General features: G+C 64.8%; 50 protein-coding genes (2 of these 50 cut by a window edge). 36 read left to right on the top strand and 14 right to left on the bottom strand.

The window, feature by feature from the left end; genetic code table 11:
* Positions 1-2: a 2-nt sliver of a TPM domain-containing protein gene (locus ADIAG_RS12760; RefSeq protein WP_007271797.1), read on the bottom strand. The gene continues 2,062 nt to the left of window position 1, outside the view; only 2 of the gene's 2,064 nt are visible here; the start codon is cut by the window's left edge — 2 of its three bases fall inside, at positions 1-2; its stop codon lies off the left edge, out of view.
* A gap of 273 nt (positions 3-275) precedes the next feature.
* On the opposite strand from ADIAG_RS12760, the gene ADIAG_RS12755 reads away from it, so the two are divergent.
* The 4 genes from ADIAG_RS12755 (at position 276) to ADIAG_RS12740 (ending at position 4,876) form a co-directional block, all read left to right on the top strand.
* Positions 276-1,943 carry a S1C family serine protease gene (locus ADIAG_RS12755; protein ID WP_007271796.1) on the top strand — a complete coding sequence of 556 codons (1,668 nt, stop codon included), beginning with the start codon at positions 276-278 and terminating at the stop codon, positions 1,941-1,943.
* Positions 1,944-2,317: 374 nt separating this feature from the next.
* Positions 2,318-3,139 carry an electron transfer flavoprotein subunit beta/FixA family protein gene (locus ADIAG_RS12750; RefSeq protein WP_007271795.1) on the top strand — a complete coding sequence of 274 codons (822 nt, stop codon included), beginning with the start codon at positions 2,318-2,320 and terminating at the stop codon, positions 3,137-3,139.
* A 21-nt stretch (positions 3,140-3,160) separates the two neighbouring features.
* The gene (locus ADIAG_RS12745; protein WP_007271794.1) at positions 3,161-4,114 is read left to right on the top strand and encodes an electron transfer flavoprotein subunit alpha/FixB family protein; all 954 of its coding nucleotides are present in this window, start codon (positions 3,161-3,163) and stop codon (positions 4,112-4,114) included.
* A gap of 6 nt (positions 4,115-4,120) precedes the next feature.
* Complete coding sequence (locus ADIAG_RS12740; RefSeq protein ID WP_007271793.1) at positions 4,121-4,876, top strand: PIG-L deacetylase family protein; 756 nt, start codon at positions 4,121-4,123, stop codon at positions 4,874-4,876.
* Positions 4,877-5,013: 137 nt separating this feature from the next.
* Here the strand turns inward: ADIAG_RS12740 and ADIAG_RS12735 are convergent, their stop codons facing one another.
* The 5 genes from ADIAG_RS12735 to folP form a co-directional block, all read right to left on the bottom strand.
* Positions 5,014-5,562, bottom strand: coding sequence for an anti-sigma factor (locus tag ADIAG_RS12735; protein ID WP_007271792.1), 549 nt, complete (start codon positions 5,560-5,562; stop codon positions 5,014-5,016).
* Positions 5,563-5,689: 127 nt separating this feature from the next.
* The gene (locus tag ADIAG_RS12730) at positions 5,690-6,157 is read right to left on the bottom strand and encodes a tRNA (cytidine(34)-2'-O)-methyltransferase (protein WP_007271791.1); all 468 of its coding nucleotides are present in this window, start codon (positions 6,155-6,157) and stop codon (positions 5,690-5,692) included.
* Between the two features lie 95 nt (positions 6,158-6,252).
* Positions 6,253-7,191: a J domain-containing protein gene (locus ADIAG_RS12725; RefSeq protein ID WP_007271790.1), complete on the bottom strand. Its 939-nt coding sequence runs from the start codon at positions 7,189-7,191 to the stop codon at positions 6,253-6,255.
* A gap of 187 nt (positions 7,192-7,378) precedes the next feature.
* Positions 7,379-8,161, bottom strand: a complete 783-nt coding sequence (locus ADIAG_RS12720; RefSeq protein ID WP_007271789.1) for a dihydrofolate reductase family protein — start codon at positions 8,159-8,161, stop codon at positions 7,379-7,381.
* Positions 8,161-9,138: a dihydropteroate synthase gene (folP, locus tag ADIAG_RS12715; protein WP_007271788.1), complete on the bottom strand. Its 978-nt coding sequence runs from the start codon at positions 9,136-9,138 to the stop codon at positions 8,161-8,163. The genes ADIAG_RS12720 and folP overlap by 1 nt, the downstream gene beginning before the upstream one ends.
* A 122-nt stretch (positions 9,139-9,260) precedes the next feature.
* On the opposite strand from folP, the gene ADIAG_RS12710 reads away from it, so the two are divergent.
* From ADIAG_RS12710 to ADIAG_RS12695, 4 genes are all read left to right on the top strand, one after another.
* A complete protein-coding gene (locus ADIAG_RS12710; RefSeq protein WP_007271787.1) occupies positions 9,261-10,202 on the top strand; it encodes a hypothetical protein in 942 nt (313 codons plus the stop codon).
* A 52-nt stretch (positions 10,203-10,254) separates the two neighbouring features.
* A complete protein-coding gene (locus ADIAG_RS12705) occupies positions 10,255-11,484 on the top strand; it encodes a cysteine desulfurase family protein (protein ID WP_007271786.1) in 1,230 nt (409 codons plus the stop codon).
* Complete coding sequence (gene mnmA, locus ADIAG_RS12700; protein WP_007271785.1) at positions 11,481-12,617, top strand: tRNA 2-thiouridine(34) synthase MnmA; 1,137 nt, start codon at positions 11,481-11,483, stop codon at positions 12,615-12,617. The genes ADIAG_RS12705 and mnmA overlap by 4 nt, the downstream gene beginning before the upstream one ends.
* A 125-nt stretch (positions 12,618-12,742) precedes the next feature.
* Positions 12,743-13,123 (top strand): VOC family protein, encoded by a 381-nt coding sequence (locus tag ADIAG_RS12695; protein WP_043474951.1) that lies wholly within the window; start codon positions 12,743-12,745, stop codon positions 13,121-13,123.
* A 38-nt stretch (positions 13,124-13,161) separates the two neighbouring features.
* Here ADIAG_RS12695 and ADIAG_RS12690 read toward each other — a convergent pair whose 3' ends face one another.
* Positions 13,162-13,503 (bottom strand): hypothetical protein, encoded by a 342-nt coding sequence (locus tag ADIAG_RS12690; RefSeq protein WP_007271783.1) that lies wholly within the window; start codon positions 13,501-13,503, stop codon positions 13,162-13,164.
* Positions 13,504-13,675: 172 nt separating this feature from the next.
* Positions 13,676-14,218, bottom strand: a complete 543-nt coding sequence (locus ADIAG_RS12685) for a tetratricopeptide repeat protein (RefSeq protein ID WP_007271782.1) — start codon at positions 14,216-14,218, stop codon at positions 13,676-13,678.
* 91 nt (positions 14,219-14,309) lie between these two features.
* Here ADIAG_RS12685 and ADIAG_RS12680 point away from each other — a divergent pair, with 91 nt between their 5' ends.
* Positions 14,310-15,518: an MFS transporter gene (locus tag ADIAG_RS12680; RefSeq protein WP_007271781.1), complete on the top strand. Its 1,209-nt coding sequence runs from the start codon at positions 14,310-14,312 to the stop codon at positions 15,516-15,518.
* 197 nt (positions 15,519-15,715) lie between these two features.
* Here the strand turns inward: ADIAG_RS12680 and ADIAG_RS12675 are convergent, their stop codons facing one another.
* On the bottom strand, positions 15,716-16,081 hold the full coding sequence (locus ADIAG_RS12675; RefSeq protein WP_007271780.1) for a hypothetical protein: 366 nt from the start codon (positions 16,079-16,081) through the stop codon (positions 15,716-15,718).
* Positions 16,082-16,295: 214 nt separating this feature from the next.
* Here ADIAG_RS12675 and ADIAG_RS12670 point away from each other — a divergent pair, with 214 nt between their 5' ends.
* The 6 genes from ADIAG_RS12670 (at position 16,296) to ADIAG_RS12645 (ending at position 23,464) form a co-directional block, all read left to right on the top strand.
* A complete protein-coding gene (locus tag ADIAG_RS12670; RefSeq protein WP_007271779.1) occupies positions 16,296-17,933 on the top strand; it encodes an ABC transporter substrate-binding protein in 1,638 nt (545 codons plus the stop codon).
* A gap of 152 nt (positions 17,934-18,085) precedes the next feature.
* Complete coding sequence (locus tag ADIAG_RS12665) at positions 18,086-19,180, top strand: ABC transporter permease (protein ID WP_007271778.1); 1,095 nt, start codon at positions 18,086-18,088, stop codon at positions 19,178-19,180.
* A gap of 2 nt (positions 19,181-19,182) precedes the next feature.
* Positions 19,183-20,157, top strand: coding sequence for an ABC transporter permease (locus ADIAG_RS12660; protein WP_007271777.1), 975 nt, complete (start codon positions 19,183-19,185; stop codon positions 20,155-20,157).
* The gene (locus ADIAG_RS12655) at positions 20,154-21,839 is read left to right on the top strand and encodes a dipeptide ABC transporter ATP-binding protein (RefSeq protein WP_007271776.1); all 1,686 of its coding nucleotides are present in this window, start codon (positions 20,154-20,156) and stop codon (positions 21,837-21,839) included. Before ADIAG_RS12660 ends, ADIAG_RS12655 begins: the two co-directional genes overlap by 4 nt.
* A gap of 155 nt (positions 21,840-21,994) precedes the next feature.
* Entirely contained in the window at positions 21,995-22,387 is a 393-nt protein-coding gene (locus ADIAG_RS12650; RefSeq protein ID WP_043474846.1) for a chorismate mutase, read from the top strand.
* Positions 22,388-23,464: a uroporphyrinogen decarboxylase/cobalamine-independent methonine synthase family protein gene (locus ADIAG_RS12645; protein ID WP_007271774.1), complete on the top strand. Its 1,077-nt coding sequence runs from the start codon at positions 22,388-22,390 to the stop codon at positions 23,462-23,464.
* 14 nt (positions 23,465-23,478) lie between these two features.
* Here ADIAG_RS12645 and ADIAG_RS12640 read toward each other — a convergent pair whose 3' ends face one another.
* Entirely contained in the window at positions 23,479-24,489 is a 1,011-nt protein-coding gene (locus ADIAG_RS12640) for a hypothetical protein (protein ID WP_043474843.1), read from the bottom strand.
* Positions 24,490-24,829: 340 nt separating this feature from the next.
* Here ADIAG_RS12640 and mtrA point away from each other — a divergent pair, with 340 nt between their 5' ends.
* The 7 genes from mtrA to secA all read left to right on the top strand — a co-directional run bounded on the left by mtrA (position 24,830) and on the right by secA (position 34,950).
* Complete coding sequence (gene mtrA, locus ADIAG_RS12635) at positions 24,830-25,507, top strand: MtrAB system response regulator MtrA (protein ID WP_007271772.1); 678 nt, start codon at positions 24,830-24,832, stop codon at positions 25,505-25,507.
* A 20-nt stretch (positions 25,508-25,527) separates the two neighbouring features.
* Positions 25,528-27,342 carry an MtrAB system histidine kinase MtrB gene (gene mtrB, locus ADIAG_RS12630; protein ID WP_007271771.1) on the top strand — a complete coding sequence of 605 codons (1,815 nt, stop codon included), beginning with the start codon at positions 25,528-25,530 and terminating at the stop codon, positions 27,340-27,342.
* The gene (locus tag ADIAG_RS12625) at positions 27,335-29,047 is read left to right on the top strand and encodes an LpqB family beta-propeller domain-containing protein (protein ID WP_007271770.1); all 1,713 of its coding nucleotides are present in this window, start codon (positions 27,335-27,337) and stop codon (positions 29,045-29,047) included. The genes mtrB and ADIAG_RS12625 overlap by 8 nt, the downstream gene beginning before the upstream one ends.
* Positions 29,048-29,141: 94 nt before the next feature.
* Positions 29,142-30,014: a ComF family protein gene (locus ADIAG_RS12620; RefSeq protein ID WP_083874113.1), complete on the top strand. Its 873-nt coding sequence runs from the start codon at positions 29,142-29,144 to the stop codon at positions 30,012-30,014.
* Positions 30,015-30,174: 160 nt separating this feature from the next.
* Positions 30,175-30,891 (top strand): ribosome hibernation-promoting factor, HPF/YfiA family, encoded by a 717-nt coding sequence (hpf, locus tag ADIAG_RS12615; protein WP_007271768.1) that lies wholly within the window; start codon positions 30,175-30,177, stop codon positions 30,889-30,891.
* Between the two features lie 22 nt (positions 30,892-30,913).
* Positions 30,914-32,134, top strand: coding sequence for a winged helix-turn-helix domain-containing protein (locus tag ADIAG_RS12610; RefSeq protein ID WP_007271767.1), 1,221 nt, complete (start codon positions 30,914-30,916; stop codon positions 32,132-32,134).
* Positions 32,135-32,211: 77 nt separating this feature from the next.
* Positions 32,212-34,950, top strand: a complete 2,739-nt coding sequence (secA, locus tag ADIAG_RS12605; protein WP_007271766.1) for a preprotein translocase subunit SecA — start codon at positions 32,212-32,214, stop codon at positions 34,948-34,950.
* On the opposite strand, the gene ADIAG_RS20315 is transcribed toward secA, so the two are convergent.
* Together ADIAG_RS20315 and ADIAG_RS20935 are read right to left on the bottom strand one after the other, a co-directional pair.
* Positions 34,947-35,627 (bottom strand): Rv3235 family protein, encoded by a 681-nt coding sequence (locus ADIAG_RS20315; protein ID WP_007271765.1) that lies wholly within the window; start codon positions 35,625-35,627, stop codon positions 34,947-34,949. The two genes, secA and ADIAG_RS20315, sit on opposite strands and share 4 nt — an antisense overlap.
* 43 nt (positions 35,628-35,670) lie before the next feature.
* Positions 35,671-36,444 (bottom strand): LysM peptidoglycan-binding domain-containing protein, encoded by a 774-nt coding sequence (locus tag ADIAG_RS20935; RefSeq protein ID WP_200859396.1) that lies wholly within the window; start codon positions 36,442-36,444, stop codon positions 35,671-35,673.
* Between the two features lie 120 nt (positions 36,445-36,564).
* Between ADIAG_RS20935 and ADIAG_RS12590 the strand changes: the two genes are divergently transcribed.
* The 5 genes from ADIAG_RS12590 to ADIAG_RS12570 all read left to right on the top strand — a co-directional run bounded on the left by ADIAG_RS12590 (position 36,565) and on the right by ADIAG_RS12570 (position 45,566).
* Positions 36,565-37,110 (top strand): hypothetical protein, encoded by a 546-nt coding sequence (locus ADIAG_RS12590; RefSeq protein ID WP_007271763.1) that lies wholly within the window; start codon positions 36,565-36,567, stop codon positions 37,108-37,110.
* Between the two features lie 150 nt (positions 37,111-37,260).
* A complete protein-coding gene (locus tag ADIAG_RS12585) occupies positions 37,261-37,917 on the top strand; it encodes an SAF domain-containing protein (protein ID WP_043474841.1) in 657 nt (218 codons plus the stop codon).
* A complete protein-coding gene (locus tag ADIAG_RS12580) occupies positions 37,914-39,164 on the top strand; it encodes an AAA family ATPase (protein ID WP_007271761.1) in 1,251 nt (416 codons plus the stop codon). The genes ADIAG_RS12585 and ADIAG_RS12580 overlap by 4 nt, the downstream gene beginning before the upstream one ends.
* A gap of 106 nt (positions 39,165-39,270) precedes the next feature.
* The gene (locus tag ADIAG_RS12575; protein WP_043474839.1) at positions 39,271-44,085 is read left to right on the top strand and encodes an NAD-glutamate dehydrogenase; all 4,815 of its coding nucleotides are present in this window, start codon (positions 39,271-39,273) and stop codon (positions 44,083-44,085) included.
* Between the two features lie 5 nt (positions 44,086-44,090).
* On the top strand, positions 44,091-45,566 hold the full coding sequence (locus tag ADIAG_RS12570) for a sensor histidine kinase (RefSeq protein WP_007271759.1): 1,476 nt from the start codon (positions 44,091-44,093) through the stop codon (positions 45,564-45,566).
* Between the two features lie 125 nt (positions 45,567-45,691).
* Here the strand turns inward: ADIAG_RS12570 and ADIAG_RS12565 are convergent, their stop codons facing one another.
* Entirely contained in the window at positions 45,692-47,230 is a 1,539-nt protein-coding gene (locus ADIAG_RS12565; RefSeq protein WP_007271758.1) for a lytic transglycosylase domain-containing protein, read from the bottom strand.
* A gap of 202 nt (positions 47,231-47,432) precedes the next feature.
* Between ADIAG_RS12565 and ADIAG_RS12560 the strand changes: the two genes are divergently transcribed.
* Entirely contained in the window at positions 47,433-47,789 is a 357-nt protein-coding gene (locus ADIAG_RS12560) for an Rv2175c family DNA-binding protein (RefSeq protein WP_007271757.1), read from the top strand.
* Between the two features lie 114 nt (positions 47,790-47,903).
* Here ADIAG_RS12560 and ADIAG_RS12555 read toward each other — a convergent pair whose 3' ends face one another.
* Positions 47,904-49,037: a polyprenyl synthetase family protein gene (locus ADIAG_RS12555; protein WP_007271756.1), complete on the bottom strand. Its 1,134-nt coding sequence runs from the start codon at positions 49,035-49,037 to the stop codon at positions 47,904-47,906.
* A gap of 71 nt (positions 49,038-49,108) precedes the next feature.
* On the opposite strand from ADIAG_RS12555, the gene dinB reads away from it, so the two are divergent.
* The 8 genes from dinB to ADIAG_RS12515 form a co-directional block, all read left to right on the top strand.
* Positions 49,109-50,311, top strand: coding sequence for a DNA polymerase IV (dinB, locus tag ADIAG_RS12550; RefSeq protein WP_007271755.1), 1,203 nt, complete (start codon positions 49,109-49,111; stop codon positions 50,309-50,311).
* Between the two features lie 175 nt (positions 50,312-50,486).
* On the top strand, positions 50,487-50,864 hold the full coding sequence (locus ADIAG_RS12545; RefSeq protein WP_007271754.1) for a DUF3040 domain-containing protein: 378 nt from the start codon (positions 50,487-50,489) through the stop codon (positions 50,862-50,864).
* Between the two features lie 640 nt (positions 50,865-51,504).
* Positions 51,505-51,933, top strand: coding sequence for a division/cell wall cluster transcriptional repressor MraZ (mraZ, locus tag ADIAG_RS12540; RefSeq protein ID WP_043474921.1), 429 nt, complete (start codon positions 51,505-51,507; stop codon positions 51,931-51,933).
* A 146-nt stretch (positions 51,934-52,079) separates the two neighbouring features.
* On the top strand, positions 52,080-53,102 hold the full coding sequence (rsmH, locus tag ADIAG_RS12535) for a 16S rRNA (cytosine(1402)-N(4))-methyltransferase RsmH (RefSeq protein WP_007271752.1): 1,023 nt from the start codon (positions 52,080-52,082) through the stop codon (positions 53,100-53,102).
* Positions 53,103-53,104: 2 nt separating this feature from the next.
* Positions 53,105-53,866, top strand: coding sequence for a hypothetical protein (locus tag ADIAG_RS20310; RefSeq protein WP_007271751.1), 762 nt, complete (start codon positions 53,105-53,107; stop codon positions 53,864-53,866).
* Between the two features lie 77 nt (positions 53,867-53,943).
* On the top strand, positions 53,944-55,776 hold the full coding sequence (locus tag ADIAG_RS12525) for a peptidoglycan D,D-transpeptidase FtsI family protein (RefSeq protein ID WP_007271750.1): 1,833 nt from the start codon (positions 53,944-53,946) through the stop codon (positions 55,774-55,776).
* Complete coding sequence (locus ADIAG_RS12520) at positions 55,776-57,401, top strand: UDP-N-acetylmuramoyl-L-alanyl-D-glutamate--2,6-diaminopimelate ligase (protein WP_007271749.1); 1,626 nt, start codon at positions 55,776-55,778, stop codon at positions 57,399-57,401. The genes ADIAG_RS12525 and ADIAG_RS12520 overlap by 1 nt, the downstream gene beginning before the upstream one ends.
* A gap of 13 nt (positions 57,402-57,414) precedes the next feature.
* Positions 57,415-57,671, top strand: the 5' end (the start) of a protein-coding gene (locus ADIAG_RS12515) for a UDP-N-acetylmuramoyl-tripeptide--D-alanyl-D-alanine ligase (protein WP_043474835.1). Its footprint extends 1,219 nt past the window's final position; 257 of the gene's 1,476 nt are visible here — the first part of the coding sequence; its start codon is at positions 57,415-57,417; its stop codon lies beyond the right edge, outside the window.

Raw genomic sequence — 57,671 nt, 5'->3', positions numbered from 1 at the left:
ATAGTTTTCCTTCACCCTTGCGTGGTCGGCCGCAGAAGGAGCATCGGAAAGTGCATGTCGTCATGCGTAAACCGGTTTCTGCTGTCGATGTTGATTCTAGGTGGGTCAGCCGCGCGCGTCCACAGAATCGCCGGGACAACGGGTGTGCGGTTGCCGAATTGCGAGAACTCACAGCCGACACTCAGGTTCTCCTTTTCGTTGCCACAGCCCGCACGGGCATAGTTGTAACCAAGATACGCAGAGGAACCCCAACTTCAGGGATTGGAAGCACCACCATGAGCGAGAACCAGTTCGATCACCCGGGTACCCCGAAAGAGGGCGGGCCACAGCCGGAATCCGGTGCGGTCCCGCCGCGCCCGGTCACCCCGCCCGAATCGCCTTCCGTGACCCCGGCCGACGAACCGGGCCAGCGCCAGCCAACGACCGATTCATCGGCGCCGGTTTCCAAGATTGAGGGAGCGGCGGATCAGACTCAGGCCCTGCCGCGCCACTCCGGGACCCCCGACCAGGGGGCGGGCACGGCCGGCGCAGCAGCGCAGCAGCACAGTGCCCCCGCGCAGCCGTACGGGGCCCCTGCGCCCGGAACCCAGCTGCCCGCGGGCCAGCACGCCTGGAATGCGCAGCAGCACCAGCAGGGCGGTTCCCCCTATGGGATCCCGACGCCCGAGGAACACTCTTCGGCCTTCGGCGCACCGCTGCCCCCGGCACCGCGCAACACCCCGAAGAAGTTCACCTCCGGCGCCCTGATCGTGGGCATGGTTGCCGCGGCCGTCATCGGTGCCGGCGGTGCGGTCGGCGCAAACTATGTGATGAACTCGAACCAGTCGGTGGCCTCCTCGAGCAGCAGCACCCCGCAGGGAGACGTGGTCATCAACAACCCGGAGAACGTCACCGCCGTGACGGCGGCCGCGGCGAAGGCCAGCCCGAGCGTCGTGACCATCGACGTGGCGGGGTCCTCCGAGGCAGGTTCGGGCTCGGGCATCATCCTGGACACCGCCGGTCACATCCTGACCAACACCCACGTGGTGACCCTGGGCGGGGCCACCAGCGACGCGAAGATCGCTGTGCGCACCTCCGATGGGAAGGTCCACAACGCCACGGTGGTGGGCACCGACCCGCTCTCTGACCTGGCAGTGATCAAGATCGAGGCGCAGGACCTGGTGCCGGCCTCCCTGGGCGCCTCCGGGGAGCTGAACGTGGGTGACACCGCGATCGCCATCGGCGCCCCGCTGGGACTCAGCGGGACCGTCACCGACGGGATCATCTCCACGCTGAACCGCACCATCTCCGTGGCTTCCTCCGCGGTGCCGAAGGAATCGGCGGGCGACGATTCGAGCGAGGGCGGAGACGGCAACCAGTTCAACTTCCAGTTCCCCGGCGCTCCGGAGCAGCAGCAATCCGGTTCCGAGGGCTCGATCTTCATCAATGTGATCCAGACCGACGCGGCGATCAACCACGGCAACTCCGGTGGCGCGCTGGTGGATGTGAACGGGAAGATCATCGGGGTCAACGTGGCGATTGCTTCCTCCGGGTCCGGGGCCACCTCGTCGTCCGACAGCGGCTCCATCGGCGTGGGCTTCGCCATCCCGATCGACTACGCCAAGCGCGTGGCCAACGACATCATCGAGAACGGTTCGGCGACCCACGGGATGCTGGGGGTCACGGTGGCGGCCAAGCCGGCCAGCGCCAACGGCACAAACTCCTCATCCTTCAGCGTCGGCGCCGAGGTCAAGTCCGTGGTGCCCGACAGCCCGGCCGCCAAGGCCCAGTTGAAGGTGGGAGACGTGATCACCGGGGTGGATTCGCGCAACATTTCCGATAGCACCTCGCTGACCGCGGCGATCCGCGAAATCCCCGCCGGAGGCCAGACCGAGATCCACTACACCCGCGGCGGATCCGAGGGCTCGGCAACGGTGACGGTCGGGGAGTCCCCGGCCGGCTAACCGCCAGAGCACGGGTAGCAACCCGCGGCAAGAGTGCAGATGACGGGCGGGTCCGAAGAGCATGAGCTCCTCTTCGGACCCGCCCGTCGCGTACGTGCCGGGTGTTAGGTGCTTGTCCTAGGTGCCCGTCGCGCCGCTTGCCCCTGCGCCTTCGCACCCGGGAGCACGCCGCGATGCGGCGTGCTCCAAGCACCGCAGGATGCGCCACCGGTGAAAATCACTCTCCACGATGCGGTCCACCGATGCGTGCACCGATACCATTGAGCCGGGGGGGAGCGAACCCGGTCCCACGGCATCGTGCAGATGATGCCCCGCGCGCCCCGGGCCCCCGATGCGCCAGCGCAGCTTTGTCCACGTTTTGCAGAAAGGCAGCAATGAGCCAGAACAGCGGCACGCCCTTGAACATCCTCGTGTTGGTCAAACACGTCCCCGATGTCCAATTCGAGCGGCATCTATCGGCACCGGAAAACCGGTTGGACCGAGCGGATTCGGTCCTGTCCGAACTCGATGAGTACGCGATCGAGGCGGCCCTGGCGCTTGCCGAATCCCGCGGTGGGGACAAAGCCGGGAACACCGTCACGACCCTGACCATGGGTCCTTCGGCCGCGGTGAACGCCGTGAAGAAATCCCTGCAGATGGGTGCCACCTCCGGGGTGCATATCTGTGATCCAGCGCTGGCGGGCTCCGATGCCGTCACCACGTCGATGGTGCTGGCCGCGGCCGTGCAGAGCCTGGGCGGCTTCGACATCGTGCTGACCGGCATGGCCTCCACCGACGCCGAAACCTCGCTGGTTCCCGCCTCGCTGGCCGAGCGTCTGGGCCTGGCGATGCTGACCAACCTCTCGACGCTGGAGCTGGCCCCCGGGTCCACCACGATCACCGGGGTGCGTGAGGCAGAAGAAGGCGCCCAAAGCCTCGAAGCGCCGTTGCCGGTGCTCATCTCGGTCACCGACCAGGCCAACGAGCCGCGCTACCCGAACTTCCGCGGAATCCTGGGGGCGAAGAAGAAGAAAATCGTCACCTTGACGCTGGAGGAACTGGGCCTGGACGCCGCAGCGGTGGGTGCCGAAGGGTCGGCGACCCGGGTGGTTTCTGCCCAGGCCCGTCCGCCGCGCTCCGGCGGGGAAATCATCACCGATTCCGGATCGGCCGGCATCGCGCTGGTGGACTTCCTCACCGACGCCAAGCTGCTCTAGCACCACCTGAAGGGGAATTACATGTCAAACATCCTAGTATACATCCACGCCCCGGCACCGGTGCCGACCAAGTCCCAGCGCGAGTTGCTGGCCCTGGCCGCCTCCCTGGGCGAGGTTCACGCGGTGCTGGGCGGCCCCGCCGACCCCATCGCCCTTGAGGCCCTGACCTCCGCAGGAGCCAACGGGTTCTACACCGCGGCCGGGGGGATCGATCCGGCGGCGCTGCTGAGCCCCGCGGTCTGCCTGCTGACCGCCGCGGTGCGCGAGAGCGCTGCAACAGCGGTCCTGCTGCCCAATTCCATCGAGGGCCGCGAGATCGCCGCCCGCGCCGCGGTGCGCCTGGACTCCGGGGTCATCACTGACGCGATCGAGGTGGACGCCGAGTTGTTGGTGACCAAGTCGGTGCTGGCCGGAAGCTACACCGTCAAGGCACAGGTCACCCGCGGCCCGGCGCTGATCACCCTGAAGCCCAATAGTGTCCAGCTGCCCGCACACGAGACAGCGTCCGCCGCTGCCGCCCCGGTGCGCGAGCTCGAGCTCGGGGATAACGCCCCGGCAGCCCGGATCACCGGCACGCGCCCGCGCACCTCCAGCGGGCGCCCCGCACTGGCCGAGGCCCGCTTCGTGGTGGCAGGTGGCCGCGGCGTCGACGGAGACTTCTCCGCGGTGGAGGACCTGGCCGACGCCCTGGGTGCGGCGGTGGGTGCCTCACGCGCCGCCACCGACGCCGGGTGGATCGATCACTCCGCGCAGGTCGGGCAGACCGGTACCACGGTCTCCCCGCAGCTGTACATCTCCGCCGGGATCTCCGGGGCCATCCAGCAGAAGGCCGGGATGCAAAGCGCCAAGACCATCATCGCCATCAACAAGGACCCCGACGCACCGGTGTTTGAGATCGCAGATCTGGGCATCGTGGGAGATCTGACCCAGGTGTTGCCGCAGGCTGCAGCCGAGATTCGTCGGCGCAAGGCCTAGGCGGGCATGAGCATCTTCGACCCCGCGATCCATCGCGTGCAGCGCGTCTTGTGCTTCGGCGCGCACCCCGACGACCTGGACTTCGGCGCCTCGGGCACCGTGGCCACCTGGACCGCCGCGGGCGTGGAGGTTCAGTACTGCATCATGACCGACGGGGACGCCGGCGGCTTCGACGCGCGCAGCACCGAAGAAATCATCGCGATGCGGCACGCCGAGCAGCGTGCCGCAGCGGCCCTGGTGGGCGTGGACACCGTGCATTTCCTGGGGGAGGCCGACGGCTTCCTGGAGCCCAACCACCGGGTGATGAAGCAGGTGGTCGCGCTGATCCGCGGCCTGCGTCCCGACGTGGTGCTGGTCATGCACCCGGAGCGGAACTGGGAGCGGATCCAGCGTTCGCACCCCGACCACATGGCCTGCGGCGAGGCCGTCACCCGGGCCATCTACCCCGCGGTGGAGAACCCGTTTTCCTACCCGGAGCTGCTTGAAGAGGGCCTGGCGGCGTACAAGCTGCCCTGGCTCTGGCTCTACGGGGCGCCCTCTGAACGTGAGAACCACCGGGTGGACATCACGGAGGTGTTCGATCTAAAGCTCGCGGCACTGCGTCAGCACCTGAGCCAGCACCCCGATGTGCCGGCCATGGAAGCCTATGTGCGCGCCCAATCCGTGGAGCAGGGGACCAAGGCCGGGTTTGCACCCGGCGCGCTGGCCGAAGCCTTCCACGTGGTGGCCGTCAACGCCGCGGACACCATCGCCGGCTTCTGACCGGCGGGCACCGGCGGGCTCCGACAGGCCACGAGGTTTGTGGCTCAACGGCGGTGTGGCTTAAACGACTGTGGGCAGCTTCCTCGATGGATCTCGGGAAGCTGCCCACAGTTTGCTGTGCGCTAGGGCGCTCGGTGCTACTTCGCTTCGGGAAGTTCCAGTACGGCCAACGGCTCGTCGCTGGGGCCGGTGGAGCTGCCATCGCCGGGTTCCACCGAGACCATGACGAAGGCCAGTGACTTCACACCGCTGAATCCTTCAACGATGGGCTTCTCGTCGGGGGTGACGTTGGCCAGCAGGGTGGGCCGGTCGGTGGAGGCCTCGATCAGCCACACCGCGTAGGTTTCGGTGGGATCGATGGTCGGCAGGCTGGTCAGTTCGATCTTGCCGGCGTCGGCCTTCTCCGAGGTGGTCAGCACCGCATGTCCGCCGCCTTCCACCTTCGCCTCCACCACCACCTGGTCCGAGGCGCGGTCGACCTTGGCGGCGTAGTCGGTGGGGATCAGGTTCACGAGTCCGGCGATCAAACCGATGGCCACTACCGCCAGGGCGGCGACCAGGAACATCCATTTTTTCAGCGGGCGACGCGCAGGGACCTCTGCTTCGGTGGACACCGCATCGACGAGATCCATGCCGAGGTCCTCGTCGTTCTCATCGCCGCGGTGTGCAGGATCGGTGCCGGTCATGAGTTGCCATCCTTAGTGAAGAGATTTCGGTGGCTGATAAATGCCACGTGTAATCCTAGGGCAGAAGCCTAGGTGTTTTGTGTGTGCGCCTCGAAGTGGCGGCTGCGTGGTGGGTTGACGGTGTGGGTTAAGCCGGGGTGCTGGCGAAGGAATGTTGCCGCCAGGCCTCGTACACCGCAATGGAGGCGGCGTTGGCCAGGTTCAGCGACCGGCGGGCCTCGAGCATCGGCAGTCGCACCAGCGCCGTGACGTGCTCATCCTGCTTCACCTCGTCGGGCAGGCCCACGGATTCGGGGCCGAAGAGCAGCACATCGCCGGGCTCGTAAGCCACCTCGGTGTGCAGGGTTTCTCCTTCGGAGGTGAAGGCGAAGACGCGGGAGGGGGCCAGAGCCGCCCATGCCGCTTCGAGGTTAGGGTGCACGGTGACCACGGCCAGGTCGTGGTAGTCCAGACCGGCGCGGCGCAGTTTGGCGTCTTCGAAGTCGAAGCCCAAAGGCTCGACCAGATGCAGCTGCGCACCGGTCACCGCGGCCAAACGGATGGCGTTGCCGGTATTGCCGGGAATTTCAGGAGTGTAAAAAAGGATTCGGAACACGGAGACCAGTTTACGCCCGCGCCGGTGGAGCCGGGCATTAAGCCCTCCCGTGGCGTGGCCGCAGAGGCACCGCAGCGCCCCGCGGGGGTGCGTGGCTAGTGCATTCCGCCCAGCAGTCGGGCCAGAATGGTGCGATCCACCACATGTGGTGCGGGGCCGGTGCCCAGGAACATCTTCAGTTCCCGCACCAGCTTCACCGCGTTGACGACGTTGAGCACATTCATCGGCCCCGGCTCCCCGCCGCGGGCGTAGTCGATGACAGGTTCGTGCAGATTTCCGTCGGGCGAGAGAATCACGGTCCACCCGGTGACGTTCAGTTCCGGGAAGAGGCGCTGCATCTGGTGCACCACCGGGGACAGCTGCGGCGGGGCAATGTGTTTGCCGTCGCGCAGCAGGTGTGCCCCGTCCCAGCGGTAGACGCCCTTGGGCAACATCATCGAGTGCACCAGCGCCAGCCGGTACCCGCCGAGCAGGGCGTGGTCGATGTATCCGCCGGCCGGGGCGTGGAGCCCGTTGACCAGTCGTGCCGACGGCAGCACCGAGAGCAGCTGTTTTTCCAGCAGGGCCACCGTGCGGTTCTCGCGGGCCAGACGCGCCTGGGCACCGAAGATGCCGCGCTTGCGCGGGGTGCCGTGGACCTTGCGGAGCGAAGTGGCCCGATCCGCGGCGCCTAACTGATCCAGCGGGGGCAGATAACTGGTGGCCGAGGTGGCCGAAGGAGATGACCCGCCGGTGCCAAAACGCATGGAACCGTTTCCAGGGGCGCCGGAATAGGCGGGGTCGTGGGTCTCGGGGGCCGGGGCACCGCCGCGCAGGTGGCTGGACTTGGTGCCATAGCTGCGGTCGTAACGGGTCCGCGCCTCGGAATCGATGAGCGTCTCGTAGGCCAGGGTGGCGCGGGCAAAGTCCTCGGCGTTGCCGCCATGGTCCGGGTGTGTGAGTCGGGCTGCCTTGCGGTATGCGGACTTGACCTCCGTGGCACTGGCGGTGTGCGAGATTCCCAGGATGTCGTAAGGGGTTTGACGCTGGGCCACGGGCGGGAGCCTTTCACAAGTATGGACGGAGTCGGAGGTGCGTGATGCTCTTGGAATCCTACCGGTTGGCCTCCCACCGAGTGAATTTGCTGGCCGGGAGAATGCCGGGAACACGAGAAATCATCGCGAGTTCCGCGGCGCACACCTCGTGACAGTCTTGGGGCAGGGGCCCTCGGTCAAGGCCGGTCTAGTCGGCTTGGCCCTGCGGGTCCGCGGGAGCGTTCTGCCGCGCACGTCGGTATTCGGCCAGCAGGGCGGCATCTTCTTCGAACAGGGTGTGTAGAGACATCGGGCGGGAGTCGTTGTGCCCGGTCCCGTGGGCGATGCGCGGCGAATCCCCGCCGGCCAGCAACGGGGTATAGGTCACGCACAGGCTGTCGACGGCATCGGCCCGCTGGAAATCGGCGAAGAGCGTGGGTCCGCCCTCCGAGTGCAGGACCCGGTGCCCGCGGGCGGCCAGCGTCTTGATGATCCACCGGGGATCGATCCCCGGTCCCGGTGTGCCGGTGGAAACGACCTCGGCGATTGATTCAAATTGCGCGATCTTGGCACCGGCAGCGGAGCCCGTGGTCAGCACCATGATCTGGCCAGGGTTCTGGGTGAACAGCTCGCTGTGAGGATCCAGGTCCAAGTGCCCGGAGACCACGACCAGCACGGGGCGTTCGGGCAGAGACCGGGCCACCCGCCAGGTGCGGGAGGGCTCATCAAGCAGTTCCCCCTCATAGCCCTCGGCCCGGATGGTCCCGGCACCCACCAGGATCACATCGGCCTGGCGGCGTAGCAGCATGAACACGCGTTTGTCGGCGGCGGTGCCCAACGCTCCGGAGAGCCCTCCGAGGGTGGCTGCACCATCGAGCGAACTGACGAAGTTGAAGCGGGTGAACGGGGCATCTCCCGCCGGTGGGGCATAGGAGGCCAGCAGCAGCGCGTCGTCGGGGGCGGTGGCCGCGGAGGGCAGCAACCGGCGCATCAGGCATCTTCCCTGCTGGCCAGCGGGAGGCCCGTGGTGATCCCGTGTGCGGGGTCGGGTAGATGGGGATGCGCCGGGGCATTGACCTCGCCCATGTTGTGCGCCAGGTAGGCCGGCTCGCGCCAGCCCATCGCCGCCTCCAGCATCCGGATCGTCGCGACCGACTCTTCGACATTGTGCATGCGGATGATCCGAGCGCCGTTCATGATGCACATTGCCGCGGCGGCCATGGATCCGGCCGTGCGCTCGGTCTTGGGCGCATCGAGGGTCTCACCGATGAAGTCCTTGTTGGAGACCGCCGCGAGGCTGGGGTAGCCCAGTGCCGCAATGGCCTGGAACCCGGCGGTGATCTCCAAGGTGTGCAGGGTGTTCTTGTTCAGGTCGTGGCCGGGATCCACGATGAGCTTGTCCTCGGCGATGCCCAGGGAGATGGCGTAGTCGACCCTGCCGCGCAGGTAGGCGGCCACCTCGGTGACGACCTGGTGGTAATGCGGGCGAGGGTAGATGGTCCGCGGTGCTGCCAGTGAATGGGTGAGCACCAGGTGGACCCCGGTGCTCGCGACCACCGCTGCGAGTTCCGGGTTGCTGATCCCGGTGGTGTCGTTGATGACATCGGCTCCTGCGGCAATCGCCGCCGCGGCTACCTGCGGATCGAAGGTATCGGCGGAAATGATCACGTCGCTGGTGGCCCGGACCGCCTCGATCACCGGGACGATGCGTTGGGCTTCCTCCTGCCAGGACAAGGCCGGCCCGGGGGAGAAGGGCACCCCGCCGATGTCGATCCAGTCCGCTCCGGCATCTACCGCGTCCAGCGCCGCATCCACGGCCGAGCCCAGGGCAAAGGTGGCCCCGGAGTCGTAGAAGCTGTCGGGGGTGCGGTTGATGATGGCCATCAACGCGATGCGTTGGCTGAAGTCGATGCTGCGGTGCGCAAAATGGTGCACCGGGTGGCGGAGATCTGGCAGGTACATGCTCATGCGGGCTCCTCGTGAAGATCTGTTAGATCATTCTTACCAGTTTTAGAAGGATTTGGTGGCCCGGACCCGATCTTGTTCCCCCCGAGTGAGGGCGCCGCAGTAAAGCTCGGTACGCTGGATGGATGACTTTGAATTTCGTTGACCCGGTCGCCGGTGCATGGATTGTGCAGGCACTGCAGGACCAGGGCGGGGACGCCGACACCGCCAACCTCGTCGCGGGGCAGGTGCCGCGCGGCTATGGCGCCTACATCAGGATCTTCCACCCGGCCATGGACCAGGACGGTCAGCCCGTGAGCTGGACCAAGATCGCCGCACGCCGGGGTGCCACCATGCATGCGCTGGCCCAATTTGCCGCACTCTCGGGGATCGGCGAGGACGGGGTGCCGCTGGCCGAGGACTCCTGGGAAGGCGAAGCGCCGGGCTGGGACGGACTCGGAGCGAAAGAGCTGCGGGCGATGGCCCCGCTGCTGAGCGCACACACCGGCACCCCCCAGATGATCCATCTGGCCCTGTGGAACGGGCTGGCCTTCATTCACGGCGGGGACCAGGTCGAAGTGGTGATCACCGAAGACCCTGCGCTGAGTGCCGAAGAGAACGCGGCTCGGGCCGTCGAGCATGCGGCCCGCGCCAAGGCCCCGGCCTTCTCCGAAGACGTACGCACCGGCCCGACCCTGCAGATCGGATCGGGCTACCGCTCCTTCTACCTCTTCACGGGGGACGGAGAGGACCTGGCCAGCCCGCTGTGGGCGCGCACCTCGCTGGGCGAACAGCGCCAGTCCCCGTCCCTGGCCTGGCCCGAGGACCGCGCCTGGATGATGAGCACCGAACTCTACGAGGACTCCACCATCGTCGGCGGAAGCCGCGAGCTGATCAACGCCCTGCTGGCAGCCGAGGGCCTTGAAGCCTTCGAAGTGCACGAGGATTCGCGGCTCGACGCCGCCGGAGACACCCTGAACGAACTTCCCGAGCCCGATACCACGGCCTTTGACCCCGAAGAGCTCTCCGCCGAGTTCTTCGCACCCGGGGCAGCGGAACGAAACCGGGACCCCTTCGGGCAGCTGTGAGGAATCACTCCGCCCCGAAGCAGTGCAACAGGGCTAGAATTGTTCGGTGCCCATGACGCCCATATACCTCGATCACGCGGCGACCACACCCATGTCGTCGACCGCACTGGCCGCCATGACCCATGAGCTGGCCCAAACCGGCAACCCGTCCTCGCTGCACGGGGCCGGACGCCGCGCCCACCGCGTCATGGAGGAGTCCCGCGAACGCCTGGCCGCGGCCGCCGGCGCGCATGCCTCGGAGGTCATCTTCACCTCCGGCGGCACCGAGTCCGACAACCTGGCGCTCAAGGGCCTGTACTGGAACCGCAACGGCGCCGACGCGCGCCGCACCCGCATCCTGGTTCCGGTCATCGAACACCACGCGGTGCTCGATACCGCAGCATGGCTCGAGGCCCACGAAGGGGCGCAGATTACCTGGCTGCCGGTCGACTCCGATGGGGTCATCGACCAAGAGGTGCTCGAAGCGGAAATCACCGCCGATCCCGGCTCCATCGCGCTACTGACCTGCATGTGGGCCAACAACGAGGTTGGCAGCGTCCAGCCGATCGCGCAGATTGTTGCGCTCGCCGAAGAACATGGCATCCCGGTGCACGCCGACGCGGTCCAGGCCTTCACCGCTCTGCCGATCTCCTTCGCCGACTCCGGCCTGGCCACCATGGCCATCTCCGGGCACAAAATCGGCGGTCCGGTGGGCATCGGCGCCCTGCTGGTACGCCGCGACATCGTGCTGACCCCGGTGCAACACGGCGGCGGGCACGAACGCGCGCTGCGCTCCGGCACGCTGAACGCCGCCTCCGCCGCGGGATTCGCCGCCGCTGCCACCGAGGCCACGGCCAACCTGGCCGCCGAGTCGCAGCGGCTGGCCACGCTGCGCGACACCCTGATCGCCGGGGTGCGCCAACAGATCCCCGAAGCTGTCTTCAACGGCACCGCCGATGCGCAGCACACAGGGACCCGGCTGCCGGGCAACGCACACTTCACCTTCCCGGGCTGCGAGGGCGATTCCTTGCTCTTTGTGCTGGACATGCTCGGGGTGCATTCCTCCACGGGTTCGGCCTGCACCGCCGGGGTCCCGCGGCCCTCCCACGTATTGCTGGCCATGGGCCGGGACGAGGAAACCGCGCGCGGAGCCCAACGCTTCACGCTGGGACACAGCACCGGCCCCGAGGACGTAGAAAAACTCGTGGCAGCATTGCCCGAGGCCTACGCGCGGGCCAAAAAGGCCGGTATGGCCGCACAAGTCAGCAGCATTCAAACGGCAGGGACAGGGTTTTCACGATGAAGGTTTTGGCAGCAATGAGCGGCGGGGTCGACTCCGCGGTCGCGGCGGCACGCGCCGTGGAAGCAGGCCACGAGGTCGTCGGGGTGCACCTGGCGCTGAGCCGGATGCCCGGCACCCTGCGCACCGGGTCCCGCGGCTGCTGCACCGTGGAGGACTCCAACGACGCCTGGCGCGCCTGCGACAAGCTCGGCATCCCCTACTACGTGTGGGACTTCTCCGAGCGCTTCAAGGAAGATGTGGTCGACGACTTCATCGCCGAGTACGAGGCCGGGCGCACCCCCAACCCCTGCATGCGCTGCAACGAGCGCATCAAGTTTGCCGCGCTGCTGGAAAAGGCCCTCGCGCTGGGCTTCGACGCGGTCTGCACCGGTCACTACGCCAAGGTCATCCGCGACACCGAGGGCAACCCCGAGCTGCACCGCGCCGCTGACTGGGCCAAGGACCAGTCCTACGTGCTGGGCGTGCTGACCGGCGAACAGCTCGAGCACTGCATCTTCCCGCTGGCCGAGACCCCCTCGAAGGCCGAGGTGCGTGCCGAGGCCGAGGCCCGCGGGCTCTCGGTGGCCAGCAAGCCCGACAGCCACGACATCTGCTTCATCCCCGACGGTGACACCCGCGGCTGGCTGGCCGAACGCATCGATATGACCAAGGGCGAGATCGTTGATGCGACAGGCGCCCCGCTGGGCGAGCACGAGGGCGCCCACGCCTTCACCGTCGGGCAGCGCAAGGGCCTGAAGCTTGGCACCCCGGCGGCCGACGGCAAGCCGCGCTTTGTGCTGGAGATTCGTCCGAAGGAAAACAAGGTCATCGTCGGGCCTGAGGCACTGCTGGCGGTCGACGAGCTGCGCGGCATCAGGATTTCCTGGGCGGGGTTGCCGATCGCCGACGCGGCGGCCGGCATCGAATTCGACTGCATGGTCCAGGTGCGTGCGCACGGGGACCCGGTCGATGCCCGTGCCCGCGTTGAAACCCAGGAGGACGGGTCGGCCGTCCTGGTCGCCACGCTCATCGAGCCGATGCGCGGTGTTGCGCCGGGCCAGACCATGGTGATCTACCAGGGCACCCGCGTGCTGGGCCAGGCCACCATCGACTCGGCCCGCTCCACCGCATGGGACCCGTCCCTGGTGTCCTAAGGCTGAACCACGTTTGTTGAAGGCCTCGCCGGTTGCTTGTTGCACCGGCGGGGCCTTTGTTCTTGATGCGGGATGGGTCGCTGTTCGCTGTTCCCTGGCCGCAATCGAGCGACTATCGTGTGGCCATGACCAGTCGACTAGCCTCCATAACCATCGATGCGACAAATCCATCGGTGGTGGCCGATTTTTGGTGCGCAGTGCTGGGCTGGCAGGTGATCGAAGAAGACGACGAGGGCATCGGCATCGGCCCGAGCGACCAAGCGTGGCCTTCCCTTGAGGTGTTTGCGGTGCCCGAGGCCAAGAGCGTGAAGAACCGGCTGCATTTTGATCTGCGCGCGGACGGGGTATCCACCGCAGTGGAGCTTGAGCGACTGCTGGGCCTTGGTGCCCGGCGCACGGAGGTGGGGCAGGGGCCCGAGGTCAGCTGGGTGGTCCTGGCTGATCCCGAGGGCAACGAATTCTGCCTGCTCTCCCGAACCGTCCAGGACCTCCCGAACCACGAATGAGCCCGGCTGCGCCCGGCTGAGCTGCCGTGCGCAGAAAACTAGATCGGCGAAACCCGCGGTGGCTTCGGGCGAGCCCGCACCCAAACGAAAGCCAAGAGAATCAACGCCACGGCACTGACCAGGCACAGCAGAGCGCCCCACGGGGCATGATCGCCGCCGGAGATACCGAAGGTGTCGGCCAGACCCATGCCCGCGGGGAACGAAGCGATCATCATCGAGGGGGCACCGAGCACGATGATCGCCAAGGGCAGCCTCGTGGCACCGGCGGCGGAGATTTTCCGGCGCAGCGCGGCTACCAGCACTCCGGCGCCCAGCAGGATTCCTGTCAGTGCCCACACCGCCACCAGGGGCGTGCCCCCAGACACATTGGCTCCGGACATGTGCGCACGGATTTCTCTCAGCGTGGAACCAGGAACCGCGGATACGGGGTTCCACACCAATGATCTGCAAGGCGCCGACGATCGCGTAGCAGGCGATGAGCCCAAACCCCACCCAAGCGGCCCGCACCGCGGGGGAGTGCTCGGAAAATGAATCAGTCATCATGCCGCCACCCTAGCTGCCCTCGGGAGGCCCCTCGGGGTGCGGATCTTCAGCGAGGGACCTGATGTAGGAGGCGTTGCCGCGGATGGCGGGTTTGTACCTGTCCAGATCCGGGGTCTGGACACCTGCGGCGACCACCTCGAGCAGGGTGGCAACTGCCGCGTCGAGCCGGCTGCAGGCATGCAAAGAGATCGCCTCGAACACAGCCAGGGACGGTGAGTCAGGAAATTGTGCCCTGGCACGCTCGAAGACCGCGGCCGAACCGGCAAGCTCGCCAAGGTTCCGCAAGGTGGATCCGTACTGCACGTAGCATCGGCGCAGCTCATCACCGGACAGCCCGGCCTGCAGGGCCCGCTCGTAGTAACAGGCAGCGGTGCGTTCCTCGCCCGCGGTGTCGTAGGCTCCGCCAACCTCGTACAGGACCCGGGGAATGGCCGGGTGCTCGTGGGCGATCGGCAACAGCGCCTCAATGGTGGGCTGCATATTGTTTCGGTCGCCGGCTGCGAAGATCCGATCGAGTTCATCATCCAGTGTCGTGGACCCAGTATCCGGCAATTCCCGTCCCTGGGGAGTTAGCTCGGTGGCGAGTTGGCAGGGGACTTGGCCTCGCCGGCGGGCAGCGGAACTGCCTGTAGGATCTGAGATCATGTCGCTGGGGCGCAGATACCGAAGATTGTGGGCGGGCCATGCCGCCTCGAACTTTGGCGATGGCATCAGCTACGTCGCCATCCCGTTGCTGGCCACGGCGTTGACGACCAACCCGCTGCTGGTCGCGGGGCTGCCCATGGTGTATTCGGCGGCCAAATTCCTGGTGGTGCTGCCCGTCGGCGCCGTCGTGGACCGGATGGACCGCAAAAAGATTCTCGGGGTCTCCAATCTGGGCAGAAGCCTCCTGTTGGCGGTCTTGGCAGTGCTGGTGGCCACCGGAACCGGGTCGCTGCCGGCCCTGTATGTGGTCTTCACCCTGATCGGGCTGCTGGAAACGGCTTCGGACAACTCGGCATTGGCCATCCTCCCGTCACTGGTGGACAGCAAGGACCTGGACCGGGCCAACAGCCAGATTTCCGCCACTCAGCTGGTTGCCGACGAGTTCATCGGCCCGCCGCTGGGCGGGTTGCTGTTCGCCGCGGCCATGGCCTTGCCCCTCGCCACCACCGCCGGGGCGTACGCGGCGGCCGCGTTCCTTTTCCTGGGTGTGGTGGGTACCTTCCGGCCCGGACGACGGCCCGGGCCCCGAAGATCGCTGCACCGCGAGGTTGCCGAAGGGGCCACATGGCTGGCCAGGCACCCACTGCTGCGCTCGTTGGCGGTCATCAGCGGATTGGCAAGCATCGGTTACATGATGCCGTTCTCGATCCTGGTCCTGTTTGTGCAGGACGTGCTGGGTCTGGGGTCCGCAGGTTATGGGATCCTGCTCTCGGTATCGGCGCTGGGCGGGCTCGGCGGGGCGGCAGTGGTGGCGCCGCTGCGCCGCAGGATCGGGTATGGGGCCACCACCGCCGGCAGCCTGCTGGTGGGCGCGGCCAGCCTGTTGGCGATTTTCTTGACCGATGTCCCGTGGGTGGCCGGATTGTTCTTGGCCACCTACATCCTGCACGCCGTGATCTTCAGCATCTGCGTCAGCTCCCTGCGCCAACGTCTGGTGCCGGATCAGCTGCGCGGACGAGTCAATGCCGTCTCGAAATTGTTCGGTCTGGCCGGACTGAGCGTCGGTGCCGGCCTGGGCGGGCTGCTCGCGACAGCATTCGATCTTGCCGTGCCGTTCCTGGCCGGGACCGTGGTGTTCATCCTCTGCGCGGCCATCGCCTGGCCCAACCTCCACAGATGGGAAAGGGCCGCCACGGATCATGCGTGAGCGGGGAAACAGAACCTCGAACCATCACCCGGGGCCCGGGACCGACGCCGTTCCACACTCAACCGACGGCACGGCGAGGGCGGCGCAGGGTGAGCAGGCTCATGGCGTTGTTGCTTGCCCACGCACAAAAAATCCCGCCTGCAGGTCGCGGAAAGCGGCTGGCAGGCGGGAGATTGGTGTTCAAAAAGCGCTGAGGGTTAGGCCTTGTCTTCGTCGACGATGCCGTACATACGGGGGGAGATGTCGGGGTATTCCAAACGGGTCTTGCCCGCTTCCAGGCTCGGCAGCTGCGCAGGACCGTGTTCGGTGCAGTGCACGAAGTCGAACTCGGGCCACCACTTCTTGGGTCGCTCGGTCTCGGAGAACCCACAAACAGCGCAGGTCAGGTGGACCCACACGGGTCGTTTACCGGTTCGGTTGGCGCGCGATTGAATCAGCCAAGCCGGGGGATTGGTGTTCAACTCGGCAAAGGCCGCTTCGCTCATGCGCGGCGGAATTCCGTGGCGCTTGGCCATTTCCATGGGGATATCCAACGCAATGGCTGCGTCTCTACGTGTCATCATCGTGCTTAATCCTAGGCCACCGGTGCCGCTGTGCCGACCTCGTGCGGTTTATACCCCATCCGGGGCGCTGACTTGGCGATGGAACTATCACGTTTGGGTTTCAATCCGTGCCAAGGTCCGGGATATTGGTATTTGGTGACGGTGATCACCTAGGCTGTATGGCACGTGGGTTTACTCACACTTCACGTGCTCGCAGACAGATTAAGGATTGCTCATGGCCCGCAAGAAAAACGGGATGCGTCTCGCCGCAGCCGTTATCGGCATCTCTGCCCTGGCCCTGACCGGTTGTACCGGTCCGGCCGCAAGCCCCGAGGGCAGCGAAGGAGGCGACGGCGGCACCACAAGTGCGCCGATCACCCTGGGAACCACCGACAAGACCACTTCCCTTGACCCGGCCGGTTCCTATGACAATGGCTCGTTCATGGTCATGAACCAGATCTACCCGTTCCTGCTGAACTCCAAGCCCGGATCGGCCGAACCGGAGAACGACATGGCGGTCTCCGCCGAGTTCAGCACCCCGACCGAATACACCGTGAAGTTGAAGCCCGGACTGAAATGGGCCAACGGTTCCGATCTGGACTCCAAGGACGTCAAGCACACCTTCGACCGCCAGGTGAAGATCAACGATCCCAATGGTCCCGCTTCCCTGCTGGGCAACCTCGATAGCGTCGAGGCCCCGGACGCAACCACCGTGGTCTTCAAGCTCAAGAGCGGCAACGACCAGACCTTCCCACAGGTGCTCACCAGCCCCGTGGGCCCGATCGTTGACGACGAACTCTTCCCGGCCGACGAAATCCTGGACGATGACGCGATCATTTCCGGCGAGGGCTTCGCCGGCCAGTACACGATCGAGTCCTTCGCCAAGAACTCGCTGATCTCCCTCAAGGCCTACGAAGGCTACCAGGGCTTGCTCGGTGAACCGGCGAATACCGAAGCCAACATCAAGTACTACGCGGACTCCAACAACCTGAAGCTCGACGTGCAGCAGGGCAACATCGATGTTGCCTGGCGCTCGCTCTCGCCCACGGACGTCGAGGACCTCTCCAAGGACTCCAACGTCCAGGTGCTCAAGGGTGCCGGTGGCGAGCTGCGCTACATTGTGTTCAACTTCGACATCATGCCGTTCGGGGCCAAGACCTCGGACGCGGATGAGAAGAAGTCACAGGCGGTCCGCCAGGCCGCGGCCAACCTGCTTGATCGCCAGGCCATCGCCACCCAGGTCTACAAGGACACCTACATCCCGGCGTACTCCTACGTTCCGGCGGGCTTCACCGGTGCCATCGAACCGCTGAAGGACATGTACGGCGAGGACGGGGGCCCGTCGCTGGACAAGGCCAAGGCAGTGCTGAAGGACGCAGGGGTAGATGCCCCGATCACCCTGAAGCTGCAGTACAACCCGGACCACTACGGTCCGAGCTCCGGTGATGAATACGCCATGGTGAAGAACCAGCTGGAAGAAGGCGGCCTGTTCAAGGTCGACCTGCAGTCCACCGAATGGGTCACGTACCAGAAGTCACGCGTCACCGACTACCCGGCCTACCAGCTGGGTTGGTTCCCGGACTATTCGGATGCCGATAACTTCCTCTCGCCGTTCTTCGCCAAGGACAACTTCCTGGGCAATGGGTACGACAACGCGGAGGTCGGCAAGCTGATCAACGAGCAGCGCGTCGAAACCGACCGTGACAAGCGCACCGAGCTGATCGAGGAAATTCAGACCAAGGTCGCCGAGGATCTCTCCACCCTGCCGATCCTGCAAGGTGCTCAGGTCGCCGTGGTCGGCGCCGATGTGAAGGGCGTGGAGTCCACGCTCGACGCTTCGTTCAAGTTCCGTTTGGGCGTCGTCTTCAAGTAGATTCCCCTGCGACTCGCGGATACCCACCGCGAAGCATCCTGCCTACGGCCCAACCAAGCCGCGCACACCGACAGTTTTGACGGTGGGCGCGGCTTGGTTGCGGCCCGCCGCACAGTTTTCCACCGTTTCCTGAGCTAGGACTCCACCACCTCATGGCCATCACCACCGAACTTGCCGAGGAACCCTCGGCGCTCCCGGGCCCGACAACGAAGCCCACCAAGGCAGGGGGAAGTTTTGCGCGCTACCTCGTCACACGCTTCCTGCTGATCTTCCCCACTATTTTCATCCTGGTCACGCTCGTCTTCTTCCTGATGCGCATCACCGGCGACCCGATCACCGCGGCCCTCGGCGGCCGTTTGACCCCCGGCCAGCTGGCCGAGCGCATCGCCGAGGCCGGCTACGACCGCCCGGTGATGGTCCAGTACTTCGAATACCTCGGACAGGTTTTCACCGGCAACTTCGGCCGCACCATCTCCGATAACCGTGCGGTCACCGAGGTGCTGCTGACCTACGGGTCGGCCACCGCGGAACTGGCCTTCAACTCCCTGCTCATCGCCCTGCTCATCGGCATCCCCTTCGGCTTGCTCTCGGCCAAGCTGCGCGACCGCTGGCCAGATGCGATGCTGCGCGTCTTCGCGATCCTGTGCTACGCCACCCCGGTGTTCTTCGCCGGGCTGCTGCTCAAGCTGATCTTCGGGGTCTGGCTGGGCTGGCTGCCGATCGCCGGTCGTGCCGGCATCAACGCAGAATTATCGCTGACCAGGCTGCAAAACCCGTCGGGCATCTACCTGCTTGACGCACTGCGCTCGGGAAATATGGAGGCTGCTTCAGATGTCATCCAGCACGCGATCCTGCCCGCCGTGGCCCTGGGCCTGCTCACCGCCGGGGTGTTCCTGCGCCTGGTGCGCACCAACGTCATCGGTACCCTGGGCCGCGAATACGTGGAGGCAGGCCGCTCCCGCGGAGTCTCCGAGTACCGGCTGCTCACCAAGCACGCCTACCGTCCGGCGCTGATCCCCATCATCACCGTGATGGGCCTGCAGATCGCGTTGCTGCTCGGTGGCGCGGTACTCACCGAGACCACCTTCGAGTGGAAGGGCCTGGGCTTCATGCTGGCCCAGTACCTCACCGCGCGCGACTTCGTGGCGGTGCAGGGCATCGTGGTGCTGCTGGCAGTCATCGTCGCGCTGACCAATTTCATTGTGGACATCGTTGCCGCACTCATCGACCCCCGAGTGAGGTTCTAACCATGAGTACATCCATCGTCAGCACCCCGCGGGCCGGAAAACCGCTGTGGCAGCGTCTGCCCATCATCTCCCACTACCGGATGAGCGCCGGGCTGCAGCGCGGCATGCTCGTCGCCGGTTTGGTGCTCACCTGCATCTTCGTCCTGGCCGCCGCCCTGGCCCCGCTGATTGCGCCGTACGGGCACGCACAGATTTCCGATGCCTCGGGCAACTTCCCCACCCAGGCACCGCCCGGCGGCAGATTCCTCTGGGGCACCACCGTGGGCGGGTTCGACGTGTTCTCCCGTACGCTCTGGGGCGCACAGACAGCCTTCGCGGTCATCGTCATCGCCGTGGCCTTCTCCATCTTCCTCGGGGTGATCCTGGGCCTGGTCTCCGGGTACCTCGGCGGCTGGCTGGATCGGATCATGGTGGTGCTGGCAGATGCCATCTACGCCTTCCCCTCGCTGCTGCTGGCCATCGTGATGTCCATCGTGATCTCCCAAGGCCAATCCAGCCTGTGGGGCGGGGTGATGGCCGCGGCCATCTCCATCACCGTGGTCTTCATCCCGCAGTACTTCCGGGTGATCCGCGCCGAAACCGTCCGGCTGAAGGCCGAACCATTTGTGGAATCCGCGAAGGTCGTGGGCGCCTCCAGCGGCAGGATCATGTTCAAACACATCTTCCGCAACGCCACCCGGACGCTGCCGCTGATCTTCACGCTCAACGCCTCCGAGGCGCTGCTGACCCTGGCGGGCCTGGGCTTTTTGGGCTTCGGCATCGAACCTACCGCGGCCTCCGAATGGGGCTTTGACCTGAACCGTGCGATGAGCGATGCGACCAGCGGGATCTGGTGGACCGGGGTCTTCCCGGGTGCCGCGATCGTGCTCACGGTGCTCGGACTGACCCTGGTGGGCGAATCCATGAACGACTTGGCGGATCCACGCCTGCGGCTGCGCCGCAAGGCCAAGAACCGCGGCGGAAAGGCCACAGCATGAACGCGCAACCACTAGACGCGACCGGTCGGGCCGACGGCATCGTACTGTCCATCGAGGACCTCGAGGTCACCTTCGCCACCGACGCCGGGCAGGTCCCCGCGGTCCGCAAGGTCGGCTTCGAGGTCAGTGCAGGCGAGGTCGTGGCCGTGGTCGGCGAATCCGGATCCGGCAAATCGGTCACGGCCCGCACCATCTTGGGGCTGCTGGCCGAGACCGCCACGGCCCGCGGGGCGGTGCTGCTCAACGGCAGCAACATGCTCACGCTCTCGGCCCGCGAGCTGCGCGCGATGCGCGGGGATGACGTGTCGATGGTCTTCCAGGAGCCCTCCACCGCACTGAACCCGGTCTACACCGTGGGCTGGCAGATCATCGAGGGCCTCCGCGCGCACGGCAAGGTCTCCAAAAAGGAAGCCAAGGCCCGCGCCATCGAGGTGTTGCGCAAGGTCGGCATCCCCGAGCCGGAAAAGCGCGTCAACTACTACCCTCACCAATTCTCCGGCGGGCAGAAGCAGCGCGTGGTCATCGCCGCGGCGCTGGCCCTGAACCCGGCGCTGATCGTCGCCGACGAACCCACCACGGCCTTGGATGTCACGGTGCAGGCCGAAATCCTGGAGCTGCTGCGCGAGGTCCGCGACGACTTCAACACCGGGATCGTGCTGATCACCCACAATATGGGGGTGGTCGCCGACCTCGCGGACCGGGTGGTGGTGATGTACCAGGGCAAGATCGTGGAAACCGCGCCGAGCGTGGAGCTCTTCGCCAACCCGCGTGAAGAATACACCCAGGCGCTGCTGGCAGCGGTGCCGCACCTGGGCCGGAACTCCGCCTCCGCGGGGATGAGCGAACGCTCCGGGCAGGAGCAAGAGGTGCTGGTCGAGGCCACGGACCTGAACATCACCTTCCCTGGACGCCTGGGTTCCCCCTCCTTCACCGCGGTGGATGGGGTGTCCCTGCAGATCTGCGCCGGGGAGGTCTACGGGCTGGTGGGGGAGTCGGGCTCCGGCAAGACCACCATTGGCCGGGCCATCGCCGGACTGAACCGGGTCAGCTCCGGATCGCTGAAGGTGCTGGGCCACGAGATGCTCGGGTTCAAGGAGCGCAGTTTCAAGAAGGTGCGCCAGGACATCGGGTTCGTGTTTCAGGACCCGGCGGCCAGCTTCAACCCGCAGCTTTCGGTGGGCGAATGTGTGGCCGAGCCGTTGTACGTGCACACCTCGCTGGAGCCGCGCGCGGCCCGCAAGAAGGTTGAGGAGCTGCTCGAAGCGGTGCAGCTGCCGGCAGCGTTTGCCGCCCGCTTCCCGCACGAGCTTTCCGGCGGGCAGCGTCAGCGTGCCTCGTTGGCCAGGGCCCTGGCGTTGGATCCGAAGCTGCTGATCGCCGACGAGCCGACCAGTGCACTGGATGTCTCGGTGCAGGCCAAGGTGCTGGAGCTGTTCAAGGAGCTGCAGGCCGAGCTCGGTTTCGCTGCCCTGTTCATCTCCCACGACCTGGCCGTGGTGGACATGCTTTCCACCTGGGTGGGTGTGCTGTACCGCGGAAAGCTCGTCGAGGAAGGCATCGGCAACCAGGTAATGGGCGACCCCCAGCACCCCTACACGCGGCGGCTCATCGCCTCGCTACCCGTGCCGGATCCGGTGGAACAAGCCATCCGTCGTGAGGCGTTCCTCAAGACGTTGTCGTGACGTTGTAGCGTCGCTGGTGTGCGCACCAGCTACCGGCCCGGGGGCCCGGTCCACCGCATCGGTGGGCCGGCCCCCGTCGTGTTTTCCCCCACCGGCGCGGGCGTGCCCATGTCATGGTTGGGCGCATTTGGGGACACAACCCTAGACTTGAAGCCATGAGCCAACAGAAGAACGAGCAGGTGCCCGGCACCGACGACACCGGTGCCTACGACCCCAGTGCCAGTTCGCTGGCCGACACCGTCGATCAAGAGATCATGGACGAGTTGCTGGCCATCCGCAGCAGCATCGACAACTTCGACGCGACACTGGTCTACCTGCTGGCCGAACGCTTTAAGGCGACCCAGCGGGTCGGCCATCTCAAGGCCGTGCACGCGCTGCCACCGAGCGACCCGGGACGGGAAAAAGCGCAGATTGACCGGCTGCGCCGGTTGGCCCACGAAGCCCACCTGGACCCCGAATTCGCCGAAAAGTTCATGAACTTCATCATTTCCGAGGTCATTCGGCACCATCAGACCATTTCGGCCACGCATGCGGAGGCCGGAAACTAGGTGCAGCACCTCGATGATCGGCAGCGCCAGCAGACACCACCCGAGCCAGCGCCGCGCCCGGTGCGCGCCAGCGCCCTAGGCCCGATGCCCGGCACCGACCCGATGGAATCGGTGCTGGTGATCCGCGGCGAGATCGGCGCCCCGAACCTGCCGCACCTGCAACAGCTTCCCGGACGCGGCGTGGGCTCCGATGCCACCGGCCGCGGGGCCCAGCTGCTCGAGGAGCTCGCGGTGGACCTGCGCCCGCACGGCTGGAAACTGTCCGATGCCCCGGGCATCGACGCCAAGCGGGCCGCCTCGGCCCTGCGCACCGACCTGAACGTGCTTGCCGATGCCATCGGCGCCGAAGAATCCGGCGGCAACGCGCTGAAGATTCAGTTCCCCGGCCCCGCCACGCTGGCCGCCAACCTGTACCTGCACCATGGTGAACGGGCGATCTCCGATCACGGGGCACGCCGCGACGTGGCCCAGTCGCTGGCCCTGGGCGCGGCCCGGCACGTGGCGGACGTGGCTCGGATGACCGGCGGACAGAAAATCACCGTGTACCTCGAGGAACCCGATGCCGCCGCGGTGCTCGGCGGGCTGCTGCCCACCGCCAGCGGCTACCGCACGCTGCGCTCGGTCCCTGCCGCGGAGCTGCGCAGCTGGTGGTCCGAGCTCATCGAGGCGCTGCGCGGTGCGGGCGCCGACGAGGTCGTGATCGGTGCCCAGGGTGCCCCCGGAAGTTGGATAACGTTGGCCGGCACCGCACTGGAGGCGGGAGCCGACTCACTGGGCGCCAACGCCGCAGCACTGACCGTCCCGGGCTGGGAATTGTTGGCCTCGGCCGTGGAATCGGGCAAGGGCCTGTGGCTGGGTTGTCTGGACCCGGCAGCGGAGCCGGCCGGCACCGTGGAAGCGGTCCAGGCGATCCGCCGCCCGTGGCGTCAGCTGGGCCTGCCCGATTCGGCCCTGGGCGCTTTGGTGTTGACCCCGACGCACGGGCTCGGGGAGAGTTCCCCGGCGCGGGCTTCGGCCCTGCTAGGGAAGCTGGCCGAATACTCCGAGGCGCTGAACCAGGTCCGTGTCGACGGTTAAGCCGACGTCGATGACTAAGCCGGGGGCTCAGTCCGCCGGGCCGCATGTCCGGGGATCGGATGGGCCGGGCCCCGCACCGATTCGGCGTGCAGCACCACATCCAGGCGTTCGTGTCGGATCCGCGCATCAACATGCAGCAGCGTCAGCATGATCTGTCCCAGCACCATGGACAGGGCACCGACCACCGCCTGGATGACGACGCTGGCACCCACTGTCAGCGGGGTCTCCGCGGCGCCGGTGATGAATTGTCCCGAGAGCACACCCAGGATCTGGGTGGCGAGCCCGGATAACAGGGCCAGGATGATGCCGACCACCAACAAGATCCCCAGGATCCGCCACCAGGAGCCGCGAACCAGCCGCCACGAGGAGGCCATGGCAGCGCCGAGACCCAGCGACCTGGCCACCATTTCGGTCGGCGCGAAGCAGAGCTTGATGGCTAGCCACACGTACAGCACCGCCAGCGGCAGGCAGCAGAGCAGCAGCAGTGCCAGCGCCACAGCCAAGCCCAGCTGGCTTGCCGCCAGCACGGTGCCCGCCACCGCGAGCACTCCAACCACTGACAGCGCCGCGGCGATCAACAGGTTCCAGACGGCCAGCCGCGGCATGGCCCTAGCGCTCAGTGCCAGCGCTTGGCCCCACCCGGTGCGCTGGCCCAGCGTGGCGCGCATCGCGACCACGGTGCTCGGCCCGATGACCAGCACCCCGGCCACCAGCTGCACCAGCAGGTAGATCGCCAAACCCAGGGCGTAGCCGGGCCAGGCCTCCTCAAGCTCCTGCAGCAAGCCGGGCGGCAGCGGCAGCCCGGGGCCGACCTCGACCCCGACCTCGACGCGGGGAGCCAGCGCAGCGAGCAGCAACACCGCGGTCAGCGCCGGCAGCAGCTGGGCCAACACGGCGTTTAGCAGCGTGGGAATCGGCGCGAGCCGGATCACCGCGAAAGTGCCATCCAGCAGGTCCCCGAAACCCAGTGGCCGCAAGGCGATGACCCCGAGTTTTTGCGGCGGTGGCAGCTGAGGCGGGGGCACGGGCGCGGGACCGGCGGCAGGAAGGGGCTGGCGGTCCCACCCGGACGGGGGAGGCCCCCAGCCCGGGGAAGGATCCTGCCGATCGTGTCCGGGCCCGTCGTGGGGTATCGGCATCGGAGAACTTCCTCTGTTCAGTGGGTGGGGGAACCTTGGCGGCACAAGCGCCCTCGAGTACGCAGGTTCCCCTGCTGCGGCAAGTCTAACCGCGCCGTAACAGAGTACAAACGCCGTGGTGGATTGCTGTTTGCGCGCCGATCGGCGTGCTGCGCTCATGTACCCTAGAGGTATCCGGGCGCACGTTTTTTGCTGCGCCCAGCGCAAGGCTACGGAAGGTCAGATTATGAAGGCACGCATCCTGGTTGTCGACGACGACGAGGCGCTGGCCGAAATGATCGGCATCGTGTTACAGAACGACGGCTTCGAGGCCGTGTTCTGCTACGACGGTGCCAAGGCATTGGGCGTGTTCCGCGAGGTCAAGCCCGACCTGGTCCTCCTTGATCTGATGCTTCCCGGGCTGGACGGCATCGAGGTCTGCAAGCTCATCCGTGCCGAGGACGATGTTCCGATCGTGATGCTCACCGCCAAGTCCGACACCGCCGACGTGGTTCGTGGCCTGGAATCCGGTGCCGACGACTACGTGCCCAAGCCCTTTAAGCCCGCCGAACTGGTCGCTCGGGTCCGTGCACGGCTGCGCCCCGGCGAACAGCACGCCCCCGAAACCCTGAAGATCGGCGATCTGAGCATCGACGTCGCCGGCCACCGGGTGACCCGTGGCAACGACGCCATCGGGCTGACCCCACTGGAATTCGATCTGCTGGTCGCCTTGGCGCGCAAACCCTGGCAGGTCTTCACCCGCGAACAACTCCTTGAACAGGTCTGGGGCTACCGCCACGCCGCGGACACCCGGTTGGTCAACGTACACGTGCAGCGCCTGCGCTCCAAGGTCGAACTCGACCCGGAGAGCCCAGAGGTCGTCCAGACCGTGCGCGGCGTGGGATACAAGGCGGGCCAGGCCTGAGCCTGGAGATGGGCCGAAGCATGGACTCCGTCGAACCGGCAGCGGCCGGAAGCACGACACCGGCGGCCGACACGCCGAAACCGGCCGGCGGATTACGTGCGTGGGGCGCGGTGCTGACACGGGTACGCAAAACCGTGCGTTCGCGCTGGATGCGGTCTCTGCTTTTTCGCACCGTGACCTCCGCGGCGCTGCTCACCGCCCTGGCGTTGCTGGGCGCGGGGGCCTTTTTGTCGAACCAGATCGCCACCGGATTGTTCCAGGAACGCTTCAACCAGGTCGAATCGGAATCCGTGCGCGGCCTGAACCAGGTCAAGGCGATCTTCGATTCGGCTGCCACCACCGATCGCACCAGCACCCACTCGCTGGTCACCAGCACGCTGCGGATCCTGGAGGGCGACACCGCCCTGGTCCCACGTAACTTTGTGCTGGACCCGTTGCCAGGGGCCGAGAACATCTACGTGGGCCCCACCGCCAGCGGCAACCTGACCTCGCGCATCATCCCTGCAGCGCTGGCCGCCGAGATCCAGGAATCCAACGCCGTGCACTGGCAGTCGATCGAGGTTAAATCCGCGGCGGGTGACGGGCCGGGGCTGATCTTCGGCACCAAGGTGACCCTCCCGCCCGGCGCCGAGTACGGGCTCTACCTGGTCTATGACCTGACCAGCGTGCAAAAAACGCTCGACTTCATCAACCGGGCCATGGCCCTGGTGGGCGGGCTGCTGCTGTTGGTTGTCAGTGGCATCACCTGGTACGTCACCCGGTTGGTGGTCAGCCCGGTGGCGGCCGCTGCGCAAGTCTCCGAGAAGCTCGCCGCGGGCAGGCTCCAAGAACGCATGGTCGTTTCCGGGGAGGACGAGATCGCGCGGCTGGGCAACTCCTTCAACCACATGGCGGCATCGCTGCAGGACCAGATCAACCAGCTGGCCACGCTCTCGGCCATGCAACAACGCTTCGTGTCGGATGTGTCCCACGAGCTGCGCACCCCGCTGACCACGGTGCGGATGGCAGCAGAGGTGCTGCATGATGCCCGTGAAGACTTTGATCCGATCAACAAGCGCAGCGCCGAACTGCTCTACAACCAGGTTGAACGCTTCCAGATCCTGCTCAATGACCTGTTGGAGGTCTCGCGCTTCGATGCCGGGGTCGCGGTGCTTGACCCCGAACCCAACGACCTGGTCTCCGTGGCCCGGCGCGTCATCGACGCCGCCACCCCGCACGCCGAAGCCATGGGCTCGGTGCTGCGCCTGGGCACCCCGGCCGGCGGTGCCGTGGCGGAAATGGACTCGCGGCGCATCGAGCGGGTGGTGCGCAACCTGGTCATGAACGCCATCGAACACAGCGAGGGAAACCCCATCGACATCACCGTGGCCGGGAACGCGAATGCCGTGGCCATCACGGTGCGCGACCGCGGCATCGGCATGAGCCCCGAGGCCAGGACCCGGGTCTTCGATAGGTTTTGGCGTGCCGACCCGGCCCGCGCACGGACCACCGGTGGCTCGGGGCTGGGCCTGTCCATCGCCATGGAGGACACCCGCCTGCACTCGGGCCGGCTCGAAGCCTGGGGCGAACGCGGGGTGGGGTCTTGCTTCAGATTGACCCTGCCGCGGGTCCTGGGCGATGAGATCATCGCCTCCCCGCTGCCGTTGGAACCGATCGTGCTGGCCGACGCGGTGCTTGATCGCGGCATGGTCGTCTCCTTCCCGCTGACCGGAGAGATCCCGGCCATCGGCTTCAAACCGGCGCCCCCCTTGATCTCCGAGGAAACCGCGGACACGGACCCCGCAAGCGAGTCGTCCGCCACGCATACCCCGGGAAAGAGACACCACCATGACTAGGATCCGTCGCAGCTCCACCGTGCTTGCCGCCGTGCTGGGCGTCGTGCTGGTGCTCACGGGCTGCTCGGAAATCCCACGCAACTCCCCGGTGCAGACCATCGCGCTGGACGGCGGGGGCTCCGACACCGAAGGCAACGTGCAATTCAACCTTCCCGGACCGAGCGACGGCGCGGCCCCGCAGGAAATCGTCGAGGGGTTTATCGGGGCGGGCATCGACGCCCAGGACGACTACAAGACCGCCCGCGAATTCCTTGGCCCCCAACAGGCAGGGGTCTGGAACGGCTCGACGCGGACCCTGGTCTACGATGCGCGGCCCTCGGTGATCGCCGGGGCCAAGGCCAACAGCTACACCGTCCAGATGGAGCTCGTCTCGGAGATCGATGCGGCTGGCATTATGACCGAGATGCCCCCGCACACCACCCGGGCGGTGGATGTCACCCTCAAAAAGGTCGAGGGGCAATGGCGGATCTCTTCGGTGCCCGACGGCATCATGGTGGACAGCGCCAGCCTCTCCCACGTCTTCGCCCCGCAGACCCTCTACTTCTACGACGTCAGCTACCACTATGCCGTTCCGGACGTGCGCTGGTTCCCGACCCGCACCGGGGTGGCAGCGGCCATGGTCGATGCCCTCCTGGCAGGCCCTGCCCCGTACCTGGAAAACGCCGCCGTCTCCGCGTTCCCGACAGGCAGCTCCCTGGTGCGCCCCGCGGTGCCCATCGAATCGCAGCGCGCCACCATTGATTTGACCTCGGCCACCTTCCTGGACTCGACCGAGCTCACCCGCCAGCAAATGCGGCAACAACTGGAGCTCACACTGGGTGGGCTGGGCAATGTGCGCTCGGTGGCCATGACCGACGAACAATCCGAGGTCAAGGCCGGGCCGAAGGACGCCGAGTTCGTGGCCGCAGAGATCAACCCCTCGGTTCCCGACACGCAGGTCGGCATCCTGGACAAGGCCCTGTACTACCTCAAGGGCAGGTCGCTGCGGCTGGTCGGCGGCATCCACGATATTTCCGGCTACAACCCGCAGCTGCCGGCGATGAGCCCGCTGGGAAACCGCTACGCCTTCCTGAACGGGGACCGCACGAAATTGGTGACAGTGGACGAGGACGGCCAGGATTCGGTGGTCGCCACAGGCAACGATCTGGTCCGCCCGTCGATGGACGCCCACGGCTGGACCTGGACCGTGGATAATTCCTCGCCCGCCAGGGTGCTGGCGGTTCCGGAAGATCCGGCGCTCAGTGGCAAAGTTCGTCCGATCACCGCGGCCGCACTGGCCGAGGCCACGGTCAGCTCCTTGCGCATCTCCCGGGACGGGACTCGCGCGCTGATCGTCTCGACCCTGGACGGGGACACGAGCGTGACGATCTCCGGGATCCTGCGTGACGCCGACGGGGCACCGCGTGGATTCGCCCCGGCCAAGCGGATCTACCCCGAGGTGCCGGCGACCCAGGCCGTCTGGAACTCGGATGTCTCGATCATCGTCTCCTCATCCAGCGCTACCGAGAAGATCACGGCCCAAGAAATCAGCCTGACCGGCACCTCGGTGAACTACATGCCGCTGCTGGGCATGGTCGGTTTGTCGGCGGGGCCCGGGGAACGTCGCCCGGTGTATGCCGAAACCAAGGAATACATCTACTCGCGAGTGGGCAACTCGTGGCATGTGATGGAAGAAATGGTCCGGGACCTGTCCTACCCGGGCTAAGTAGCATCACGATGGGCCGAACCGGCCCTGGGGGTTATCCACATCCACGTGGGTAGGGCGTCGCGCCAGTATTGCAGCGGCCCATGCTGGTGGCATGAAGATGATGATGCGCCGGCAGAACGACGCGCCCTACCGCCGGCAGGCAGCCCGACCCGGGTCCCCGGTCCGCGGTTGGGCCCGGAGCCTTGATGCGGTGTGGTGGCACAGTGGCACCCGGTCCGTGCGTGCGGCCCTGGCCGGGACCGCGGCGCTGCTGCTGCCGGTGGACTGTGTGTGCTGCGGGCGCCCCGATGCAGTGCTCTGCCCACAATGCGCCAGGAAGATGCGCACCTCATGCCTGCACCCGCACCGGGTCGAGGACCGGGCCGAGTCCTTGCCACTGAACACCGTCGGACTCCCGCTCCCGGTGATCTGCGCCGGTTCCTACGATCATGAGCTGGCAGCCGTCGTTTTGGCGTTCAAGAATCACCAGATGCCGTCGCTGGCAGGGATATTGGCTCCGTCGCTGGCACGCGCGGTCCTTGCCGCACTGGCATCCCTAGTCGATCCGGGCCGCCCCGTGGTGCTGGTTCCGATGCCGACCCGCCTGCGGGCCAAGGCCAAGCGCGGATACTTCCCGGTGGGATTGTTACTGGCACGATTGCGCCGCTCCGGGGTGCTGCCGCAGGGCGTCGAGATGGCCCAGCTGCTGCGCTACCGGATGGGGAACCAACTGGTTTCCGCGCAGAAGGGGAAGGGGCGTCGGGAACGCAGTTCGACACGCCAGTCGATGAAGGTTTCCAACACGCCGGTGCTGCAGCAATTTCGGCTGTGCGGTGCGCAGGTGATCTTGGTCGATGACGTGCTGACCACCGGGGCGACGCTGGCAGAAGCCCACCGTGCGCTGGGCGGAACCGGGTTGTTGGTATGCGGAGCGGTGGTGGTGGCAGCGACTCCGGCCCCGAGTGAAAAACACGCTGTTCGCTGAACGCGATGAAGAAATAGGCCGAACATCCTTGATTATTGTTACTTGTGTCATAGGGTGAAGTATGGGCACCCCGCAAGGGGAAAGGCGCCCATCTTCAGCGGCCGGAAGGAGAGCATTCTTCGGTCGCTGATGTGTCACCTGAGCAATGATGGAGGACACCATGGAGATGACGATCAACGGACGCAATGTTAGTGTCACGGATCGCTTCCGCGAGTACGTGGACGAGAAGATCGACAAGGTCGATCAGCTTGCGACAAAGATCCAGCGTTTGGACATCAAGGTCACCAAGGAGCAACACGCACGCAACGCGGAAAGCGCCCTGACCGTCGAATTGACGGTTCTTGGCCGGGGACCGGCAATCCGAGCAGAGGCGAAGGCATCAGACAAGTTCGCTGCCTTTGATACGGCTTTCGCTAAACTCCTCGAGCGGCTGCGCAAGGCACGGGATCGCCGCAAGGTCCACCACGGCAGCCGGACACCCAAGGCGGTCCACGAGGCCACCAGTGGTTTGGAACCTGCGGCCAGCTCGCTGCCGCTGCACGAGGCAACACGTCTGGCCCAGCAGGAAGAAGAAGCCCGCAGCGCTGCGGAAGCAGCGGAGAATGGTGCGCCCCCGATCGAGATCCGCCGGAAGGTCTTTCCTGCGGAGTCCATGAGCGTAGACGATGCCGTTGACCGCATGGAAATGATCGGCCACCCCTTCTATCTCTTCGTTGACGAGGCAACCGGGGCTCATTCGGTCGTTTATGCCCGTAAGTCCAAGGGCAACCAGCAGTACTCTTACGGAACCATCACCCTGGATCCTGCGGCGACGGACGAAGCGACGCTCGAGACGCGCCGCTATCGCGATCCACTGGTGGAACCCGCCAACGCATAACCACGGCGCATACGATGGGTCCATGAGCAGGACATTCTCCGCATCACAAGCCCGTCGCATCGCCATCGCAGCCCAGGGGCTGCATCGGGTCCGGCCCGCCACACCGATCAATATCGGTGCGGTGGGCCGGACCTTTGCCCGGCTCGAGCTGATCCAGATCGACTCGGTCAATATCCTCGCCCGCGCCCAATACCTGCCGATCTTCTCTCGGCTCGGACCGTATTCCACAGCGCTTCTTGACGCTCTCGCGATGAAAAAACCGCGCCGCGTCGTTGAATACTGGGCCCACGAGGCCTCGCTGGTGCGCAGCGAACACTTCAACGACCTGCTGCCGTGGCAACAACGCTCGTGGCCTGGTTCCTTGGAGACCATTGATCCGGACGGGCGGATCTTGGCCGGCCGCATCCTAGAAATGTTGGACGACGGCGCCCCGCGTACGGCGCGGGAAGCCGCAGCAGAACTTGGCCACGAACAGCCGCGCAATACCGAAGAGTGGGGCTGGAACTGGTCAGCGGTCAAGCGGGCGACCGAGGCCTTGTTCGCCGAGGGGCTGATCAGCTCCGAGGGACGCAACAGCGCGTTCGAACGCAGGTACACCTCGTTGCGGAACGTGATCGGCGAGCACCCCGGCACGGCCACCGAGAAAGAGCGGGGCGAGGGGATCGAACGATTGCTGTTGGCGGCCGCCGGAGCGCACGGAATCGGTACGGTGCATTGCCTGGCCGACTATTTCCGGCTTCCGCAACGGAACAGCGCCGCAGCCCTGGAACGGCTGGTGGCCCGCGGAGAACTCGACACGGCGCGCGTCGCGGGACTCAAAGAGACCTTCTACCTGGTTCCGGGAACGGTGGTGCCGCGCCGCTCGGACGCCCGGGCCCTGTTGGGACCCTTTGACTCGATGGTCTTCAACCGCCGGCGGCTGGAAAAACTCTTTGGCTTCAGCTATCGGCTGGAAATCTACACGCCGGCCGCGAAACGCGTCTACGGCTACTACGTCTTGCCGTTCCTGTTGGGGGAGGCGCTGGTGGCTCGCGTCGACCTGAAAGCAGAAAGATCAACGGGCAGGCTGTTAGTGCGAGGTGCCTTCGCTGAGCCCGGTGCGCCGGGGAATACCGCGGTGGAATTGGCTGCCGAACTTCGGCTCATGGCACGATGGCTGGACCTGACCGAGATCGTGGTTTCCACCCACGGGAATCTGGCAGCAGCCTTGGAGTTTTCACTTAGCTCGCCTGATTCCTGCTAAAAGCCGCAAGTGAAAGCAATCTCTCACGTAGACTGAACACGCCAGAAATCCTGTGCTAGAGATTTGGGAGCTGCCTCGTGGCATCACTGCTTGAACGTATCCTTCGTACCGGCGATAAGAAAACGCTGAAGAAACTGCGGGGATACGCGGACGCCATCAACCTGCTTGAGAGCGAATTCCGTGCCATGTCCGACACGGAGCTGCGTGGTGAAACAGACAAGTTCCGGGAACGTATTGCCGATGGCGAGTCCCTGGACCACTTGCTGCCCGAGGCATTTGCCGCCGTCAGGGAGGCCGCCGACCGGACGTTGGGCATGCGCCACTTCGATGTGCAGCTCATGGGTGGTGCCGCACTACACCTGGGGAACATCGCCGAAATGAAGACTGGCGAAGGCAAGACCCTGGTGGCAACGGGCCCCGCCTACCTCAATGCGCTCTCCGGCAAGGGCGTGCACGTCATCACGACGAACGACTACCTGGCCGAGTACCAGTCCGACCTCATGGGCCGTGTCTTCCGCTTCTTGGGCCTGACCAATGGCTGCATCCTGTCCAACCAGGACCCGGCAGTGCGCCGGAAGCAGTACGAAGCTGACATCACCTACGGGACCAACAATGAGTTCGGGTTCGACTACCTGCGCGACAACATGGCCTGGAGCTCCGAAGAGCTGGTTCAGCGCACCCACAACTTCGCCATCGTCGATGAAGTCGACTCGATCCTCATCGACGAGGCCCGCACACCGCTGATCATTTCCGGCCAGGCCTCGGGCGACGTGAACCGCTGGTACACCGAATTCGCCAAGCTTGTCACCCGTTTGAGCCTGGATACCGACTACGAAGTCGACGAGAAGAAGCGCACCGTCGGTGTGCTGGAGCCCGGCATCGAAAAGGTCGAGGACTACCTGGGGATCCACAACCTCTACGAGTCCTCCAACACCCCGCTGATCGGCTTCCTGAACAACGCCATCAAGGCCAAGGAACTGTTCAAGAACGACAAGGACTACGTCGTGATCAACGGGGAGGTCATGATCGTGGACGAGCACACCGGACGTTCCTTGGCCGGACGCCGCTACTCCGAGGGCATGCACCAGGCCATCGAGGCGAAGGAAGGGGTGGAGATCAAGGCCGAGAACCAGACCATGGCGACCGTCACCCTGCAGAACTACTTCCGCCTCTACAAAAAGCTGTCGGGCATGACCGGTACCGCGCAGACCGAGGCCGCCGAATTCCAAGGCACCTACAAGTTGGGCGTCGTGGAAATGCCGACCAACAAGCCGCTGGTGCGCAAGGACCAGGCCGACCTCATCTACAAGAACGAAATCGCGAAGTTCGACGCCGTGGTGCAGGACATCGCCGAACGTCACGCCACCGGACAACCGGTGCTCGTGGGTACCACCAGTGTGGAGAAGAGCGAGTACCTGGCCCGCCTGTTGGCCAAGCAGGGCATCCGCCACGAGGTCCTCAATGCTAAGCAGCACGCTCGCGAGGCGGCGATCATCGCCCAGGCAGGTAAGAAGGGCGCCGTCACGGTGGCCACCAACATGGCTGGCCGCGGCACCGACATCATGCTCGGTGGAAACGCCGAGTTCAACGCTGTCGCCGAGATGGAACGCCGCGGGCTGGACCCGGAGGCCAACTCCGAGGAGTACGAGCGCGTCTGGGATTCGGTCTTTGAGGACGCCAAGAAGCTGGTCAAAACGGAGGCGCAAGAAGTCGCCGATGCCGGCGGACTGTACGTGCTGGGCACCGAACGCCACGAATCGCGCCGTATCGACAACCAGCTGCGCGGCCGTTCGGGACGTCAGGGTGACCCCGGCGAGTCCCGCTTCTACCTGTCGATGACCGATGAGCTGATGCGCCGCTTCAACGCCGGCGCAGCCCAGCGGATCATGAACAATCCCTCGATGCCCGACGATGTGGCCCTCGAATCCAAGATTGTCTCTAAGGCCATCGAGACCGCACAGGCCCAGGTTGAGGGAACCAACGCCGAACAGCGCAAGAACGTGCTGAAGTATGACGACGTGATGAACCGCCAGCGCGAAGCCATCTACGGCGATCGCCGCCGCATCCTCGAAGGCGGGGACCTCGAAGAGAAGGTCGGCCACTTCCTGGAAGACGTGATCAAGGCCATGGTCACCGAAGCCACAGCTGAGGGCCACGCCGAGGACTGGGACCTGAAACGCCTGTGGGTGAACCTCAAGCAGCTCTACCCGATCACTCTCACCCTCGAGGAAGTCACCGAGGAGGCCGGGCACCGCGACGCGATCACTCCGGCCCTGCTGGAACGGGAAATTCTCTCCGATGCACGCTTGGCCTACGCTGCCCGTGAGGAAGCCGTTGGCGAGGAGAACATGCGTGAACTCGAACGCCGCGTGGTGCTCTCGGTCATTGGGCGCAAGTGGCAGGAACACCTCTACGAGATGGATTACCTCAAGGAAGGCATCGGGCTGCGTGCGATGGCCCAGCGCGACCCGCTGGTCGAGTACCAGCGCGAGGGCTTCTTGATGTTCCAGACGATGATGGAGTCCATCCGCGAGGAAAGCATCGGGATGATCTTCAATATCGAGGTCGAAACCAAGCAGACACCGGCGGTGTCGCTACCCGGTGTCACCGATGCCCGTTCGGTCACCACGGAACCGACGCTCAACACTCCCGGACTTGAGGCGCCCACCCGCCCCTCCACGCTGCGCTACACCGCACCGGAGGAAAGCGGCGAGGCTTCGACCCACATTGAGCGGGCAGCCGGAGCCAAGGCTCCGAAGTCCAATGGCGGGAACAACGGGAACAAGAAGAAGCAGAAGAAGGGCAAGCGTAGCTAGCCGATTTCCAAGGCAGTAACCTGCCAGCGTCCGTGCCACCGCTCGATTCTGAGGGCGGTGGCACGGACTTTTTGCATGTCACGCAGAATCACCGCAGCCTCAAAGATCAGCGGCAGGACTTGGGTGATGCGCATCCGTATGACCCGCGGATTCGAATAACAGTATTCGTCGGGATCCGGACGTTGGTCGGCTCCCAGACGCATCTGATATTTGAGCTTGAGCATGCATTCGGGGCTCAAGGAGTGGCACAACTGCCGTGCCGGACGTGCCCCGGCCAACACCTCCAAGACTGCCGGTGCCGCAGCGTGCGCGACCGCGGCCACGGACTCTGCCGCTGCCAAGGTCCTGTCGGAGGGTGGGAACAGCTTCTCCGCCACGGCTTGGGCCTCGGCGTTTGAAACGTCCGGATAGAATACCTCGTCGAAATCATGCCCGAATTCGGTCTGGAAATCTTGTTCGAGTTCCTGCTGGGACAGGAAGCTGTTCGGTGGGTCCAAAGGCGTCTGTAGGGGACGTCGGCAACGCCTGGCCCGTCCCGGTGCGCCGGGACGAAAAGTCTGCGGAAAGCGTTTGACCTGTGTCGGTTCGGGTGGGGCCTGTGCGGCTGAGAGGACGTTCTCATGTAGGCGCAGTGGCACCGTGGCAAGCAAAGCCGGTTGGATCGCGGTGACGGACATGGTTGGCTCCTGGTGGGCGGACGATGAACGGGAGATGGGTGAATCAGGATGCCGGCGAGTCGGAATGCGGTGTGTGCAGCACCCATCCGATTTCCAATAGGTTGGGGTCCGGGCCGATGAGCCTGCGGTTTGCCTCGTGCCATCGCGGCCAGGCGGCGGCGATTTCCACGCTGCTCGCATCTTGAGGCAGATGGCGGGCGGCTATCGACCAGAGGCTGTCGCCGGCGCGGACCACTACCTCGTCGGGGGACCGTGTGGTGCCTCCGGCCAGGCGAGCCAGCGGCAACGGCACCCGGTGGGGGATGAATCCGGGGGACAGTAGCTCGGTCCCGTCGCGTGGCGGGTTGGTGACCGGTGGTGGAACCGGTTCGTCGGCGGTGATGGGTGCACCGGTGCGGTGTGTGGTCTGTGCCGCGGTAACGGGTGGGACGCTCGGTGGGGAGTTATCGGAGGCGCAGCCGGCCAGTGCCAGCGAACCGCCGATGCCTGCCAATGTCAGCCGGGCCATGAAGCCGGGCAGCAGTGCCGACAGAGTGGCGCTGCGGTGGTATTGACCGCGGGCTGCTGCCAGCCGGGCCGAGAATGACAGCGTAAGGCAGAACAGCAGCCACATGATGACGAGGGCTCCGAGGGAACCCAGCGCCACTCCCGTGAGCCGTTCAAGGGTCGTGGCATCGAGTAATGTGTCGGCGCTGAAACGGGGGCGCAACGACTGCCAAGTCACGTAGCCGGCGCTCAGCATGCCCAAGGCCAGGGCCGTGATGGCGGTCAGTGCCAGCGTATCGCGGGCTCTCTGTGAGTCTGAGAAAGAGTGCATCATAACCATCTTTAATGTTGTTTGATGACGTTTGATGTTATTTGTAACTGTATGATGACATTTCTTCTGGCAAGAAACTAGGCCTAGGCGGGAAACCTTTGCGCACCTAGTGTTGGCCCCATGAGATGGGAATCATTGTTCGCCGACCTGGAGGCCCAGTTCGAGGCCGAAGCCGCACGGGGAAAGCTGAGCGAAATCCAGGAAATGGTGCGGATCGAACGGGCCCGGCAGACGCTGGTGCAACGTTTGGGCCGGCATCTGGGAAGTCCTCTCGACGTGCACCTGTTGGGCTCCGAACGCCTCGGGGGACAGCTGGCCGCCCTGGGCAAGGACTGGTTGATGCTGGTGCACGGCGGCACCGAAGAACTGATTCCTTTCAGGGCCCTGGCCTGGTGGTCGGGGAGTGGCGCCGGAGGTGGAGCAGAGACCGGGCAGCGACTCGTCGGATTCTCTCAAGCCTTGCGTTTACTGGTGCGTGACCGGGCCAGGGTAGGGATCGATGGGGTCGACGGCCGGGCCCTAGCCAACGGGACCCTGGACCAGGTGGGGCAGGACTTTGTGGAGGTCGCGTTGCATGCACGCGATGAATTTCGACGTGGAGCCGCGGTGCACTCCAGGGCGGTGGTTCCCTTCACCGCCATGGCCCGAGTGCGTCGCGAGGACTGAACCAGCACCGGGTGGTGATCCACCATTGTGCACCGTGCCCTTTCGGGCGCCGCCACCGCGGCGTATGGTGGCCCCCAAGAAGCAACCGCACTGAGGGGCCCCATGGGGGAGGACCACTTACGGCCGCGGACGAGGTGGGGGAAGCACAACATGGATAAGGCGAGGGACCCGGTACCCGGGGTAGCTAAGCGCGTGGGGAAGCCCAGTTGGAAGGACCCACGGTTGCTGCTGGGGATACTAATCGTGCTGGCTTCCTGCGTCGGTGTGGTGGCGTTGACCAGCTCCATGGACCGCACCACGGCGATGTATTCGGCCAAGGCAGACATCTCGTTGGGCGAGGAAATAACCCCCGAGAAGCTCACCATCGTCAACGTGAAACTTGACGCCCTCGAAGAACGTTACGTGCAGGCCGACCCGGGAATGCTCGAAGGAACCCGGGCCAATTCGCTGGTGCGTGCCGGACAGTTGCTGCCACGCAGCGCCTTGGGACTGGACGACGGAACGAACCGCCGGCCGGTGTCCATCGATCTGCCCGACTCCCTGCCCCAGGCCATTACCCCCGGGGCGCATGTCGATGTCTGGGTCTCGTTGAAGGAACGCAGCGAGAACACCTACGCCCCACCCTCACTGCTGCTTCCCTCCGCCGAGGTCAGCTCGCGGGCAGAACGGGCCACCGGCTTCGGTGGGACCTCCGGAACACTAGTCGAGCTCCTGGTGGAAGACACCAAGCTGGCGGACCTGCTCGAGGCCATGGCCAACGACGCACGGATCATCGTGGTCTTCAACCCCGGGGCAAGTGCCTCATGAATATCTCCGTGGTGGTCCATGGTGATGACGGAACCTTAGTTGACCGGATCGAAAGCCACCGCGGGGTACTCACGGTCGCCCGCAGCTGCGCGGAAATCTCCGAAGTGATCGCGCTGTGTGAGACCGGGCTGGCGGACACGGTGATCCTGGCCGGTCCGCCGGTGGAGATCGAGACCCACGACATCGACGCGATGATTGAGCGCGGGGTGCCGGTGGTGGTGCTCTGCGACGACGCGGCCCAAGGCAACCGGCTTGCCGCGGCCGGGGCCTACCTGGCCACCACCGCCACCGGCGCAGCCGACCTCGGGGTGCTGGTCACCCAAGCCCGGGAGGAACTCGGCCACCGGGAGCGCGGGACCGGTGCTGCCCGGGCGCGCGAACCCGTGGCACCTGTAGCCCGGAAACGAGCGCACGTGGTGGTCTTCTGGGGGCCCGTCGGATCCCCTGGCCGCTCGCTGGTGGCACTGAACTATGCGGTGGAATGTGCGTTGTCCGACCGCGAGGTCGTGCTGCTGGACGCCGACACCTACGGGGCATCCCAGGCGGTGCAGTTGGGACTGCTCGACGAGGCCGCGGGCATCGCACAGATCTGCCGCACCGTGGACGCGGGGCGCTTCGATGCGGTGAAGCTCGTGCAGCTCTGTGCCCCGGTGCTCATCGCCGGCGCACAGATGCGCGTTGCCACCGGACTGCCGCGGGCCAACAGATGGCCCGAGCTGCGCCCCACAGCACTGCGCCGGGCGGTGCTGGCCCTGCAAGAAAGCGTCGATGTGATAGTCATCGACGTTGCAGCGCCTCTGGAAATGGATGAGGATCTGTCCTTCGACACCGCGGCACCGCAACGCAACGGGGTCACCGCCTCGATGTTGCGTATTGCCGATGAGATCTTCGCGGTCGGGGCGGCCGATGCCATCGGAGTTCCCCGGTTGATCCGCGCACTGGAGGAAATGCAGGAGGTGCTGGGCGAATTGCCGCTCAAGGTGCTGTTCAACAAGGTCTCGGTGGCCGGCGCCGGGACCTCCCCGCGCCATGCGCTGGCCGAGACCTGGAAGCGCTTCGGACCGGAGATTCCGATCGCTGGATTCCTGCCCAATGACCCCGCCGCCGTGGACGCGGCATTGTTGGCCGGCAGTGCCCTAGCAGAAATTGCGCCCCGTTCGGGCCTCAGGGAGGCGGTGGCGGGGCTTGCCGGGCACCGAATCAGGGCCCGAACGACGTTCCTGCGCCGTTTTTCACCCTCGATGTGACGTCCGTAACCCGGCGGGATAGTGTGTTAACACAAGCGTTTTGCAATGGAGCAAAACGCGCACTCTTATACACGGAGGCGTTCTTTTGAACTCGTCGGAGTCCAGCATGTCCGAATCATTCATCGCTGAGACGCTCACGCCCGAATTGGTAGGATCCTACTACGGGCAGTTGGCAAAAGAAGATGCGTCGGCCTACAGTCCGGCGCAACTTGAATCCCGGGTGGGAGCCCACCTGGCCATGGGCTGGAAGCGTGAGGCGAAGACAGCCCGCGTCGCCGTCACTCGACACGCCGGAGTGACCATGGTTTACGTGGTCACCGACGACATGCCGTTCCTGGTCGATTCGGTGACCGCCGAGATCGTGCGGCAGAAGATCGCCATCAACGTCGTGGTGCACCCGACCTTTGTGGTCGGCCGCGACGCCACCGACGGACATATCACCGCGCTGGACACCGTGTCCGCCAGCAGCCACCTGGCCAGCGGCGACACCGCAGCGATGCCGAGCATCTCCGCACTGGTCGCCGAAAACCGTGACACCTCCGTCGAGTCCTGGATCTCCGTGGAACTGGGCGGGGACCCGAGCGATGAGGAAGTTTCGGCACTGATCGCCGGGCTTGAACGCATTCTGAAGGATGTGCGCGCCGCCGTGGAGGACTGGGTCCCGATGCGCAATAAGGCCCACGAGATCGCCGATTCTCTGGCCACCGTCACCGGTGCCGAGGACATCCCGGACCTGGACGCCGCAGTGGATCTGCTGCACTGGCTCGACGACGGGAACTTCTCCTTCCTCGGCTACCGCGAATACGACCTGATCACCGAGAATAACGAAGATTTGCTGCGCATCCAGCCCGAATCCGGCCTAGGATTGATGCGCAATACCGTTTCGACCCGCGGCACCCAGCACCTGACCAAGCGCGGCCGGGCCATGGCCCGCGACAAGCGCGCCCTGGTGATCACCAAGGCCAACTCGCGCTCCACCGTGCACCGCGGGATCTACCTGGACTACGTGGGCGTCAAGCGCTTCGACGCCGACGGAAACGTCAACGGCGAACGCCGCTTCATCGGCCTGTTCGCCTCGAGCGTCTACACCTCCTCGGTACGCAGCGTCCCGGTGGTCCGCGAAAAAGTCGAGGCAGTGCTCAAGCTCGCTGGCTTCGCCCCGGATTCGCACTCCGGCAAGGACATCGTCACCATTTTGGAGACCTACCCGCGCGATGAGCTCTTCCAGATCTCCGTGGAGGACCTCACCCGCACCGTGCTGGGCATCCTGCGCCTGCAGGAACGCCGCCGCACCTCGCTCTTCCTGCGCCCAGATGTATACGGGCGCTTCATGTCCGCGATCGTTTACCTGCCGCGCGATCGGTACACCACCGGGGTGCGCCTGCGCATCGAGAACGAACTGACCAAGGCCTTCAACGCCGAATCAATGGACTTCGAGACGCGCATGAGCGAATCCTCGCTGGTGCGCCTGTTCTACCGGATCCGTCTGCAGCGCCACGGGTTGACCCCCGTGGTGGACCGTGCAGCCCTGGAGACCCGTCTGGTTGCCGCGGTGCGTTCCTGGTCCGAGGGCATCTCCATGGCCGCCAACGAACTCTACGGCTCCGAGCAGGGCACAGCCTTGGCCGCCGGCTGGTCCGAGGCCTTCCCCGCCGCCTACCGCGTCGAATTCGAGGTCGAGGACGCACTGGCCGACATCGAACGCTTCGGCCGCTACGAGGAACCCGGCCACCTGGGCCCCGTGGTGAAGTTCCACGTCCCGGAGGAAGACGAAGACTCCGAGGTCAACGCCCGGATGAAGCTTTACGTCACCGCACCGCTCTCGCTGTCCAAGATCCTGCCGGTGCTGCAGAACCTGGGCCTGGAAGTCATCGAGGAGCGTCCCTTCGCGGTGACCCCCTCACGCGGAGAACCCCGCTACCTCTACGACCTGGGGCTGAAGTTCCCCGAGGGAATCGATCCACTGGAATCCGAGGAGCTGCTGGCCGACGCCTACTCCGCGGTGGTCACCGGGCTGGCCGAATCCGATGCGATGAACCGGCTGGTGCTCTTCGAATCGATCACCTGGAAGCAGGTCGCGTTGCTGCGCGCCTACTCGCGTTACCTGCACCAGCTGGGTGTCTCCACCTCCTATGCGTTCATTTCCGACACGCTGGTGTCCAACCCGGAGGTCACCCACGGGATCATCGCGCTCTTCGAGGGCACCTTCGATCCGCGGCTGACCGCCGAGGAATCGTCTGCGGCCATCGCCGCGGCACACGAGGTGCTTACCGAGGCGCTGGAGAAGGTTCCGACGCTGGATGCCGACAAGCTGCTGCGCCGCTACGTGAACCTCATCGAGGCCACGCTGCGCACCAACTACTACACCGATCCGGCGGCCTTGGCCTTCAAGCTGCTGCCCGGAAAGATCACCGATGCGCCGTTCCCGCGGCCCAAGTACGAGATCTGGGTCTGCTCCCCTCGCGTCGAAGGCGTGCACCTGCGCTTCGGCGAAGTAGCCCGTGGCGGACTGCGCTGGAGTGACCGCCGCGAAGACTTCCGCACCGAGGTGCTGGGCCTGGTCAAGGCGCAGATGGTGAAGAACGCAGTGATCGTTCCCACCGGGGCCAAGGGCGGCTTCTACGCCAAGGAACTGCCCAACCCGGCAGTTGACCGTGGTGCCTGGATGGAGGAAGGCAAGGCCGCCTACCGCATCTTCATCCGCTCGCTGCTGGAAATCACCGACAACCTCGTCGCCGATGAGCACGGTGAGCACGTGGTTCCGCCCACCGACGTGGTGCGCCTGGATGGGGATGACACCTACCTGGTGGTCGCCGCCGACAAGGGCACCGCAGCGTTCTCCGACACCGCCAACGCCATTTCCGCCGAGCGCGGCCACTGGTTGGGCGATGCCTTCGCCTCGGGTGGCTCGATCGGCTATGACCACAAGGCCATGGGCATCACCGCCCGCGGCGCCTGGGAGTCGGTCAAGCGGCACTTCTTCGAGGTCGGCATCGACACCCAGTCTCAGGAATTCACTGCCGCAGGTGTCGGGGACATGTCCGGGGACGTGTTCGGCAACGGCATGATGCGCACCGAAACCCTGAAGCTGGTGGCGGCCTTCGACCACCGCGACATCTTCCTGGACCCCAGCCCGGATCCTGCGTCCTCTTTCGCCGAACGCGTCAGGCTCTTTGAGCTGCCCCGCTCGTCCTGGGCCGATTACAACCAGGAGCTGATTTCCGCCGGTGGCGGGGTCTACTCCCGCTCGCTGAAATCCATCCCGATTTCCGCCGAGGTGCGCCAGGTGCTGGGCCTGGGCGCCACGGTCAGCTCGATGGCCCCTAACGAACTGCTCAAGGCCATCCTGGGTGCCCCGGTGGACCTGCTCTACAACGGCGGCATCGGCACCTACGTCAAGGCGGCCGATGAGTCCCATGCCGAGGTCGGGGACCGCGCCAACGACGCGATCCGGGTGGACGGGGCACAGATCCGTGCCCGCGTCATCGGCGAGGGCGGAAACCTGGGCATGACCCAGCGTGGCCGCATCGAAGCGGCGTTGCACGGGGTCATCCTGAACACCGACGCGATCGATAACTCCGCCGGAGTGGATTGCTCGGACCACGAGGTCAACATCAAGATCTTCGTGGACCGCATGGTCAAGGCCGGAAAGCTGGATCCCGAAGAGCGGTCCGAATTCCTGCACTCGATGACCGACGAGGTCGCCCGCCTGGTGCTGAAGACCAACTTCGACCAGAACGTGCTGCTGCTCAACGACAAGCAGGAGCTCACCTTGATGTCCGCAGCCCACGAGCGGCTCATGGACTGGCTGGAGGAGCACGCGGACCTGAGCCGGGACCTGGAGTTCCTGCCCTCCACTGTGGTGCTCGAGGAGCGGATGGCTGCCGGCGGCTCGCTGACCACCCCCGAACTGGCGGTGCTGGTGGCGTACGCCAAGATCCAGCTGGCCGGGGCCCTGGCGGACTCCGATCTGCCCGATGACCCGTACTTCGCCTCCACGCTGCGCAACTACTTCCCCGTGCAGCTGGCCGAACGCTTCGGCGAGGAGCTGGATAATCACCCGCTGCGCCGCGAGATCATCGCCACGGTCATCGCCAACGACATGGTCAACATCGGCGGCACCACCTACACCTTCCGGGTGATGGAGGAGACCGGTGCCACCGAGGCACAGGTCGCCAAGGCGTTTGTGGCGCTGCGCGAGATCTACGCGTTCGATGAGCAGTCAGCTGCCATCAACGCGCTGCCGGCCTCCTTCGAGTCGAAGCACTGGTGCCGCATGCACCTGGACATGCGCCGGCTGCTGGATCGGGCCACCCGCTGGTACGTCCACCACATCGACCGCAACCAGACGGTAGCTGACGCGGTAGCGGTGCTGGCCCCGACCGTGCACCAGCTGCGCCCCGAACTCGGGTCGCTGCTGCGTGGGGCCGATGCCGAGCGCGTCGCCACCTGGAAGTCCGAGGGCATGGGCTGGGGGCTGAACGATGAGATCGCCACGCGCTCGGCCGAGCAGTTCGAGGCCTTCGCGTTGCTGGATATCGCCGCCGCTGCCACGCGCAGCGGGATCGAAGCGCGGACGCTGGCGGAGATCTACTTCGTGCTCTACAACCGCTTCGAGATCGACTCGCTGCTGGAGCGCATCACCTCGCTGCCGCGCGATGATCGCTGGAAGGCGTTGGCCCGTGCGGCGCTGCGCGATGACCTGTACTCCACGGTCGTCGACTTCACCCGCGACGTGGTTGCGCTCACCGACGATGCGCAAAGCGACCCGGCGGTGCGTGTTCAGCAGTGGTTGGAGACAAACGCGGCTAATCTTGATCGTGCACAGAACATGTTCGCGGAAGTGAACCGGCTCGGACGCGACGATATGGCGTCCCTGTCGGTGGCACTGCGACTGTTGCGTTCCATCGTACGGAGGTAATATCCATGGCCATCTTCTCGGACCAATTACGTCAGGGCGCTGATTTTGGTCCGGGGGATGAAGACTGGATCCACCTGTTGGTGGGGGACTGGCAACTCATCGCCGATCTGGCTTTCGCCGATCTGGTGTTGTGGTTCCCGGTCCCGGAGGGGACGTACAAGGCGCTGGCCCATGTGCGTCCCTCCACCTCGCACACCGTGTTCCACACGGACTTTGTGGGGGAGCGGATCCGCAAGGACCTCAAACCCCTGGTCGAATCCGCCTGGCAGTCCCAGGACATCGTGCGCTCCGACACGGGGCTGGTGAGCCCCGGCGAGCACTCGATGCTCATCGAGGCGGTACCGCTGGTCCGCAACGGGCGCACCCTGGCGGTGCTCTCGGTACACTTCGACCTCTCCGGGTCACGTCTGCCCTCGCGCCTCGAGCTAACCTACCGGCAATGCGCCGAAGATTTGTTGCGCATGTGCACCCGCGGGCTGTGGCCCGACTTTGCCACGCCCACCGGGTCCCGGCGCGGTGCCCCGCGCGTGGGCGACGGGTTCATCCGCCTGGATGCTGACGCGGTGGTGCAGTACGCCAGCCCCAACGCGGTCTCCGCCTACCGCCGTCTGGGTGCCGCTGCCGCGCTGGAGGGCGTCTCGCTCTCCGAGGCGACCATGGCGCTGGTCAAGGACCGCAGAATGACCGATGAGGCGCTGCCGCTGGTGGTCTCGGGCAAGATGCCTTGGCGCACCGAGGTCGAGTCGATGGGGGTGACCCTGTCGCTGCGTGCCATCCCCTTGCGCAACGCCAAGGGCAGGTACGGTGCGTTGGTGCTGTGCCGCGACGTGAGTGAGCTGCGCCGCCGCGAGAAGGAACTGGTGTCCAAGGACGCGACCATCCGCGAAATCCACCACCGGGTGAAAAACAACTTGCAGACCGTTGCGGCGCTGCTGCGGATGCAGTCGCGCCGGATGAAGTCCGAGGAGGGCCGGGCCGGCCTGGACCAGGCGATGCGCCGGGTGGCCACCATCGCGGCGGTGCACGAGACCCTGTCCCAGGGACTGGGCGACAACGTGGACTTTGATGAGCTCATCGATAGGCAATTTAGGATGATCGTGGAGATCGCCTCGCCCGGGCAGCGAGTCAAGACCCAAAAGACCGGGGCCTTCGGGCAGCTGCCGGCGGAGCTGGCAACCCCGCTCTCGCTGGTCATCAACGAATTAGTTACCAACGCCGTGGAGCACGGGTTGGCGGAGCGTGATGGCACGGTGCAGTTGGAAGCCGAACGCAAACGCAACGCCGTGGGCGAGGACGTGCTGCTGGTGGCCATTTCCGACGACGGGGTGGGGCTGCCGGAGGGACCGCCGTCCGAGGGGCTGGGCCTACAGATCGTCCGTACCCTGGTCACCAGCGAATTGAGTGGGAACATCCATTGGGAGGACCGTACCGGCAAGGGCACTCGCGTGGTCATCGAACTGCCCGTGGCCGCTAGGCGCTAGGCGCTAGGCGCTGCCCACCACGGTGGCACCTGCCGGTGCACGGTGGGCCACGACGCAAAAATGGTGGTGGGTCAGGTTCCAACAGGAACCTGACCCACCACCATTTTTTCTGCTTCCCGAACCGGTTAGCTGTACTTCTTCTGGTGCGTCTGGATCATCTTGACGTAGTTCTTGGTGTCCGCGTACATGCCGTTGCGCTGCACACCGGTTGCGCCTTGGTAGTAGTAGGCGATGCCCAGCTCGGCGGACGGTGCGTTGCCCTGGTGGGCGCGGATGATCGCGACCCCGGCGGTGACGTTGTCCTGCGGATTGAGCAGGTCAAGCTTGCGGCCCACCAACCCTTCGGCCCACGCTCCGGCGGAGGGGATCACCTGCATGACGCCCACGGCGTTGGCGGGAGAGACGGCACTCATGCTGAAACCGGACTCCTGGAAGGCGTGTGCCTGTGCCAGGGACGGGTCCACGCCCATCGAGCGGGCGGTGCTCGCAACCATTGACTGCATGGAAGCACGCGAGGGCAAGTTGCGGGAGAGCAGTTCGGCTTTGTTCTCGTTTGCGGAGCGGACCACATCGGACTTGTAGGTCCTGCCCAGGAACGAGTTGCCGACCAACGGCTTCTTGGAACCTGTCGGGTTCACCGAGGTCGTGGACTCCGGTGCCGCGGCGCTTCCGCTGGTTTTCAGCGTGCGGCCGATCTTCAGGACCGTGGAGTACGTCAGGCCCGGGTTCAGCTTCAACAGCGTGTTCATCGGGGTTCCGGTTTTCGCCGCGATGTGGCCCAAGGTGTCTCCGGAGACCACGGTGTACTTGCCGCCAGTGTTGGACTTCGGAGCGGCTGGTGCCTTGGACGAAGACTTCGGTTTGGCAGGGGCACTGGAGCCGCCGCTGACCTGCAGCTTGTCGCCGGGCTTGATGATGGCGCCCTTGGACAGGTTGTTCAGAGCCATGAAAGAGGAGACGGACATGTTGTGGCTGATGGCGATCCCTGAAGGGGTGTCGCCGGCCTTGACCGTGTAGCTGCCCTGAGAGGAACCGGAGTTCGACGTCGGGGCTGCGTTGGAACCCTTGGAAGTGCCGCTCGACCCAAAACGCAGCACCTGGCCGACGTAAATGGTGTCCTTGGCAGGATTGCCCGCCGCGCGGCGGACGTCGACGAGGCTGACTTCGAGCTTGTTCGCGATCGATCCCATGACATCTCCGGCGGCGACCTTGTAGGTCTGGGCGCTCTTGCTGGAGGAGCTGGCCTTAGCGGAGGACGACTTGGGGGCGGAGGATGCCTTGCTGCCGCCCAGACGCAGGACCTGGCCAGGGAAGATCGTATCGGAAGTGAGCTTGTTGATCTTCTTGAGTTCGGAGACCGAAAGGCCGCTGCTTACGGAAATATGCGAGAGCGTTTCGTTTTGCTTGACCGTGACGGACCCGCTCTTCTTGGCCTTGGGGGCCACGGAGTTCGGGACGTGGGAGGCAACAAGATGGGCGCTGATTCGTGCCTCTGCTGCCTTCATCATCGCAGGGGTGGCGGCCTTTGGCATCAGCAGGTCGCGGGTCGGCAGGGGTGCTGCCTCGGCCGGTACCGCGAGCGAACCAAGGACCACCGCAGGGATTGCTACCGTGGCAACCGCGCTGCCGAAGGCTTTGACGCGTTTGTTATGTGCAAGGGACAATGGGGCGTTCCTTTGGGTCGGGGCAAGGACGAATCATTCAGTCTCATAGAACCGCACAAGGACTGATGCCCCTGTGGGAGTTGTGACTCATGGTGCAGTTGTGACTATTGTGAATTTACACCACGGATCCACATTTGTGAAAGATCCCACGAAGAATCCGTACATATGGCTCCAGAAACGCCCCGGGATGTGGCACGCTGGAATGGTGAGCAATCTTGAAAATCTAGTAGCCGAATGGCTGCCCCTGCCCGACCTTGCCGAAGAGCTCGATGTATCCATCAAAAAGGTTCATAGCCTGATTGATGAACGAGCCATCATTGCCGTGCGTGTGGGCAAGCGAAACATCCGTTCGGTGCCTGCAGCCTTCGTGCTGGACGGCGGTATCGTCGACAGCCTCAAGGGCACGATCTCGGTCCTGATGGACTCGGGCTACACGGATGATGAGCTGCTGGTCTGGCTCTTCACCCCGGACGAATCCTTGAACGGCACGCCGATGGACGCGCTGCGCGCCGGACGCAAGACCGAAATCCGCCGTCGTGCCCAGGCACTGAGCTGGTAACCACACTCAAATTACGGCCTTCTTGCACCTAGCCAAGAAGAGCACAATAAAAGCGACGTGCCCACCGGTATCGGTTGGCACGTCGCTTTTGTCGTTTCTGCGGGACCCTAGGAACTACGAGGTTCGTCGGATCGCCGCCAGCCCCAGGGTCCGCAGACCGTGACGTGCCAGCGAGGTCACCGTCAGCTCATCCAGAGCGGTCAGACCCTGCTCGGAGAGCTCGGCAATCGACGCTTCGGTGGCCGCCAGCGCCCCGCAGGACTCCAACAGCGCGCTGAGCCGGGCGACCTCCTCGTCGCGCAGATCATCGGCACCCAGACGGGACTGGATGAACTCCTGGTCGGTCGCCGACGCCAGCGTCAAGGCGTGGGCGATGATCTCGGTTCGTTTGCCTTCACGCAGGTCTCCACCGGTTGGCTTGCCGGTGACCTCGGAATCGCCGAAGACTCCCAGAACGTCGTCGCGCAATTGGAACGCCTCGCCGAGCGGAAGTGCGAAGCGGGAGTACTCCTCGAGCAACGCGGTCGGGGCGCCGGCCAACGCACCACCAAGCAACGTCGGGTTCTCCACCGAGTACTTCGCGGACTTGTAGCGCACGATTGTTCTGGCCCGCTTGACCGCATCGGCCGGGCCGTAGGAAGGACCTGCCGACTCCTCCAAGACATCCAGGTACTGTCCGGCCATCACCTGGGCGCGCATCCGGTCAAAGATCGTCCGAGCCGCCGGAACCATCGGCTGGATCGTGGCGAAGAGCTGTTCGCTCAGGGAGAGGCACAAGTCACCGGCCAAGATCGAAGCTGCCTCCCCAAAACGGTTGGCGTCGCGGTGCCAGCCGGAGGAACGGTGCAGAGTTTCGAAACGGCGGTGCATGCTGGGCTGTCCGCGACGGGTGTCGGATCTATCGATCAAGTCGTCGTGGATCAGCGCCGCGGCTTGGAAGAGCTCCAATGCGGCACCAGCCCGGACGATCTCGGTGGCCTGAGGGTCCCCGCCGGCACCCAGGTAACCCCAGAAAGCGAACAGGGGGCGCAGACGTTTTCCTCCGCGGGTCAACTCGCCAATGGCTGTGACGATCTCCGCCGCGGCGGGGGCGATGTCGGAAATTACTTCATGCTGCTCGGCCAAGAACGTTGAGAGCATGGACTCGAGTCGTTGCGAGAAGTCTGCGGAAAGATCCCGTGCCTTTTCGGGGTCCGAAGTGTCCGCAGCATAAAGTGTCATGAGTCCCATCCATTGGTTGCGCAGCATCGTGTTTCCTTAACTCTAGCCGTGCTGCAGCCCAGGCCGGATTGTCTCTCCCGTTGACTAGACTTCAAGGCATGACCCAAGGCAAGGTACGCGCGATATTGCATATCGACATGGATGCGTATTTCGTATCCGTCGAGTTGCTCACTCGTCCCGAGCTGAAGGGGAAACAAATCATTGTTGGACACCCGGGTGAGCGTTCGGTGGTGCTATCGGCTTCCTATGAATGCCGTGCCTTGGGTGTGAAATCGGCCATGCCCATGTCGATCGCCATGCGGATGGCGCCGCACGCGATAGTGATCGAACCGTCACAGGGCCTCTATTCGATGTACTCCGCCAAGATCATGGAGATTTTTCGTGAGGTCACCCCGTTGGTCGAGCAACTGAGCGTGGACGAGGCCTTCCTGGATGTCACGGGCAGCATACGGCGTCTTGGTCCGCCGGAGAAGATCGGGCAGATGATCCGTGCGCGATTACGCAGCGAGCTGGGTTTGCCGGCCAGCGTGGGCATCGCTGCCTCGAAGTTTGTGGCCAAAGTCGCATCGACCGGCGCCAAGCCCGACGGCATGTTGGTCATCCGCCCGGAGCAAACGTTGGCCTATCTGCACACCCTGCCGGTGGGAGCCCTGTGGGGTGTCGGTGCCAAGACTGAGACGGTGCTGCGTGAAATGGGCGTTACCACCGTGGCGCAGCTGGCCCAGACACCGCAGAACACCCTCAGCAGGCGGTTGGGCGCCACGGGAGTCCACCTACACAACCTCGCGTGGGGCCTGGACGACCGGGAAGTGGAGACCGAGCGCGAAGAAAAGAGCATCGGCGCGGAGGAAACCTTCGCTATCGACCTCTGGGATGAGGATGAGTTGCGTCGCGAAATTCTTCATCTGGCACACCGGGTCGGCGCACGGTTGCGCGCGGCAGGAAAAGTTGCAGGGGTAGTGGCGCTAAAGCTTCGCTACGCTGACTTCTCCACATTTTCACGCAGCCGGACTCTGCCGGTGCCTAGCAACGGAGCAACGGAGCTGGTAGCGGCGGCCGAGGGACTCCTCGAGAAGCTGGGGCCGCGCCCGCAAGCTGTCCGACTGGTAGGCATCCGCGCGGAAAAGTTGGGGGATGCCGGCGGCGGGATGCAACTAAGTATCGACCCGCGTGAAGAACATTGGCGGCAGACCGAGGTAACCATGGATCTGATCCGTTCCCGTTTTCCTGCTGGAGCACTTCGTCCTGCTTCATTGCTCGATCATGGGCAAAAAGAGAAAAAACCGGAGCAAGGTTCCTGACATACAAGCAGTGAGTATGCCCCGAGTTGAATCCTGACTACCTTATTACCGAGATTCAGGACTATTCTGGAAGTAGGACTTAGCCAGATAAATCGGCCGGGAACATTGCCAGGACGTATTACGTTGAAGTAGGTAAAGGCGCAAGCCGGGACCGTGAAGTGAAAGGGAAGAGACGATGCCACTTTCCGAGCATGAACAACGTCTTCTGGAACAGCTGGAAAAGCAGCTGCATGAGGATCACCGCTTCGCCTCGACGATGAAGTCTGCGTCGACGGCGGGTAACTACTCGACGCGTAATCTGGCATTGGGCGCATTGATCGGCGTCGTGGGGATTGGTGTGCTGATCTTTGGAGTGTCCAGCCAAATCATCCTCGTGGGTGTATTGGGCTTCGTCATCATGTTTGCCGGCGTGTACTTGGCGCTATCACGCAAGGGCAGCACCAAGAAGGGTGCCATCCCGGGAATGGGGAAGACCCCGCAGAAATCTGGGTTCATGAGCGACTTGGAAAACAAGTGGGAACAGCGCAAGCGCGACGAACACGGGTCCTCCTAAACTGATCGCACCCATGAATTCTTAACTCGGAAGCGCGGTTCGCGCGCTCCGTGACCACAGCTAAGGCTCCGCCAACCGCGGGGCCTTCGCCTTTTTAAGTGTGTTATTGGCCGTTGGACGGTCTGCTGCGACGAGCTTTGCCCGCAGGGTCGACACCGTGGGAGGAGCCCTCGGTACCCACCTGGCGCAGACCGCATAGTCGGTCCGAGTCGGCGTGGCGGTGCGGCGCGGGGCTCGGGAAGCTTCGCGACGCGCCGAGTATGACCAATCGCTGCAGTTTTTTATTCGGCGGGGTGTCCTGATCAGGAATCGTCCTTCGTTATTCCCTCCACTTTGCCCCACATTGATCTGACAGCGCCTTTCCTTTCGCCCCTGTTGAGCAGAAATCCCTTGTGAGTGCGCGAATTTCAGAACTTGCGGACGTGTCGCCCGTCACGCGACGGTTTCTGGGAGTTTGATCAGAGTTCTTTTCCCTCCACTTCGCACCCCGGCTCAAATTCCGCGGGAAATCAACACTTTTCGTTCTCTTTTCATTTCAGAATTCCCGAATGGTCGTTGACAGTGGGGACTTGTGGAGTAAAGTGGAGCGAAATAGAGGAGAATGGGGCAAGTCGCCTTCCTCAATCGGAAGGCGGTCTGTGTGTTCCTTGGAACGTATACGCCGCGTCTGGATGAGAAGGGGCGTTTGATCCTCCCGGCCAAGTATCGCGATGAATTAGCCAATGGTTTAGTTCTGACTCGTGGCCAAGAACGTTGCATCTATGTTTTTAGCCAGCGTGAATTTGAGAAACAGCATGAACAAATGAGTCAAGCTCCGATCTCCTCACGCCAAGCCCGAGACTATGCGCGTGTTTTCCTCTCCGGTGCTTCTGATGAATTGCCGGATAAGCAAGGTCGGGTAACTATTCCTTCCATGCTTCGCTCCTATGCGGGGCTTGATCGTGAAGTGACGGTCATCGGTGCGGGCAACCGCGTCGAAATCTGGGATTCCACGGCGTGGAATTCCTACCTCGAAGAACAGGAGAATTCGTTCTCCGAAACGGACGACGAAGTGCTTCCGGGATTCTAGGCACCCCATGGTGGCTGAATGCCGGCAAGTGGCTTGGATGAGATCTCCAGCCGCCCGTGCAACGTACATCCTGACTCCACTTCCCCGGAGCCAGGCTGAACAGCATCGGGTCGGAGGGGGATCTGATCTCAGCCAGAGACTAGAGAATGAATGCCCACGCGAAAGGGGGAGCGGTGAATACAGACGGCAACGCAGAGCGACCAACCTCGGAACGCCACGTTCCAGTACTGCTCGAACGATGCGTAGGGCTCTTGGCGCCAGGCATCGAAGCCGGAATCGCCGCTCGCGGCCGCGCAGTGGTCGTGGATTGCACCCTGGGGATGGGCGGACACTCCGAAGCGATACTCCAACGCTTCCCGGATGTGCACCTGATCGGTCTGGACCGCGACGAACAAGCCCTGGATCTCGCCGGGGCCCGGCTTGAATCCTTTGAAAGCCGCACCGACCTGGTCCACGCCATCTACGACGAAATCGCAGACGTCGTCGCTGACCTCGGCTTCGACGGAATCGATGGAGTGCTCTTCGACCTCGGCGTTTCCTCGCTGCAACTCGACGAACGCGATCGTGGCTTCGCCTATTCGTATGATGCACCGCTTGACATGCGCATGGACACTTCGCGCGGACCGACAGCAGCGGACATCGTCAACCAATACAGCGAAACCGAACTCGTGCGCATCATTCGGGCATGGGGAGAAGAAAAGTTTGCTGGACGTATTGCTTCGGCGATCGTTGAGACACGCAAGACCAAGCCCTTTAGCACCACCGAGGAACTGGTCGCGGCCATCCGCTCTGTGGTTCCTGCCGCTGCCGCCCGCACCGGGGGACACCCGGCCAAGCGGACCTTCCAAGCCCTGCGCATCGAGGTCAACGAGGAGCTCGACGTGCTTGATCGGGCCATCCCAGCGGCCATGGGAGCGCTGCATGTGGGCGGCCGGGTCGTAGTGATGAGCTATCACTCGCTGGAGGACAAGATCACCAAGCGGCACTTCGCCGCCGGATCGAAATCCTCGGCACCAGCAGGCTTCCCCGTCGAGTTGGAAGAACACAAGGCACAATTCAAGGTCCTCACTCGAGGAACCGAGAAGCCAACTGACCAAGAAATTGCAGAAAACTCACGTGCAGCCTCAGCCAAGCTGCGCGCCGTGGAACGCATCCTGAAGAGGAGCTGAGTATGAGCAACCGGACACCCCACCGCATACGCTCGCGCGTCATCGAGCTGCCCGCAACACAGGGTGCCAATGCCCTCAGCCATGCGCCGCAGCCGATCCCTGCCTCGCGTCCTGAGGAATCAACGGCCAAACGCCGCACCACGCTCTCCGTCGTTCCGGCCATGGGCTCCAAGCGGCGCGTTCCCTTCATCGTCTCCATTTTCGTGCTGGTCATCGCGACCGTGGTTGCGGTGTTGCTCATCAACATTTACATCGCCAACGGCCAGTACACGGCCGTGGAGCTGCGCGGCCAGGAACGCACGCTGTCTCAGGAAAACGAGGCCCTGCGTCAGGAAGCGCTGTATTTGGGTGCCCCGCAGGTCGTTGCCAAGAAGGCGGCGGACCTGGGCATGGTCAAGCCCGGAACACCCGCGGCGATCAACCTCGACAATGGCAAGGTGTCCGGGACTGCCACCGCCGCAGAAAAGCCGGATGCGGAAAACAAGACCGAGGCAACAAGCAGCGTACTTAACTCGCCGCTGAAGCCCGAGACGGTGTTGCCAGTCAAGGACACCAGCAAGGCCTCGGAGAGCGCCGCTGAGGCACCCAAGCAGGAAAGCGCCAAGGCACCTGCCACCGAACAGGCGCAGCCCAAGGCCCCGGTCAACGAGGCCAAGAAGACCGAGACCAACAAGTCGGACGATGGCGCCCGTCCGGAGTTCGCGAACTCCGAACTCAACGGCGGCACCATCCCCGCACCGAGCCTCAAAACCCCAGGGCAGTAGCCCCACCACGGGAACAGCGGCCCGAACCTGCCGCGCGCAAGCACCACAACCCCCACCTGGTATGAGCTGAGGACCAAATGCCCAAGAAATCCACAACCGCGGCCGCAACGACCCACCTGCGACTACGCATGGTCGTGGCGTTCGCGCTGGTCCTCCTGATGCTTTCGGGCGGTCGGCTGTTCTTCGTACAGTCGCTCAATGCCAAGGCTGTGGCTGCCGAAGCAGTGGATAACCGCACCAGGGTCCAAGAAACGCAGGCCAAGCGCGGCCAGATCGTGGATTCCAAGGGCAAGATCCTGGCCACCAGCGTCGATCGCTATGACCTAGTCATCGACCAGCGCAAGGTTGATGCGGACAAGCCCATCGTGCGCAGGAAGCTCTCCGGGGGCACCACCCGGGAATCGGTCACCGTCGAACAGGCCGTGGGCGAGCTGGCCGAAATCCTTCACCAAGACGTCGACACCGTGCGCACCGCCATCATCGGGGACGAAGGGGCAAAAAAGAACGCCTACTCGGTCGTGGCCAAGAGTGTGACTCCCGAGGTACGCAACGCGGTCAACGAATTACGCATCCCCACACTCTCCGGCCAGCTGCGCAGCGAACGCCAATACCCTAACGGTGTGGTGGCGGGCCCCCTGCTCGGCTTCGTGATGAACACCGAAGACCAGCAATCCCACCAGGGCGCCGAAGGCCTGGAAATGAGCCAGAACGAGCGTCTCACCGGCACCGCCGGAAAACGGACCTATGAGATAGGTGCCGACGGTGTGCGGATCCCGGTCGCCGAGATGACCGAGGTTCCTGCGGTCGACGGGCAGGACATCAAACTGACCATTGACGGGGACATCAACTTCATCGCCCAAGAAGAGGCCCTGAAGAAGCAGAATCAATTCGGTGCCGAATGGGTCTCGGTCATCGTCCAAGAGGTCAAGACCGGCCGGCTGATCGCCATCGGAGATTCCAACCAGCTCGACCCCAACGACCCCAGCGCCACCGAGGGCACGTTCCGCCGCTCGGCGTCGATCACTCAGGCCTTCGAACCCGGTTCGACCGGCAAGGTCGCCACCTTCGCCGCGGCCTTGGACCAGGGAGTCATCAAACCCACCGATGAGTTCAGGGTCCCCAACGCCTACACGATCAACAAGGAGACCATCAACGACTCCTTGAAGCACACCACCTATGACATGACCGCGGCAGGCATCTTCGCCCGTTCCTACAACACCGGCACCGTGATGGTCGGCAACAAGATGAGCAACGAGACCCGGCACAAGTACCTGCAGAAGTTCGGGCTGGGCCAGGCCATAGACATTGGGCTCTCCGGAGCCAGCAAGGGAATCTTGGCCAAGCCACAGGACTGGGAACGTCGCCAGCAGTACATGACGATGTTCGGTCAGGCCTACACCCAGACCGCATTGCACACCTCGCAGATCGCCCAGACCATCGGCAACGGCGGGGTACGCATCGATCCCACGCTGATCGACTCCTACACCAACCCGGACGGGTCCATCGAGAAGAACGCCGCACCCAAGACCGAGCGCGTGCTTTCCGAAAAGGCGTCCAAGGAGATGCTGCGGATGATGGAAACTGTGGTTTTGAACGGCACCGGCACTAAGATGGCAGTGTCCGGGTACCGCGTGGGCGGCAAAACCGGCACCGGCCAGGCTGCCGGCCCCACCGGTAAGTACGACGGGCACACCAACTCATTTTCCGGTGTCGCCCCGCTGGATGACCCGCAGATCGCCGTGACTGTCACCATGTATCGTCCCAAGGGCAACTGGCGCTCGTGGTCCGTGGGGGACACCTTCAGCGAAGTCATGAGCAAGACCCTGAACGCCTACAACGTTCCGCCGAGCAACTCAAAGCCCAACGGGTACGACGTGTTCATCGGATCCGAACAGAAGAAACCTTGGTAATGCCTGAAGCTCTCACACCCCGCGCGGCCGAAGCCCTGCTGCGTCCGACGTCCACCGGAAACACCACGCTTCGTGCCATGCTCGAACACCTGCACGAGACCGGACGCGGCGCGAACATCATCGGCAACGATGCGGCAACAGTCACCGGCATCACCCTTGATTCCCGTGCCGTGCAACCCGGCGACCTGTACATCGCCGCACCCGGTGCCCGCTTCCACGGGTCGCGCTTCGCCGCAGACGCTGCTGCGGCAGGGGCTGCTGCGATCCTTACCGACCTTGAAGGCGAAGCCGCATCCTCCTCGCTGGGGCTGCCGGTGCTATTGGCCAACGACGTGCGTGAGGCCATCGGCGAGCTTTCCGCGCTGATCTACGGCACCGACGAGCACTGCCCAGAACTCTTCGGGCTCACCGGCACCAATGGCAAGACCACCACCAGCTACATGATCCGCTCGGTGCTTCGCGCTCTGGGCCGCGAAACCGGTTTGGTGGGCACCATCGAGATCTCCGCCGGCCAAACCCCGATCCCCAGCATCCTCACCACCCCCGAGGCCCCGCAGCTGCATGGGCTGATGGCTCGCATGGTTGAACTCGGCGTCACCTCGGCCACCATGGAGGTCTCCTCCCACTCGTTGTCTTATCGTCGGGTCGACGGGTTGCGTTTCGCCGTCTCGGGCTTCACCAACCTCACCCAGGACCACCTGGACCTGCACGGGTCGATGCAGGAGTACTTCGCTACCAAGGCCGCCCTCTTTGATTTAGAGCGCAGCGACCGTGCCGTGATCACGGTGGACGACGACTGGGGCCATGCGATGGCGGATCACGCCACCTCCGAGGTCTGGACCCTGTGCACCACCGGGGAACGGGACGCGGATTGGATGGTGACCAATATCGTCGCAAACTCGTTGGGCCACGACTTTGAACTGCACGGCCCGGACAACCTAGTCCTGCGTGCCACCACCGGCCTGCCCGGGGACTTCAACGTCTCCAACGCCGCGCTGGCGGTGCTGATGGTCCTGGCCTCGGGAGTCCAGATCCAGGAGCTGCAAGAGGTACTCGAGGCAGCCGAGCCGCTCACCGTCGAGGTACCCGGGCGGATGCAGATCATCGCCCATTCCCCGGCTGCGATCGTCGACTTCGCGCACAACCCCGATGCATTGGCCAGGGCGCTGTCCTCGGTGCGTTCGACCGTTCCGGGCTCTAAGGTCATCGTGGTGTTCGGGGCCACCGGCGAACGTGACGCCTCCAAGCGCCCGATCATGGGCGCCGTGGCTGCCAAACACGCCGACGTGGTCATTGTCACTGATGATGATCCGCACTCCGAGGACCCCGCCCCGATCCGGGAAGCGGTGGCCGAGGGAGCACGCTGCGAAATCGCCGCCCACGCCCTGCAGACCGAAGTCCACGTGATCCACCCGCGCGCGGCAGCGATTGCAGCAGCGGCGGCGATGGCAGGGGAGAACGACACGATTCTGGTTGCCGGACGCGGGCACGAGGTCTTCCAAGAAGTCATGGGCGTGAACCTGGAACTTGACGACCGTGCCGAACTGCGTCGGGCCCTGGTGGCCCACGGCTTCAGCCCGTTGGCCTCGAGCGAGGATTCAGATCTTCCCTTGGATGAAGGGTAAAGTCCTAGTTGCCATGATTGATCTACTTTCCGCCGAAATCGCCGAAATTACCGGCGGGCGACTCACCCACACAGCCCACCCCGACACCCAGGTCCTCGGGGTCGACACAGACTCCCGCGACTGCGAGACCGGGTGGCTTTTTGTGGCCAAGCCCGGGGAAGCCTCCGACGGCCACCACTTCATCGACTCCGCCATGAAGCAAGGCGCCGTGCTGGCCCTTGCCGAACGCGAAACGCACGCGGAAGACAGCACCGTCCACCCGGCGATCAT

Origin of the sequence: Paeniglutamicibacter gangotriensis Lz1y (assembly GCF_000348945.1) — a bacterium.
Taxonomy (GTDB): domain Bacteria; phylum Actinomycetota; class Actinomycetes; order Actinomycetales; family Micrococcaceae; genus Paeniglutamicibacter; species Paeniglutamicibacter gangotriensis.
Note: the sequence above shows the minus strand (reverse complement) of the source record. Positions and strands in the feature narration are given on the sequence as shown.

Bases quoted from the DNA above. Each gene is read 5' to 3' on its own strand.
- ADIAG_RS12755 (WP_007271796.1), top strand. From the start codon at position 276: ATGAGCGAGAACCAGTTCGATCACCCGGGTACCCCGAAAGAGGGCGGG.
- ADIAG_RS12750 (WP_007271795.1), top strand. From the start codon at position 2,318: ATGAGCCAGAACAGCGGCACGCCCTTGAACATCCTCGTGTTGGTCAAA.
- ADIAG_RS12745 (WP_007271794.1), top strand. From the start codon at position 3,161: ATGTCAAACATCCTAGTATACATCCACGCCCCGGCACCGGTGCCGACC.
- ADIAG_RS12740 (WP_007271793.1), top strand. From the start codon at position 4,121: ATGAGCATCTTCGACCCCGCGATCCATCGCGTGCAGCGCGTCTTGTGC.
- ADIAG_RS12735 (WP_007271792.1), bottom strand. From the start codon at position 5,562: ATGACCGGCACCGATCCTGCACACCGCGGCGATGAGAACGACGAGGAC.
- ADIAG_RS12720 (WP_007271789.1), bottom strand. From the start codon at position 8,161: ATGCGCCGGTTGCTGCCCTCCGCGGCCACCGCCCCCGACGACGCGCTG.
- folP (WP_007271788.1), bottom strand. From the start codon at position 9,138: ATGAGCATGTACCTGCCAGATCTCCGCCACCCGGTGCACCATTTTGCG.
- ADIAG_RS12710 (WP_007271787.1), top strand. From the start codon at position 9,261: ATGACTTTGAATTTCGTTGACCCGGTCGCCGGTGCATGGATTGTGCAG.
- ADIAG_RS12705 (WP_007271786.1), top strand. From the start codon at position 10,255: ATGACGCCCATATACCTCGATCACGCGGCGACCACACCCATGTCGTCG.
- mnmA (WP_007271785.1), top strand. From the start codon at position 11,481: ATGAAGGTTTTGGCAGCAATGAGCGGCGGGGTCGACTCCGCGGTCGCG.
- ADIAG_RS12695 (WP_043474951.1), top strand. From the start codon at position 12,743: ATGACCAGTCGACTAGCCTCCATAACCATCGATGCGACAAATCCATCG.
- ADIAG_RS12690 (WP_007271783.1), bottom strand. From the start codon at position 13,503: ATGTCCGGAGCCAATGTGTCTGGGGGCACGCCCCTGGTGGCGGTGTGG.
- ADIAG_RS12680 (WP_007271781.1), top strand. From the start codon at position 14,310: ATGTCGCTGGGGCGCAGATACCGAAGATTGTGGGCGGGCCATGCCGCC.
- ADIAG_RS12675 (WP_007271780.1), bottom strand. From the start codon at position 16,081: ATGATGACACGTAGAGACGCAGCCATTGCGTTGGATATCCCCATGGAA.
- ADIAG_RS12670 (WP_007271779.1), top strand. From the start codon at position 16,296: ATGGCCCGCAAGAAAAACGGGATGCGTCTCGCCGCAGCCGTTATCGGC.
- ADIAG_RS12665 (WP_007271778.1), top strand. From the start codon at position 18,086: ATGGCCATCACCACCGAACTTGCCGAGGAACCCTCGGCGCTCCCGGGC.
- ADIAG_RS12660 (WP_007271777.1), top strand. From the start codon at position 19,183: ATGAGTACATCCATCGTCAGCACCCCGCGGGCCGGAAAACCGCTGTGG.
- ADIAG_RS12655 (WP_007271776.1), top strand. From the start codon at position 20,154: ATGAACGCGCAACCACTAGACGCGACCGGTCGGGCCGACGGCATCGTA.
- ADIAG_RS12650 (WP_043474846.1), top strand. From the start codon at position 21,995: ATGAGCCAACAGAAGAACGAGCAGGTGCCCGGCACCGACGACACCGGT.
- mtrA (WP_007271772.1), top strand. From the start codon at position 24,830: ATGAAGGCACGCATCCTGGTTGTCGACGACGACGAGGCGCTGGCCGAA.
- mtrB (WP_007271771.1), top strand. From the start codon at position 25,528: ATGGACTCCGTCGAACCGGCAGCGGCCGGAAGCACGACACCGGCGGCC.
- ADIAG_RS12625 (WP_007271770.1), top strand. From the start codon at position 27,335: ATGACTAGGATCCGTCGCAGCTCCACCGTGCTTGCCGCCGTGCTGGGC.
- ADIAG_RS12620 (WP_083874113.1), top strand. From the start codon at position 29,142: ATGAAGATGATGATGCGCCGGCAGAACGACGCGCCCTACCGCCGGCAG.
- hpf (WP_007271768.1), top strand. From the start codon at position 30,175: ATGGAGATGACGATCAACGGACGCAATGTTAGTGTCACGGATCGCTTC.
- ADIAG_RS12610 (WP_007271767.1), top strand. From the start codon at position 30,914: ATGAGCAGGACATTCTCCGCATCACAAGCCCGTCGCATCGCCATCGCA.
- ADIAG_RS20315 (WP_007271765.1), bottom strand. From the start codon at position 35,627: ATGTCCGTCACCGCGATCCAACCGGCTTTGCTTGCCACGGTGCCACTG.
- ADIAG_RS20935 (WP_200859396.1), bottom strand. From the start codon at position 36,444: ATGCACTCTTTCTCAGACTCACAGAGAGCCCGCGATACGCTGGCACTG.
- ADIAG_RS12590 (WP_007271763.1), top strand. From the start codon at position 36,565: ATGAGATGGGAATCATTGTTCGCCGACCTGGAGGCCCAGTTCGAGGCC.
- ADIAG_RS12585 (WP_043474841.1), top strand. From the start codon at position 37,261: ATGGATAAGGCGAGGGACCCGGTACCCGGGGTAGCTAAGCGCGTGGGG.
- ADIAG_RS12580 (WP_007271761.1), top strand. From the start codon at position 37,914: ATGAATATCTCCGTGGTGGTCCATGGTGATGACGGAACCTTAGTTGAC.
- ADIAG_RS12575 (WP_043474839.1), top strand. From the start codon at position 39,271: ATGTCCGAATCATTCATCGCTGAGACGCTCACGCCCGAATTGGTAGGA.
- ADIAG_RS12570 (WP_007271759.1), top strand. From the start codon at position 44,091: ATGGCCATCTTCTCGGACCAATTACGTCAGGGCGCTGATTTTGGTCCG.
- ADIAG_RS12560 (WP_007271757.1), top strand. From the start codon at position 47,433: ATGGTGAGCAATCTTGAAAATCTAGTAGCCGAATGGCTGCCCCTGCCC.
- ADIAG_RS12555 (WP_007271756.1), bottom strand. From the start codon at position 49,037: ATGCTGCGCAACCAATGGATGGGACTCATGACACTTTATGCTGCGGAC.
- dinB (WP_007271755.1), top strand. From the start codon at position 49,109: ATGACCCAAGGCAAGGTACGCGCGATATTGCATATCGACATGGATGCG.
- ADIAG_RS12545 (WP_007271754.1), top strand. From the start codon at position 50,487: ATGCCACTTTCCGAGCATGAACAACGTCTTCTGGAACAGCTGGAAAAG.
- rsmH (WP_007271752.1), top strand. From the start codon at position 52,080: ATGAATGCCCACGCGAAAGGGGGAGCGGTGAATACAGACGGCAACGCA.
- ADIAG_RS20310 (WP_007271751.1), top strand. From the start codon at position 53,105: ATGAGCAACCGGACACCCCACCGCATACGCTCGCGCGTCATCGAGCTG.
- ADIAG_RS12525 (WP_007271750.1), top strand. From the start codon at position 53,944: ATGCCCAAGAAATCCACAACCGCGGCCGCAACGACCCACCTGCGACTA.
- ADIAG_RS12520 (WP_007271749.1), top strand. From the start codon at position 55,776: ATGCCTGAAGCTCTCACACCCCGCGCGGCCGAAGCCCTGCTGCGTCCG.